This is a genomic window from Myceligenerans indicum (genome assembly GCF_016742955.1).
Taxonomy (GTDB): Bacteria; Actinomycetota; Actinomycetes; order Actinomycetales; family Cellulomonadaceae; genus Myceligenerans; species Myceligenerans indicum.
Window position 1 is genome coordinate 1 of record NZ_JABBYC010000005.1, and the last position, 57,671, is coordinate 57,671.

The 57,671-nt window shown below is 72.5% G+C and carries 48 protein-coding genes (1 of these 48 running past the window's edge); 20 read left to right on the forward strand and 28 right to left on the reverse strand.

Annotated features, from left to right (window positions below; translation table 11 throughout):
- Positions 1–93 precede the first annotated feature (93 nt).
- Together HGK34_RS04970 and HGK34_RS04975 are read right to left on the reverse strand one after the other, a co-directional pair.
- Positions 94–477, reverse strand: coding sequence for a YciI family protein (locus HGK34_RS04970; protein ID WP_201845480.1), 384 nt, complete (start codon positions 475–477; stop codon positions 94–96).
- A 95-nt stretch (positions 478–572) separates the two neighbouring features.
- Positions 573–3,053, reverse strand: a complete 2,481-nt coding sequence (locus tag HGK34_RS04975) for a DNA gyrase/topoisomerase IV subunit A (RefSeq protein WP_201845481.1) — start codon at positions 3,051–3,053, stop codon at positions 573–575.
- Positions 3,054–3,174: 121 nt separating this feature from the next.
- On the opposite strand from HGK34_RS04975, the gene HGK34_RS04980 reads away from it, so the two are divergent.
- From HGK34_RS04980 to HGK34_RS04985, 3 genes are all read left to right on the forward strand, one after another.
- Positions 3,175–6,222: a GNAT family N-acetyltransferase gene (locus HGK34_RS04980; RefSeq protein WP_307815769.1), complete on the forward strand. Its 3,048-nt coding sequence runs from the start codon at positions 3,175–3,177 to the stop codon at positions 6,220–6,222.
- A gap of 7 nt (positions 6,223–6,229) precedes the next feature.
- On the forward strand, positions 6,230–6,352 hold the full coding sequence (locus tag HGK34_RS23135; RefSeq protein WP_280517849.1) for a hypothetical protein: 123 nt from the start codon (positions 6,230–6,232) through the stop codon (positions 6,350–6,352).
- Between the two features lie 365 nt (positions 6,353–6,717).
- Complete coding sequence (locus tag HGK34_RS04985; RefSeq protein ID WP_244666431.1) at positions 6,718–7,377, forward strand: alpha/beta fold hydrolase; 660 nt, start codon at positions 6,718–6,720, stop codon at positions 7,375–7,377.
- A gap of 164 nt (positions 7,378–7,541) precedes the next feature.
- Here HGK34_RS04985 and HGK34_RS23455 read toward each other — a convergent pair whose 3' ends face one another.
- From HGK34_RS23455 to sepH, 4 genes are all read right to left on the reverse strand, one after another.
- Positions 7,542–8,390 (reverse strand): thymidine kinase, encoded by an 849-nt coding sequence (locus HGK34_RS23455; protein WP_307815772.1) that lies wholly within the window; start codon positions 8,388–8,390, stop codon positions 7,542–7,544.
- 19 nt (positions 8,391–8,409) lie between these two features.
- On the reverse strand, positions 8,410–9,726 hold the full coding sequence (locus tag HGK34_RS05000; RefSeq protein ID WP_307815774.1) for an alkaline phosphatase family protein: 1,317 nt from the start codon (positions 9,724–9,726) through the stop codon (positions 8,410–8,412).
- Positions 9,723–10,307, reverse strand: a complete 585-nt coding sequence (locus HGK34_RS05005; RefSeq protein WP_372433071.1) for a DUF5998 family protein — start codon at positions 10,305–10,307, stop codon at positions 9,723–9,725. Before HGK34_RS05005 ends, HGK34_RS05000 begins: the two co-directional genes overlap by 4 nt.
- A gap of 212 nt (positions 10,308–10,519) precedes the next feature.
- A complete protein-coding gene (gene sepH, locus HGK34_RS05010; RefSeq protein ID WP_201845482.1) occupies positions 10,520–11,998 on the reverse strand; it encodes a septation protein SepH in 1,479 nt (492 codons plus the stop codon).
- Positions 11,999–12,197: 199 nt separating this feature from the next.
- Between sepH and HGK34_RS05015 the strand changes: the two genes are divergently transcribed.
- Together HGK34_RS05015 and HGK34_RS05020 are read left to right on the forward strand one after the other, a co-directional pair.
- Complete coding sequence (locus tag HGK34_RS05015; RefSeq protein WP_201845483.1) at positions 12,198–13,058, forward strand: inositol monophosphatase family protein; 861 nt, start codon at positions 12,198–12,200, stop codon at positions 13,056–13,058.
- Between the two features lie 323 nt (positions 13,059–13,381).
- Complete coding sequence (locus HGK34_RS05020) at positions 13,382–13,684, forward strand: DUF4193 domain-containing protein (RefSeq protein ID WP_123814110.1); 303 nt, start codon at positions 13,382–13,384, stop codon at positions 13,682–13,684.
- 139 nt (positions 13,685–13,823) lie between these two features.
- Here HGK34_RS05020 and HGK34_RS05025 read toward each other — a convergent pair whose 3' ends face one another.
- Complete coding sequence (locus HGK34_RS05025; RefSeq protein WP_201845484.1) at positions 13,824–14,285, reverse strand: DUF3093 domain-containing protein; 462 nt, start codon at positions 14,283–14,285, stop codon at positions 13,824–13,826.
- A gap of 70 nt (positions 14,286–14,355) precedes the next feature.
- Here HGK34_RS05025 and dut point away from each other — a divergent pair, with 70 nt between their 5' ends.
- The 4 genes from dut to HGK34_RS05045 all read left to right on the forward strand — a co-directional run bounded on the left by dut (position 14,356) and on the right by HGK34_RS05045 (position 17,112).
- Positions 14,356–14,799, forward strand: a complete 444-nt coding sequence (gene dut / locus HGK34_RS05030; RefSeq protein ID WP_372433075.1) for a dUTP diphosphatase — start codon at positions 14,356–14,358, stop codon at positions 14,797–14,799.
- 185 nt (positions 14,800–14,984) lie between these two features.
- Entirely contained in the window at positions 14,985–15,716 is a 732-nt protein-coding gene (locus HGK34_RS05035; protein WP_201845486.1) for a DUF3710 domain-containing protein, read from the forward strand.
- Positions 15,717–15,726: 10 nt separating this feature from the next.
- On the forward strand, positions 15,727–16,095 hold the full coding sequence (locus HGK34_RS05040; RefSeq protein WP_201845487.1) for an OB-fold nucleic acid binding domain-containing protein: 369 nt from the start codon (positions 15,727–15,729) through the stop codon (positions 16,093–16,095).
- A gap of 147 nt (positions 16,096–16,242) precedes the next feature.
- Entirely contained in the window at positions 16,243–17,112 is an 870-nt protein-coding gene (locus tag HGK34_RS05045) for a DUF3159 domain-containing protein (protein ID WP_201845488.1), read from the forward strand.
- Here the strand turns inward: HGK34_RS05045 and HGK34_RS05050 are convergent.
- The gene (locus HGK34_RS05050) at positions 17,054–17,719 is read right to left on the reverse strand and encodes a potassium channel family protein (RefSeq protein ID WP_201845489.1); all 666 of its coding nucleotides are present in this window, start codon (positions 17,717–17,719) and stop codon (positions 17,054–17,056) included. The genes HGK34_RS05045 and HGK34_RS05050 overlap by 59 nt on opposite strands.
- Entirely contained in the window at positions 17,719–18,372 is a 654-nt protein-coding gene (locus HGK34_RS05055) for a potassium channel family protein (protein WP_201845608.1), read from the reverse strand. The genes HGK34_RS05050 and HGK34_RS05055 overlap by 1 nt, the downstream gene beginning before the upstream one ends.
- Positions 18,373–18,428: 56 nt before the next feature.
- Between HGK34_RS05055 and HGK34_RS05060 the strand changes: the two genes are divergently transcribed.
- Positions 18,429–20,432: an APC family permease gene (locus HGK34_RS05060; RefSeq protein WP_201845490.1), complete on the forward strand. Its 2,004-nt coding sequence runs from the start codon at positions 18,429–18,431 to the stop codon at positions 20,430–20,432.
- Positions 20,433–20,580: 148 nt separating this feature from the next.
- Entirely contained in the window at positions 20,581–22,059 is a 1,479-nt protein-coding gene (locus HGK34_RS05065) for a class I SAM-dependent RNA methyltransferase (RefSeq protein WP_201845491.1), read from the forward strand.
- 322 nt (positions 22,060–22,381) lie between these two features.
- Here the strand turns inward: HGK34_RS05065 and acnA are convergent, their stop codons facing one another.
- Positions 22,382–25,156 carry an aconitate hydratase AcnA gene (gene acnA / locus HGK34_RS05070; protein WP_201845492.1) on the reverse strand — a complete coding sequence of 925 codons (2,775 nt, stop codon included), beginning with the start codon at positions 25,154–25,156 and terminating at the stop codon, positions 22,382–22,384.
- Between the two features lie 232 nt (positions 25,157–25,388).
- Between acnA and HGK34_RS05075 the strand changes: the two genes are divergently transcribed.
- Entirely contained in the window at positions 25,389–25,991 is a 603-nt protein-coding gene (locus HGK34_RS05075; RefSeq protein ID WP_201845493.1) for a YdeI/OmpD-associated family protein, read from the forward strand.
- Positions 25,992–26,043: 52 nt separating this feature from the next.
- A complete protein-coding gene (locus HGK34_RS05080) occupies positions 26,044–26,457 on the forward strand; it encodes a VOC family protein (protein ID WP_201845494.1) in 414 nt (137 codons plus the stop codon).
- Between the two features lie 105 nt (positions 26,458–26,562).
- Here HGK34_RS05080 and HGK34_RS05085 read toward each other — a convergent pair whose 3' ends face one another.
- Both HGK34_RS05085 and HGK34_RS05090 read right to left on the reverse strand, forming a co-directional pair.
- The gene (locus HGK34_RS05085; protein WP_201845495.1) at positions 26,563–27,102 is read right to left on the reverse strand and encodes a hypothetical protein; all 540 of its coding nucleotides are present in this window, start codon (positions 27,100–27,102) and stop codon (positions 26,563–26,565) included.
- A gap of 97 nt (positions 27,103–27,199) precedes the next feature.
- Positions 27,200–28,072, reverse strand: coding sequence for an alpha/beta fold hydrolase (locus tag HGK34_RS05090; RefSeq protein WP_201845496.1), 873 nt, complete (start codon positions 28,070–28,072; stop codon positions 27,200–27,202).
- Positions 28,073–28,152: 80 nt separating this feature from the next.
- Here HGK34_RS05090 and HGK34_RS05095 point away from each other — a divergent pair, with 80 nt between their 5' ends.
- Positions 28,153–28,827, forward strand: coding sequence for a TetR/AcrR family transcriptional regulator (locus HGK34_RS05095; RefSeq protein ID WP_201845497.1), 675 nt, complete (start codon positions 28,153–28,155; stop codon positions 28,825–28,827).
- Between the two features lie 222 nt (positions 28,828–29,049).
- Here HGK34_RS05095 and HGK34_RS05100 read toward each other — a convergent pair whose 3' ends face one another.
- Together HGK34_RS05100 and HGK34_RS05105 are read right to left on the reverse strand one after the other, a co-directional pair.
- Complete coding sequence (locus HGK34_RS05100) at positions 29,050–29,748, reverse strand: NUDIX hydrolase (protein ID WP_201845498.1); 699 nt, start codon at positions 29,746–29,748, stop codon at positions 29,050–29,052.
- A 91-nt stretch (positions 29,749–29,839) separates the two neighbouring features.
- The gene (locus HGK34_RS05105) at positions 29,840–31,330 is read right to left on the reverse strand and encodes a GuaB1 family IMP dehydrogenase-related protein (protein WP_201845499.1); all 1,491 of its coding nucleotides are present in this window, start codon (positions 31,328–31,330) and stop codon (positions 29,840–29,842) included.
- Positions 31,331–31,518: 188 nt separating this feature from the next.
- On the opposite strand from HGK34_RS05105, the gene dxs reads away from it, so the two are divergent.
- Positions 31,519–33,453 (forward strand): 1-deoxy-D-xylulose-5-phosphate synthase, encoded by a 1,935-nt coding sequence (gene dxs / locus HGK34_RS05110; protein ID WP_201845609.1) that lies wholly within the window; start codon positions 31,519–31,521, stop codon positions 33,451–33,453.
- A 25-nt stretch (positions 33,454–33,478) separates the two neighbouring features.
- On the opposite strand, the gene HGK34_RS05115 is transcribed toward dxs, so the two are convergent.
- Genes HGK34_RS05115 through HGK34_RS05125 form a run of 3 tightly spaced genes read right to left on the reverse strand, consistent with a single transcriptional unit; the run spans position 33,479 to position 35,996 of the window.
- Positions 33,479–33,865, reverse strand: a complete 387-nt coding sequence (locus tag HGK34_RS05115) for a MerR family transcriptional regulator (protein WP_201845500.1) — start codon at positions 33,863–33,865, stop codon at positions 33,479–33,481.
- The gene (locus HGK34_RS05120; RefSeq protein WP_201845501.1) at positions 33,862–35,391 is read right to left on the reverse strand and encodes a DHA2 family efflux MFS transporter permease subunit; all 1,530 of its coding nucleotides are present in this window, start codon (positions 35,389–35,391) and stop codon (positions 33,862–33,864) included. The genes HGK34_RS05115 and HGK34_RS05120 overlap by 4 nt, the downstream gene beginning before the upstream one ends.
- Positions 35,388–35,996, reverse strand: coding sequence for an NADPH-dependent FMN reductase (locus HGK34_RS05125; protein WP_201845502.1), 609 nt, complete (start codon positions 35,994–35,996; stop codon positions 35,388–35,390). The genes HGK34_RS05120 and HGK34_RS05125 overlap by 4 nt, the downstream gene beginning before the upstream one ends.
- Positions 35,997–36,075: 79 nt before the next feature.
- Between HGK34_RS05125 and HGK34_RS05130 the strand changes: the two genes are divergently transcribed.
- The 3 genes from HGK34_RS05130 (at position 36,076) to HGK34_RS23145 (ending at position 39,943) form a co-directional block, all read left to right on the forward strand.
- Complete coding sequence (locus HGK34_RS05130) at positions 36,076–37,083, forward strand: NRDE family protein (RefSeq protein ID WP_201845503.1); 1,008 nt, start codon at positions 36,076–36,078, stop codon at positions 37,081–37,083.
- Positions 37,084–37,306: 223 nt separating this feature from the next.
- A complete protein-coding gene (locus tag HGK34_RS05135; protein ID WP_201845504.1) occupies positions 37,307–39,553 on the forward strand; it encodes a DEAD/DEAH box helicase in 2,247 nt (748 codons plus the stop codon).
- Between the two features lie 132 nt (positions 39,554–39,685).
- Positions 39,686–39,943 (forward strand): excisionase family DNA-binding protein, encoded by a 258-nt coding sequence (locus tag HGK34_RS23145; RefSeq protein ID WP_201845505.1) that lies wholly within the window; start codon positions 39,686–39,688, stop codon positions 39,941–39,943.
- A gap of 90 nt (positions 39,944–40,033) precedes the next feature.
- On the opposite strand, the gene HGK34_RS05145 is transcribed toward HGK34_RS23145, so the two are convergent.
- The 9 genes from HGK34_RS05145 to gnd form a co-directional block, all read right to left on the reverse strand.
- Entirely contained in the window at positions 40,034–41,743 is a 1,710-nt protein-coding gene (locus tag HGK34_RS05145; RefSeq protein WP_201845506.1) for an NAD-binding protein, read from the reverse strand.
- A gap of 155 nt (positions 41,744–41,898) precedes the next feature.
- The gene (locus HGK34_RS05150) at positions 41,899–44,043 is read right to left on the reverse strand and encodes a 3-hydroxyacyl-CoA dehydrogenase NAD-binding domain-containing protein (RefSeq protein WP_201845507.1); all 2,145 of its coding nucleotides are present in this window, start codon (positions 44,041–44,043) and stop codon (positions 41,899–41,901) included.
- Positions 44,040–45,290, reverse strand: a complete 1,251-nt coding sequence (locus tag HGK34_RS05155) for a thiolase family protein (RefSeq protein ID WP_201845508.1) — start codon at positions 45,288–45,290, stop codon at positions 44,040–44,042. The genes HGK34_RS05150 and HGK34_RS05155 overlap by 4 nt, the downstream gene beginning before the upstream one ends.
- 132 nt (positions 45,291–45,422) lie before the next feature.
- Positions 45,423–46,523 carry a lipid II:glycine glycyltransferase FemX gene (locus HGK34_RS05160; protein ID WP_201845509.1) on the reverse strand — a complete coding sequence of 367 codons (1,101 nt, stop codon included), beginning with the start codon at positions 46,521–46,523 and terminating at the stop codon, positions 45,423–45,425.
- Positions 46,524–46,592: 69 nt separating this feature from the next.
- Positions 46,593–47,831, reverse strand: coding sequence for an HRDC domain-containing protein (locus HGK34_RS05165; protein WP_201845510.1), 1,239 nt, complete (start codon positions 47,829–47,831; stop codon positions 46,593–46,595).
- Positions 47,828–48,448 (reverse strand): DUF3000 domain-containing protein, encoded by a 621-nt coding sequence (locus tag HGK34_RS05170; RefSeq protein ID WP_201845511.1) that lies wholly within the window; start codon positions 48,446–48,448, stop codon positions 47,828–47,830. The genes HGK34_RS05165 and HGK34_RS05170 overlap by 4 nt, the downstream gene beginning before the upstream one ends.
- 281 nt (positions 48,449–48,729) lie before the next feature.
- On the reverse strand, positions 48,730–49,161 hold the full coding sequence (locus HGK34_RS05175; RefSeq protein ID WP_244666432.1) for a DUF805 domain-containing protein: 432 nt from the start codon (positions 49,159–49,161) through the stop codon (positions 48,730–48,732).
- A gap of 308 nt (positions 49,162–49,469) precedes the next feature.
- Positions 49,470–50,789, reverse strand: a complete 1,320-nt coding sequence (locus HGK34_RS05180) for a carboxylate--amine ligase (RefSeq protein ID WP_307815779.1) — start codon at positions 50,787–50,789, stop codon at positions 49,470–49,472.
- Positions 50,786–52,219 (reverse strand): NADP-dependent phosphogluconate dehydrogenase, encoded by a 1,434-nt coding sequence (gene gnd, locus HGK34_RS05185; RefSeq protein WP_201845513.1) that lies wholly within the window; start codon positions 52,217–52,219, stop codon positions 50,786–50,788. Before gnd ends, HGK34_RS05180 begins: the two co-directional genes overlap by 4 nt.
- A gap of 238 nt (positions 52,220–52,457) precedes the next feature.
- Between gnd and HGK34_RS05190 the strand changes: the two genes are divergently transcribed.
- Together HGK34_RS05190 and zapE are read left to right on the forward strand one after the other, a co-directional pair.
- Positions 52,458–53,207, forward strand: a complete 750-nt coding sequence (locus tag HGK34_RS05190) for an SDR family oxidoreductase (RefSeq protein WP_201845514.1) — start codon at positions 52,458–52,460, stop codon at positions 53,205–53,207.
- 95 nt (positions 53,208–53,302) lie between these two features.
- A complete protein-coding gene (zapE, locus tag HGK34_RS05195; protein ID WP_307815780.1) occupies positions 53,303–54,361 on the forward strand; it encodes a cell division protein ZapE in 1,059 nt (352 codons plus the stop codon).
- Between the two features lie 92 nt (positions 54,362–54,453).
- Here zapE and HGK34_RS05200 read toward each other — a convergent pair whose 3' ends face one another.
- Together HGK34_RS05200 and glgX are read right to left on the reverse strand one after the other, a co-directional pair.
- Positions 54,454–56,295: an alpha-amylase family protein gene (locus tag HGK34_RS05200; protein ID WP_201845515.1), complete on the reverse strand. Its 1,842-nt coding sequence runs from the start codon at positions 56,293–56,295 to the stop codon at positions 54,454–54,456.
- A gap of 10 nt (positions 56,296–56,305) precedes the next feature.
- Positions 56,306–57,671: the 3' portion of a glycogen debranching protein GlgX gene (gene glgX, locus HGK34_RS05205; protein ID WP_201845516.1), read on the reverse strand. The gene runs 818 nt beyond the window's last position; only the last 1,366 of its 2,184 coding nucleotides appear in the window; the start codon falls outside the window, past its right edge; the stop codon is at positions 56,306–56,308.

A 57,671-nucleotide genomic window follows, 5' to 3' on the forward strand; every position in this document is an offset into this window, starting at 1 on the left:
TCGTGGAGTGGCGCAAGGTCATGAACTTCGGTGACTGAGACGCCGGCCGGGCGGGTGGGCGCCGTCACCGGACACGCCCGCCCGGCCGGCGTCTCAGTCACCGAAGTTCATGACCTTGCGCCACTCCACGACGTGGTTGCTCGGCACGAGCGCCGCGATCCTGCGCGCGGACTCCTCGTCGCACTCCACGGCGTAGAACCCGGTGATGACCTCGCTCGAGTCGGCGAACGGGGCGTCGGTCCAGACCGGATCCGCCCCGTCCTTGCCGACGGTCACCCACCCGCCGTACTTCGAGTTCTGCAGTGCCTTGCCGTCGACGATCTTCGCGTCCAGTTCGGCGACCGCGTCCTGGAACCGCGCATGCGCGGCCATCTGCCCGGAGACGTCCTGACGGGCACGCCCGCCCATGTTCTCCGGGAGGAAGGAGTCCGAGTCCCAGTCGGGCTCACGGATCAGGAACACCCAGGTGTCAGTCATGTCGAGCTCCTCGTGCGTCGTGGTGAATGCTGACACGTCCTGGACGGGCGAGCACCCGCAGAATCGACAGCCGCACGAGAATCAGCCGGAAGTCGTCAGCCCACCACCGTGACCGGGGTCTCCAGCGGCGTGCCCGAGCCGTCCCGGCGCTCGTCCGTCTCCGGCAGCTCCACGGGCTGCCCGCCCGCACCGAGCGCGCGGGCCGGGGCCGCGCCCACCCAGGCGAGCGTGAGACCGTCGAACCCCTTGAGGAACCGCTGGGAGCGGACACCGCCGGTGGCGCGCCCCTTGCCGGGGTAGAGCTCGAACGGCGTCACCTTGCCCATACCGGCTTCCATGTCCGGCAGTGCCTCGTCCGAGGTCGTGATCGTCACCACCGATGCCTCCGCACCGGCCGGCACCGCGCCGAAGAAGACGACCCGCTGGTCCGCCGCGAGCTTGATCCCCGCGACACCGCCACCGGACCTGCCCTGCGGCCGGACCGTGGCGGCGGGGAAGTGCAGCAGCGAGGAGTCGGAGGACACGAACACCAGCTCGTCGTCGTCGGTCACGAGGGCCGCGCCGACCACCTCGTCGCCGTCCTTGAGACCGATCACGGTCCAGTCGTCGCCGTTCTTCGGTACGTCGGTGCTGGTGACCCGCTTGACCACGCCTGCCGCCGTGCCGAGCGCGAGGGTCGGGGCGCCCTCGCCGATGGCCAGCAGACCCAGCACCGTCTCGTTCGCGGCCAGGTCCACGAGCTCCGACAGCGGCAGCCCGCCGGACAGCGACGGCGCACCGTCGGTCGTCGGCAGCGTCGGCAGCTCGACCACGGGCACCCGCAGCGCCCGGCCGCGGGACGTGACCAGGGCGATCTCGCCGCGCGTGGTGGCCGCGCAGTCGGCGCGCAGCGCGTCGTGCGCGGCGCGGTTGCCCGTCCGTGACACCGGTGCCGCATCGGCCAGCCTGGCCAGCAGGCCCGTCGCCGAGAGCACGACGCGGGTGGGGGAGTCGGCGATCTGCAGGTTCAGGTCGTCCAGCACGCCCTTCTTCCTGCCGCGCGCGGCCGGAGCGGCGGAGCCGACGCTGCCGCCCTCGGCGTCCAGCAGGATGGTGCGCCGGGGCGTGCCGTAGGTCTTGGCGACCTCGCCCATCTCCTTCGACACGAGACGGCGCAGCACCTTCTCCGAGCCGAGGATCTCCTCCAGCTTCGCGATCTCCAGCCGCAGCTCCTCCTGCTCCTTCTCCAGCTCGATCCGCGAGAACTTCGTCAGGCGGCGCAGCTGGAGATCGAGGATGTAGGAGGCCTGGGCCTCGGACAGGTCGAACACGCCCATCAGGCGTTCGCGGGCCACGCCCGCGTCGTCGGACGAGCGGATCACCTGGATCACCTCGTCGATGTCGAGGATCGCCACCAGCAGGCCCTCGACCAGGTGCAGCCGCTCCTGCCGCTTGCGCAGGCGGAACTGCGAACGGCGTCGGACCACGTCGATACGGTGGTTCACCCACACGCTCAGGAGGTCCAGCAGGCCCAGCGTGCACGGCTGGCCGTCCACCAGCGTCACGTTGTTGATGCCGAACGTGTCCTCCAGCGGCGTCGTGCGGTACAGCTGCTCCAGCACCGCCTCCGGGTCGAAGCCGGCCTTCACCTCGACGACCAGCCGCAGCCCGTGGTTGCGGTCCGTGAGGTCCTGCACGGCGGTGACGCCCTGGATCTTCTTGTTCTTGACGCCGTCGGCGACCTTCTCGATCACCTTTTCCGGACCCACCGAGTACGGCAGTTCCGTGACCACGATGCCGCGCCGCCGCGGGGTGACGTTCTCGATGCGCGCGGTCGCCCGGGTGCGGAACGTTCCCCGGCCCGTGCGGTAGGCGTCGCGCACGCCCTCCAGGCCGACGATCTTGCCCCCGCCGGGCAGGTCGGGGCCCGGCACGAAGCGCTGCACGTCCTCCAGGGTGGCGTCCGGGTGCTTCAGGAGGTGCTGCGCGGCGGCCACCACCTCGACGAGGTTGTGCGGCGGCATGTTCGTCGCCATTCCGACCGCGATCCCGGAGGCTCCGTTGACCAGCAGGTTGGGGATCGCCGACGGGAGCACGTCCGGCTGGGTGAGCTTGTTGTCGTAGTTGGGCACGAAGTCGACGACGTCCTCGTCGAGGTCCGACGTCATCGCCACCGCCGACGCCGCGGGCCGTGCCTCCGTGTACCGGGGGGCCGCCGGGCCGTCGTCGAGCGAACCGAAGTTCCCGTGCCCGTCCACCAGCGGCAGGCGCAGGGAGAAGTCCTGGGCGAGACGCACCAGCGCGTCGTAGATCGCCGTGTCGCCGTGCGGGTGGAGCTTGCCCATCACCTCGCCCACCACGCGTGAGGACTTCACGTGCGCGCGGTCGGGGCGCAGCCCCATGTCCGACATCATGTAGAGGATGCGGCGCTGGACCGGCTTGAGGCCGTCGCGTGCGTCCGGGAGTGCGCGGCTGTAGATCACGGAGTACGCGTACTCGAGGTACGAGGACTCCATCTCCGCCGAGACGTCGATGTCGACGATCGTCTCGTGGATCTCGCTCTCGTCGAGCGGGGCGGACGACGGCTTGCGGGCCATTTCTCTTCGGGCTCCTGCGTGAGAAGGGCGGAAAGGGGGCGTCGTGCCTGCGGACCGGGTCCGGGCGTGCGACAGGGCAAACCTACACGTGTTCGACGCGGACCTTGGTTAGCCTTGCCGTGTGAGCGAAGACGCCGCAGGCGTGGCACGGCACGACGTCCGGTACCCGGTGGAGTGGGAGGCCGACGTCGTGCTCCGCGACGGCACCACCACCCACCTGCGTCCCATCCGGCCCGACGACGCCGATGCCCTCCAGCGATTCCACATGGCCCAGTCCGAGCGCTCGGTGTACTACCGCTTCTTCGCCGCGCTCAACCGGATCCCGGAGCGGATGCTGCGACAGTTCGTCACGGTGGACCACGTCGACCGGACCGCACTGGTCGCGGTGCGCCCCGCGTCCGGGAGCCGCGCCGACGGGGCGCCCGAGGGTGCGGGTGAGGAGATCCTCGGCGTCGCCCGGTTCGACGTCGTCCCCGGGCCCGGGCCCCGCACCGCCGAGGTCGCCTTCAACATCGCCGACACGATGCAGGGCCGCGGCCTCGGTTCCGTGCTTCTGGAGCACGTGGCGGACGCCGCCCGTGAACGGGGCATCCACCGCTTCGTCGCGGAGGTCCTGCCCCAGAACCGCGCCATGCTCGGCGTGTTCCGAGAGGCCGGCTACGCCATCGAGCAGCACCTGGACGACGGCTTCGTGCACGTGGGTATCGACCTCGACCCCACCGACCGCTCCCGGGAGGTCATGGCCGACCGCGAGCACCGCGCCGAGTCCGTCTCGATGGCGGGCCTGCTCGGCGCTCGCCGGGTCCTGCTCGTCGGCCCGGCCCCCATCGGGGACGACGACGGCCGGGCTGATCCACCCCACTCGCTGGAGGCCCTGCAGGCGGCCCGGGTCGTCGCGTCGCACCGCGCCGAACCCGGCGACACCGAGCTGACGGTGCTGGGTGTGGCGCCGGAGACCGCAGGCGAGGACGAGCCGGACGTGACGTCCGGTCCGGCCGTGATGCCGGGGCCGTCGGGCGGGCGGTCCGGGGCGCCGGGGCCGGAGGTGGCCGCGGCGCCGGAGACGGACGCCGCGGCGGACGCGCGATCCACGGCTCCCTCCTTCGTGACCGGCTGGGACGACGTGGGTGAGATCGATCTCCTGCTCGTGGCCGCGCCGCCCGACCGGGCGATCGAGGCGGTGCGCCGTGCGGCCGCCCACGGGGCTCGGGGCGTCGTGGTGTTCTCGGGCGGGTACGCGGAGACCGGGCAGGCCGGCCTGGCACGGCAGCGCGAGCTGGTGCGCGTGGCGCACTCGGCGGGGATGCGGGTCGTCGGGCCGGCGTCGTACGGGCTGGTCACCAACGGCCCCGGCGGGCGGCTGCGCGCCTCGCTCGCGGAACACCCGCCGCCCGACGGCGTGGTCGGGCTGTTCTGCCAGTCCGCGCCCGCCGCGGTCACACTGGCGAGGACGGTGACCGGGCGAGGCCTGGGAGTGTCGTCGCTGGTGTCGGCGGGACACCGGGCGGACGTGTCGGGCAACGACCTGATGCAGTACTGGCAGGACGACCCGGCCACCGGCGTCGTCTGCCTCTACCTGGAGACCCTGGGCAACCCGCGCAAGTTCTCGCGGATCGCGCGCCGACTGGCGGCACGCAAGCCGGTGGTCGTGGTGGTCGCGGGGCGGTCGGGCCACGTCGTGCCGCCCGGGCACGCGGTGCGGACCACGCGTGCGCCCCGCCGGATGCTGGACGAGGTGCTGACCCAGTCCGGCGTGATCCGCGCGGAGAACACCCACCAGCTCATGGATGTCGCGCAGGTCGCGGCGCACCAGCCCCTCCCGCACGGGCGGCGGGTGGGCATCCTGGCGGGCTCGCCGACGCTCCTGACCCTGGTGTCGGAGGCGTGCGGTGCGGCCGGGCTGGACGTGGGCCACGCGGTGGCGCTCCAGCCGGGGGCTTCCGACCGGGACGTCGCGCACGCCGTCGAGAGCCTGTACGCACCGGAAGCCTGTGACGCCGTCGTCGTGGTGGACGTTCCCGTCGTCGTGCCGAGGTCCGACGGGATCGCGCGCGCCGTGGCGGCCGCGGCGGCCCGGACGGGGCGCACCACGGTGGCGAGCATGCTCGGGCTGCACGGGATGCCGGACGTGCTGCGCTCGGGCGAGGTGCGCGTCCCGGCCTTCTCCACACCCGAGGACGCGGTGTGGGCGCTGGGCGCCGTCGTCAGGTATGCGCGCTGGCGCAAGCAGGACCACGGGGAGCCGGTGCGGCCCGAAGGCGTGGACCGCGCCCGCGCGCGGGAGCTCGTGGAGAGCGTGCTCGACGAGGGCGTGTCCGGCGGCGCGAACGGGGCGGGGGCCGGTGGGGCGGGCAACGGTGGGGCTGGCAACGGTGGGGCGGGGGAGAACGGTCCGGACGGTTCAGGGTCCGGAGTGTCCGGGATCCCTGGCCGCGCCGTGCCGGCCGGGTCCGGTGGGTCCGGGACGCCCGTGGGAGCCGTTCCGCTGGACGACGTCCGTGCCGCCGAACTGCTGGCCTGCTACGGAATCCGTCTGTGGACGGCTCGCACGGTGACCTCGCCGGACGAGGCGGTGGCAGCGGCCCGCGAGGTGGGCTGGCCGGTGGCGCTGAAGATCGCGACTCCCGTCCTGCGGCACCGCGCGGACCTGGGCGGGGTGAAGCTGGACATCGCGGAGGAGTCCGAGCTCCGGGCCGACGCCGCACGGATGCAGGCGGCCGCCGCGTCGCTGGTACCCGCCGTCGAGCCGGTGCTCGAGATCCAGGCGATGGCACCGCCAGGAGTGGCGTGCGTGATCCGGAGCCGGGAGGACGACCTGTTCGGTCCGGTCGTGTCGTTCGGACTCGCCGGCGACGCCACCGACCTGCTGGACGACGTGTCCCACGGCGTGCCGCCGCTGACCGACGTCGACGTGGCGCGGATGGTGCGCGGCGTGCGGACCGCACCACGGCTGTTCGGCTACCAGGGGACTCCGGCGTCGGACGTCGCCGCGCTGGAGGACGTGCTGGCACGGGTGTCGGTCATGGCCGACGACCTGCCCGAGCTCGCGTCGCTGGAGCTGTACCCGGTGACGGTCGCGGAACGTGGTGCGTCGGTCCTCCACGCGACCATCCGCCTGCACGCGGCCACCCGGCGCACCGATCCACTGCGCAGAGCGCTTCCGGCGTAGCGTGCTGGTGCTGGTGCTGGTGCTGGTGCTGGTGCTGGTGCTGGTGCCGGTGCGGGTGCCGGTGCCGACTGCCGGGTGCCGGGTGGGTGCCGACTGCCGGGTGCCGACTGCCGGCTGCCGGCTGAGCTGAGCGGGAGACCTCGGACGGCGCGGCCTGAAGTGCTGTGCGCAGTCAGGTGCGGTGCTTTCCGTGGTCGCTTTCTGTGGTCGGGGGTTTGGCGCGTGGTCGGTCAATCACTTGACCGACCACGCGCCAAACCCCCGACCACAGAAAGCGACCACGGCTTGTGACCACGGCTTGTGACCACGGCTTGTGACCACGGCTTGTGACCACGGCTTGTGACCACGGCGTGTGACGACGGCGTGTGACGACGGCGTGTGACGACGGCGTGTGACGACGGCGTGTGACGACGGCGTGTGACGACGGCGTGTGACGACGGCGTGTGACGACGGCGTGTGACGACGGCGTGTGACGACGGCCTCTACGATTCCGGGATGAGCGATGGACTGTCAGGCAAGGGCGGCCTGCCCGCCGTGACGGCGCGACGGACGGATCCGATGACGGCCGTCGGCATGCCGCTGGACCGGTCCGGCCCGGTGGCGCAGACCGCTGCCCGCGATCACGGATCGGCGGAGCCGCGACACGCCGTGATCTTCCACGGGACGGGGGCGCCGCCGTCGGTGCTCTGGTACCGCTGGCTCGGCGACCGGCTCGCGGCCCGCGGCTACGACGTCGAGGTGCCGCACCATCCGGGGATCAACATCGAACCGGTGGCGGACATGCTCCCGGGTGTCCTGGCAGCGCACACCTTCGGTCCCGGCACCGTGCTGGTGGGCCATTCCGGCGGCGCCGCGCTCCTGCTCGCGCTCCTGGAGAAGCTGGAGCGGCCGGTGGCCCAGGCCGTGCTGGTGGCCGGCTACTGCACGCGGCCCAACGAGTCCGAGGAGCCCGTCCTCCAGGAGTCCTACGACTGGTCCGCGATCCGCGCGGGTGTCCGCGACCTGGTCCTCGTCAACTCGGTGACGGACCCCTACGGCTGCGACGCTGCGCAGGGCCGGGCCATGTTCGACCGCCTCGGCGGGACACAGGTGATCCGTGACGACGGCCATTTCGAGACGGACACCCTGGAGATCGTGGACCGGCTCATTCCGTGAGTCGGCTCTTCCTGCCGGGCACCGTTCAAGAATTGGCCGCCTCCTGTGTCGGACGACGATCTGTCCGTCACCGCGAGAAAGGCTTTGGTCCGGAAAGGGGATTCCGGTCAGTTCCAGGCCGGTCAGTCCTGGCCGGTCAGTCCAGCCCGATCAGTCCAGCCCGGTCAGTTCCAGAGGGAGTCGGACGCCGTGCTGTGGCGGCGCGCCGTCGCCGCCGTCATCCGGCGCATGTGATGACGCCGGCAAAGTACCTCGTAGGCCACGACGGCCGCAGGCCCGGTGCTGCCACCATGCGGCGCGCCGTTGCCGCCGTCCATCCGGCCGCCAGAGGCTTCGTCGGCCATGGTCCCGCTACCCGCCGTGCTGTCACCCGTCCGGCCGGCACCCCGTCCGTGGCCGTCCGCCCCGCCGTCATCCGTGTTGCCGGCGCCCGTTGCGCCGTTGGTCCCGCGGCCGTCAGCATCCCCGTCCGTCCCGCCGTCGTCCGCCGTGTCCCCGATGACGACCTGGTCGCCCTCGGTCACCATGACGCCGTCGACCGTCCGCGCGTTGTGCGTGGCGCGCGCGCCGCACCAGCACAGGGACTGCACCTGCAGCACCTCGATCCGGTCGGCGAGCTCGAACAGGCGTGCCGACCCGGGGAACAGGCGGGTGCGGAAGTCGGTCGTGATGCCGAACGCGAACACGTCGATCTCGGTCTCGTCGACGAGCCGTGCCAGTTGTTCCACCTGGTACGGCGAGTAGAACTGCGCCTCGTCGCACACCAGGTGGTCGACGGCGCGGCCGGCGCGGCGCTCGGCGCCGACCTCTGCCCAGAAATCGGTGTGGTCGAACACCTCGCGTGCGTTCACCTCCAGCCCGAGCCGGCTCGACAGCCGTGCCGCACCCGCGCGGTCTCCCCGGGTGAAGATGAGGCCGCGTCGCCCGCGGGCCGTGTAGTTGTGGTCGGTCTGCAGGGCCAGGGTGGACTTTCCGGAGTCCATGGTTCCGGTGAAGAAGACGAGCTCGGCCACGATGCTCCTCGGGCGTTGGTCAGGCCACCGCGACGAGCAGCGGCACGTGCATCTCGTACGGGGTCAGGGAGCCGTGCACGCCAGGCATGGCGCGGGCCTCGGGGGAGTGCAGGCGCGAGTCGACGACGGTGGCGGCGCCGGTGCCGTCCTCGCCCCCGGTCGTGGCGACGACGACGTCGCCCATGACCTCGCGCACATGCTCGGGGGAACGGGAGCCCGGACCCGTCGCAGGACCGAACCATCCCGCACGGAGCACGTCGTCGCGCAGGCCGACGACGGCGTCCGTGCCCAGGCGATCGGACCACCGTGCCGCGACCTCGGCAGGGTCCGTGCCCTCCTGTGTGTAGACATGCAGCGCGCGCGGTTCCCCGCCCAGCAGTGCGACGCCGTCGGACAGTGCGGGGTCGCCGGCGACGTCGTGCTGCCGGGCAGGCGTCGTCGTGACCTGCCCGTGGTCCGCCGTCACCAGGACGAGCGTGCCGCGTGGGACGCCGCGCAGCAGGCGGCGCAGCTCACGGTCGGTGTCCTCCAGGGCGTGGCCCCAGTGCGGGGAGGTCCAGCCGTGGCGGTGCCCGGCCTTGTCGACCGCGCCCTGGTACAGGTAGACAAGCCGGTGCTCCGCACCGTCCCGTGCGCGCAGCGCCGCGATCGTCGCATCGACGGCATCGCCGAAGTCGTTGCCTGTCACCACGTACCGCGGTCCCCGCAGTGCCGCCGTTGTCATGCCCGAATCGGCGTACTTCGCGGGACCCGGAGCGCTCACCCCGACACCGCGGGCCACGAGCGACTCCAGCACGGTGGGCTCGCGCTGCAGGTCGCGCGGGGCGACGGTGAGCGGCTGCGACATCTTCGCCCCGCGGCGGTACGGATCCGACTGCTCCTGCCAGGACACGAGAGTGGCCAGGCCGCCGGTGGCCGGGTTGCGCTGGGTGTAGCCGAGCAGCCCGGTCAGGCTCGGGCTGGTGCCCGTGCCGAGGGTGCCCAGCGCGGCCGCCGTCGTGCTCGGGAAGCTGGAGGTGAGGGTGCGGGCCCCGGCCAGGAGACCGCGCATCGTGGGCGCGTGCCCGCCACGATCCGCGAGGTTGCGCGCGCCGAGGCCGTCCACGACGACGACGACGCACCGGGTGGCCGAACCGAATCCGCCGGTGAACGACTCGGCCGCGGCGCGTGAGTCGATCCCGGTGGCGGTGGTGAGCTCGTGCCCGAGTGCGCCCGCGGCGGCGGGCATGACGGCCGCGAGACCGTCCAGGCCGTAGGACGGCGCCACCAGGCCGGCGGGCAGGCCGATGTCGCCGTCCGGGACCGGCAGCCCGGACGCCTCGGTCTGCGGCCTCACGCGGCGGTGGCCCGAGACAGGGCTTCGGCGAACTCGGTGGCGGCGCGGACGGCGTCGGTCCCCTCGGCAGCCGACGACACGCGCACGACGACGTCGTCCGGCAGGGACTGGCCCGTGAGCCCGTGGTCCGCCGTGCAGTTCGGGTCGCCACAGGTGGCAGGCTCGAGGTCGATGCGGTGGGCGCCACCCCAGCCGATCGCGAGGTTCAGTTCGAGAGGCGTCGCGCCGTGCGGGTGCTTCTCCGGCTCGCCGATGATGTGCGTCAGCCCCACCGAACGCACCTCCTTCAGCGCGACCGACTCCGTGGTGGCCGCGGCCTGGCCGGGGCGGCCGTCGCCCTCGTCGGCCGGCTGGTCGTCGACGTGCGCGGTGATCAGGCGGGTCGGCGTCAGGACCAGGACGGTCAGGTGCCGGCGCACCTCGGAGTCGAACGTGGTCTCCGCCTGCACCAGGTGCGCCAACACGTCCTCACCGGCGAGGGCAACCTCGAGCAGGTCGGAGACCAGCTGCGGGTAGTACCCGGCACGGTGCAATCGGGCGTTCAAGGTCTTGCGCATCTCGGCGGCGGGGGCGGTAGGCACCAGGTGATTGTCCCACCGATGGGGACGTGAGGGCCAGTTCATGACCGTGCCCTGTGTATGACCTTCCTACGGGCTGACGACCGTCCGGACACGACGAGTCGCCGCGACCGTCCGGACAAGGGCGCGTGGCCGCAACCGTCGGGACTCGCCGAGCCCTCGGGATGCGTCACGCCACCAGGTCCCGGGTGGACGTCGTCGCCGCCGGGCCCCGGTCAGCCCTCGGGACGCGAGCCGAAGACGATCTCGTCCCAGCTCGGGACCTGAGCGCGGCCCCTGCGGGCCGAACGGCGTCGTGAGGCGGGCTTCGCCTTCTCCGGGCCCGCATGGTCGGCGGTCCGGTCGGCGGACCTCCGGCCCGTGTCGCGCTCCGCCGCCGACTCGGCCTCCCGCGCGGCGCGGGCCGCCGTGGCCGTGTCGGACGCCGTGGTGTCGGACGCTCTCGTGCCGGACACCTTCGTGCCGGACACCTTCGTGCCGGACGCCTTCGTGCCGGACGCCTTCGTGCCGGACACCGGGGATGCCGCGCCGTCCGCCCCGCCCTGCTGCGCGCCGTCCGCGCCCGGTTTGGTCCGTGCCGTCGCGCCGGTCGCGGGCCGGAGCGCCTTGGGGACGGCACCAGTGAGGGGGCCTCCGGTCCGGAGCGCGGCGGTGCGTGGCCGCCGTTCCTCGTCCGTGTCCGGTCCGGGGATCTCCCACTGGCTCGGGCCGTCCCACTCGATCTGTGACCCGGCGGAGGGCTCGTCCGGTGCGCCGGCGCCGGACGCGGGTCCCGTACCGGAATCGGTGTGCTTCCCGCGCCGGGCCCCGAGGTCGACGACGGCGGCAGGTGCCGGATCCGGTTCCGTGGGATCGTCACCGGCCGCGGGCCGCTCCTTCGGGCCTGACGCCCGGCGTTCCCCGGCGGCACGTGCGGCGGGGCCGGGGCGCCGCCGAGGCGAGAGGTCGTCCAGGTCCAGCTCGCCGGCGTCGACGTCCGAGGGACTCGTGCTGCGCTGCGGGCGCTGGCCGCGTCGCTCGGACAGGCCGTCGAGGAGCAGGTCGGTCTCGTCGTCGACGACGGCGGCCCGTCCGTACCCGCGGGTGGGCGGCAGCGTCGTGACGGTTCGCGAGACGGGGCCGCCGTCGTCCTCGGGCCGGGCGAGCCACCGGGCCTCGTCGTCGAGCGCGATCACGGCGCCACCGCGCGGGTCGAACGACCAGCGCGCCATCCGTTCACCCGCGTCCACCGTGAACGCGAGCGTGACGACCCAGGGAGCGATGCCCTCACGGGTGGCGGTCCAGCGGACGGTGGCGGGGTTGCTGTCGCGGTCGCGCAGGCGCTTGTCGGCGAGGTCGCCGATGGTCGCGGTGCCGCCGTCCTCCGACATCACGGCCTTCGCGCGGACCCGCCCCACGGCGTGCTCACGTTCCGAGATCACCGGGTACTCGAACCGGCGGATCTGCTCGGCGGGCATCCCGGACTCGGCGGCGAGGCCTTCGGCGGTCGCGCCCGCGCGCAGCCTGGCCTGGATGTCCCGTGGGCGCATGGCCAGCTCCTCATCGGCACGGATCGACTCCATGCGCGGACGGTCGCCGCGCACGGCGGCACGCAGGGCGTCCGTGATGGGCAGCAGGTGCTCGGCGCCGTCAGGACCGGTGACGACCAGGCGGTCACCATCCTCGTGCAGCCGTACGAGCTCGAGCTCGTCCATCTTTACCTCCGCATGGGCTCGCGTGCACCTGCGAGACTGCCATCATCCGCGCCGTACGACCAACAGGCACGCCGGGACCGAGTCGTCCCAACTGCTGGTCATTCCTTGGACGACTGACCACGTTCGAGATCTCATACCACGGTTCGCCTGGTCTTGCCGGGTGAACATCGAAATTTACGGGCACGACAATTCCGGCAGGATGGCGAGTGTGAGCGAAACCTCTCTTCCCCCCGTTCCCCCCGGTGCCGATATCGATGTGGCGGGGCTTCGAGATCTCGCGGAGCGCCTGGCCGTCACGGCCGGTGCGCTCGTGCGTGACGGACGCCCGGCAAAGGTCGAGGTCGCCGCGACGAAATCCACGGGAACGGACCCGGTCACCGAGATGGACCGCGCCTCGGAGGACCTGTTGCGCCGCATCCTCGCCGAGGAGCGGCCCGACGACGCCATCCTCGGCGAGGAGGGTGACGACGTGGCCGGCACGAGCGGGCTCACCTGGGTCGTCGACCCGATCGACGGCACCGTCAACTACCTGTACGGGGTCGCGGGCTGGGCGGTGTCCGTCGCGGTCGTCGCGGGCCCGCCGGACCCTGCCGAGTGGACCATCCTGGCCGGTGCCGTCCACTCCGTGCCCGACAACCGCACCTGGTCGGCGGGCCTCGGCGAGGGCGCCACGCGCGACGGGCTTCCGATCCGCGTGTCCCGCCCGGCGGCGCTGGGGGAGTGCCTGGTCGGTACCGGCTTCGGGTACGACGCCGATCGCCGGGCCTCCCAGGCTGCCGTGCTGACCCACGTCCTGCCGCAGGTGCGCGACATCCGGCGGCTGGGCTCGGCCGCCATCGACCTGTGCCTGCTGGCGCAGGGTTCGATCGACCTCTACTACGAGCGCGGCCTGAACCCGTGGGACATGGCGGCGGGCGCGCTCGTGGCGGCCGAGGCCGGTGCCGTCGTGACGGGGCTGCGGGGGCGTGCGGCCACCGGCGAGATGCTGGTGGCGGGGGGTGCCGAGTTCGTGGCGCCGCTGGTGAAGATTCTCGAGGCGTCCAACGCGGACCAAGGGTAGAAAAGGGTTTTCCGTCTCACGGTCCCGGGATCTCGGTCTCCCGGGGCCGTGTGCTTCGCCGACTCGCAATCGCGTCGCAAGTGTGTCACGTTGTGAAACACCTGTGCCCGAAGCCTGTTCACTGAATGTGGATCCAGTAGATCGACGGCCTGGTCAGACAGGCTGTCGGCGCTGGTCACCGCAGACGTGACGCGGTTAACACCGATACGTGTCGCGCGGCGCGAAAAAATGGTGCAGAATCCGTTCGCCCGATCGGGAACAAAACCCGGCCGCCACGCATTATCAGCTCAACCCCCATCGACGGAACATCCACGGAGACGCACATGGCAACTGACTACGACGCACCTCGCAAGACCGACGAGGACGTCGAGCAGGACTCGATCCAGGAGCTGCAGGCTCGGCGCCAGGACAAGTCGTCCGGCGTCGTGGACGAGGACGAGACCGAAGCGGCAGAGGGGTTCGAGCTTCCGGGCGCGGACCTCTCCGGTGAGGAGCTCGCCGTTCGCGTGCTGCCCCGCCAGGCCGACGAGTTCACCTGCTCGAGCTGCTTCCTCGTGCACCACCGCAGCCAGCTCGCGGCCGAGAACGGCGGCCAGCCCATCTGCACGGAGTGCGCCGCTGCCTGACCCAGCGCGCGCCGCGAGCAACCCTCGCGCGTATCGACACCAGGCTGCCACGGGATCGTGGCAGCCTTTGTCGTGTGTTGGCTCCCGGGCGGCCGGGATGTGGCGGTACCCGGTGCGAGGCCGTCGTCGCCCGCGGGGATCAGGCCTCGCTGTGGCGCGGTGACAGCGCCGCGACCAGCGCGTCCGGGTCCCGGGTCGAGACGAGCCAGTACGGCGTGGGGTCCCGCGGGTCGGCGAGGGAGATGCGGACTCCCGTGCGGGCCCATGCCCGCAGGCACACGTAGGCCCGCGCGTTCAGGCCCGGACCGAGCTCCCAGCGCATGGCCGTCGCGTCGAGCGGGACGGCCTCGCCGAGCTGGGACAACGGGATGCTGGCCCGTCCCGCCTGCAGCACCCCGGCACTGACCTGCACCACGGGCGACGTGGTCGCCAGCGCGATCGCCCCGATCGCGCAGACCAGGATCCCGGTGGCTATCCCCAGCGGCGGGTTGAGCGGCCACGGGACGATCCCCCCGATCACGCCCAGCCCCGCGACGCCGAGCCAGCCGCCCGGTCCGGGCAGCAGGCGCTCGTGGAAGTCGAGGGTGGCGCGGGAGGTCATGAAGGACATCATCCCGTACCCTCACAGCGTGCCTCACGACGACACCACCGATCCCAGCACCACCGTGGACGTGCTGATCCAGCTTCTCGACGACGGCGTCCCCGTCCCCGCGTACGCCCACCCGGGAGACGCCGGCGCAGATCTGGTGACCACACAGGACGTGGAACTGCCGCCCGGAGGCCGGGCGATGGTTCCGACGGGGGTCTCCATCGCGCTGCCGGACGGCTACGCCGCGTTCGTGCACCCCCGTTCCGGCCTCGCGGCCCGGCACGGCGTGACGATCGTCAACGCGCCGGGCACCGTCGACGCCGGCTACCGCGGCGAGATCAAGGTGACGCTGCTCAACACCGACCCTCGCGAGGCGGTGAAGCTCGCGCGCGGCGATCGTGTGGCTCAGCTCGTGATCCAGAAGGTGGAGCGGGCGCGGTTCCTGCGAGCCGAGACCCTTCCGGGCAGTGCGCGGGGCGCCGACGGCTTCGGATCCAGCGGCGGCTGGGCCGCGGCACGCTCCTGACCGTCCGTGAGGCCCGTGACCGGTCCTGGGCGGCCCGGAGAGCTGCCCGGGGCCTGTTGAGCCGTCCCGGCTCGTCCCGCCCTTCACCGAGGGGCAGGGACCGTTCACCCGGCGTTCAGCGAGCGGGACTAAAGTAGACCGTCGGGTGCGAAGCCCGCGCCCGCCCGAGAGGAGATGGTGGCCAAGTGGGTCTGTTCCGACGTGGAGCGAAGGCGACGACGCCCGAACCGGAGCCGCAGGCTCCCCAGCAGGCGTCGTCGGCCCCGGCGCAGGGCCCGTTCGACCGTTCCGACGTGGACAAGCCCGGACCGCGCGTCGACCTGGGCGCGATCTGGCTCCCGGTGCTGCCCGGGCTCGAACTGCGCATGGAGATCGAGAAGAAGACGCAGAAGGTCACGGGCGTCACCGCCGCCCTCGGCGGATCCAGCCTGCAGCTCCAGGCGTTCGCGGCGCCGAAGTCCTCCGGGATCTGGGACGAGATCCGCACGGAGATCGCCGACTCGGTGGCGCGCCAGGGCGGCTCGGTCGACGACGTGCCCGGTGTCTTCGGCCGTGAGCTGCTGGTGCACATGCCGGCCACGGCGCCGGACGGTTCGCCCCGTACGCGGCCTGCGCGGTTCATCGGCTTCGACGGTCCGCGCTGGTTCGTGCGCGGGGTTCTCGCCGGCAAGGCGGCCCTCGACAAGGAGGCCGCTCGCCCCCTGGAGTCGGTGTTCGCCAACGTCGTGGTCGTGCGTGACGAGAGCCCGCGGCCGCCGCGCGACCTGCTCACGCTGACCCTGCCGCGGCAGAAGAGCGCGACCGCCGCCGAGGGAGCCGTGGCGGAGGGCGCGTCCGCCGCGCCGGCGGGTACCCGGCCCGACGCCCCGGACTTCAACCCGCTGCGGCGCGGCCCCGAGATCACCCAGATCGGCTGAGCGAGGCACCATGGGACTGCGATCGGCGTTTCGCGGGGTTCTCGCCTCGAACGACGAGCGTGAGGCGGTCCGGGAGCGGGAGGCGGCGGCGCGCAGCGCCGGCTGCATCGCCGTCGACCGGCTGGAGCCGCGCCGGCGCGGCACGGTCACGGGCATCCTGCGCTCGGTCGTGCTGCGGCCGCGCGAGGGCGTGCCCACCGTGGAGGCCGAGCTGTACGACGGGTCCGGCACCCTCGACCTGGTCTGGCTCGGCCGCCGGTCGATCACGGGCATCGAGCCCGGACGTCGCCTGCGTGTCGAGGGCATGGTGTGCGACGTCCACGGCCGCCGCACCATCTACAACCCGCGCTACGAGCTCCGGGCGCGCCCGGGCGAGTGACAGGGTGACCACGCACGCCTGCCCGGCAGAACAGGCTCCACGGGCCGGGAACACCGCCGACAAGCAGCCCAATGCTATCCACGCGGCGTTCCGCGCGCAGCATCCGGCGATGTCCCCCGATCGCCGTCGGCACGGCAGAATGTCCGCATGACGTACCGCACCGATCCTCGTTCCTCAGCCGAGCACGACCAGCCCTCGTCGGCGACGTCGCCGACGTCTCCGGCCCGTGGCCTGGCCGCCGTGACAGGGGACGACTTCTCGCCCCTGGCGGCCGTCGGCGGAGTGCGCGGCATGGTCGAGTCCGTCGCGCCAGGCGTGGTGTTCGTCGCGCTCTTCGTGCTGCTGCAGGACCTCATGGTCCCGCTGGTCGCGTCGGTCGCCGTCGCGGTTGTCGCGACCGTCGCACGGCTGGTGCAGCGCGCCCCCCTGACCACAGCGCTGGGTGGTCTCGCCGGTGTGCTGATCGGTGCGGTCTGGGCGTGGCGCACCGGCGACGCGGAGAACGTGTTCGTCTGGGCGCTGTGGACCAACGCCGCCTATCTCGTGGTGATGCTGGCCTCGATCGTCGTGCGCTGGCCCGTGATCGGGCTGTTCGTGGAGGCGCTGGTCTCGGGGCTCACCCCGGACCAGGTGCGCCGCGAGGGGAGCACCGGGCCGGAGTCGCCGGAGGACGCACCCGACCGGCGCAGCACCGCCGTCGTGCATGCCGACGACGCCGGCGCCGACCAGGAGGACGAGGAGCCGAACCCGCTCACCGCCCTGACGGCGTGGCGCGAGGACCCGGCGAAGGTGCGCGCCTACACCGTCGCCACGTGGCTCTGGGTCGGGATGTTCGCGCTGCGGCTCGCGGTGAAGACACCGCTCTACTTCGCCGGAACCGTCGCGTGGCTGGGCACCTTCCACCTGCTGCTGGGCCTGCCCCTGTTTGCGCTGGTCCTGTTCGGCTGCTGGGTCGTGATCAGGCCTGTCCTGTCAGAAGGCGCTGCAGCTTCGCCCGGTCGACGCCGGAGCCGGTGACGATCAGCAGCTCGTCGTGCCCTTCGAGGGTGTCGTCGCCGCTGGGGACCACGGGACGGCCGTCGCGCACGATCGTGGACAGCGCGGTGTTCTCCGGCCAGTCGATCTGACCGACGCGGGTTCCGATCAGCGGCGAGTCGTCCGGGAGCGTGAGCTCCAGAATGTCCGAGCCGGACTGGTGGAAGCTGAAGATCGGCACGAGATCGCCCACCGCGACGGCCTCCTCGACCATCGCCGTCATGATGCGCGGCGTGGAGACGGCCACGTCCACGCCCCACGAGCCGTCGAACATCCACTCGTTCTTGGGGTTGTTCACGCGCGCCACCGTGCGTGGCACGCCGAACTCGGTCTTGCACAGCAGCGAGAACACCAGGTTCACCTTGTCGTCGCCGGTGGCCCCGACCACGACGTCGGCGGTCTCGACGTCGGCGTCGTGGAGGCTGGACAGCTCGCAGGCGTCGGCAAGCAGCCAGTCGGCCTCGGGGACCTGGGCGACGCGCATGGCCAGGGGGCTGCGGTCCACGAGCATGACCTCGTGGTCGTGGCTGAGCAGTTCGCGGGCGATGGAACGGCCCACCGACCCGGCTCCGGCGATGACGACCCGCATCACTCGTCCTCCTCCCTCGGCGCGGACGTGAGCACACGCTCGACGGCCGCCGTGGCGTCGACCTGCATGGCCATGTGCAGCACGTCGTTCTCCTGCAGCACCATGTCCTCGGTGGGCAGCAGACCCTCGGCGAACCGTGAGACGAACGCCACCCGCGCGCCCGTGGCGCGCTCGATGCCCCGCAGGGGCGAGCCGACCCAGCCGGCGTGGTAGTCCAGCTGCGCGATCCGTACCTTGCCCGACGGGTCGCGGTACTCGTCCGTGGACCCCAGGGGAAGGATGCGGCGCAGCACCTGGTCCGCGGTCCAGCGGACGGTGGCGACCGTGGGGATGCCGAGCCGCTGGTAGATCTCGGCCCGCTGGGGGTCGTAGATGCGTGCGACGACGTTGTCCACGCCGTACGTCTCGCGCACGACACGCGCGGACAGGATGTTGGAGTTGTCACCGTCCGACACGGCCGCGAAGCCGAACGCCTCCTCGATCCCGGCCTGGACCAGGGTGTCCCGGTCGAAGCCGACGCCGGTGACCTTCTTGCCGGCGAAGTTCGAGGGCAGACGGCGAAAAGCGTCGGTGTTCTGGTCGACGACGGCCACCGAGTGCCCGCGCTCGGAGATGTTCTGCGCGAGTGTGGCCCCGACACGGCCACAGCCCATGATCACGAAGTGCACGATGGGAACGCTACCCGCCTTTGGGCATAGCATCATCCAACGTGCCGGAAATTATCGACGCGACCAAGCGCCTGTTGGTCGGCCGCCCCATGCGGAGCGACAACCTGGGCCGCACTCTGCTGCCCAAACGGCTGGCGCTGCCGGTGTTCTCCTCGGACGCGCTCAGCTCGATGGCTTACGCGCCGGACGAGATCCTGCTCATGCTCGCGGTGGCGGGCGTCTCGGCGGCCGCGATCTCCCCGTGGGTCGGTGTCGCCGTCGGCGTGATGCTGCTCGTGGTGGTGGCCTCCTACCGGCAGAACGTGCGCGCGTACCCGTCGGGCGGCGGCGACTACGAGATCGTCACGACGAACCTCGGCCCGTCGGCGGGTCTCGGCGTCGCGTCGGCCCTGCTGGTCGACTACGTGCTCACCGTCGCCGTGTCCGTCTCCTCGGGCGCCCAGTACGCGGCCAGTGCCCTGCCGGCGCTGCGCGGCTACGAGGTCCTGGTCGCGGTAGGCATCGTCGTCTTCCTCGCGCTGCTGAACCTGCGCGGCGTGCGGGAGTCGAGCCGGGTCCTCGCGGTCCCGACGTACTGCTTCATGGCGGTCATGGGCGCGATGGCCGTTGTCGGCGCGATCCGCTACTACACCGGCACGCTGCCGGCGTCCGAGAGCGCCGAGTTCGAGATCGTGCCCGCGGCGGGCATGGACCAGGGGCTCGTCGGCCTGGGAGGCGCGTTCCTCGTGGCGCGAGCCTTCGCCTCCGGCTCCGTCGCGCTGACCGGTGTCGAGGCCATCAGCAACGGCGTGCCCGCCTTCCGCAAGCCCAAGGGGCGCAACGCCGCGAACACCCTGGCGCTGCTCGGACTGATCTCCGCCGCCACTCTCATGATGCTCGTCGTGCTCGCCCAGGCCACCGGTGTCCGGTACGCCGAGGACCCGCACACCCAGCTCACCCTGGACGGCGCGCCCCTGCCCGCCGACTACGTCCAGCACCCGGTGATCAGCCAACTCGCCGAAGCGGTCTTCTCCGGAGCACCGTTCGTGTTCTACGTGGTCGTGGGGGTGACAGGGCTGGTCCTGCTGCTTGCCGCGAACACCGCGTTCGCCGGGTTCCCGGTGCTCGGTTCGATCCTCGGCCGTGACGGCTACCTGCCCCGCCAGCTCCACACGCGGGGGGACCGGCTGGCGTTCTCCAACGGGATCCTCACCCTCGGCGCCGGCGCGGTCGTCCTGGTCGTTCTCTTCGAGGGGCATGTCACCTCACTCATCCAGCTCTACATCGTGGGTGTGTTCCTCTCGTTCACGCTGTCCCAGCTCGGGATGGTGCGGCACTGGAGCCGCGAGCTGCGCACCGAGGTGCGTCCCGAGACCAGGTCGCGCATGAAGCGGTCGCGGTTCATCAACACCGTCGGCTTCGTCGCCACGGCGGGCGTCCTGGTGATCGTGCTCGTCACGAAGTTCACGCACGGCGCGTGGATCACGCTCCTGGCCATCGTGGCGCTGTTCGTCATCATGCGCGGGATCCGCAAGCACTACGACCGCGTGAGCGAGGAACTCGCCCTCTCCGGGGACGACGACGAAGCCCGCGCCCTGCCCAGCCGCGTGCACGCCATCGTGCTGGTCTCCAAGGTGCACAAGCCCACCCTGCGTGCCCTGGCCTACGCCCGCGCCTCGCGGCCCCAGACGCTGGAGGCCGTCACCGTCGGCGTGGACCGGGAGAACATCCCCGGCCTCACCCGCGAGTGGGAGGCTCTCGACCTGCCGGTCCCGCTACGGATCCTCGACTCCCCGTTCCGCGAGATCACCAAGCCCGTGCTGAAGTACGTGCGGTCGGTGCGCCGCGAGTCCCCGCGTGACCTCGTGGTCGTGTACATCCCCGAGTACGTCGTGGGGCGCTGGTGGGAGCAGCTCCTGCACAACCAGTCCGCGCTGCGCCTCAAGGGGCGCCTGCTGTTCACTCCCGGGGTCGTCGTGGCGTCCGTGCCGTGGCAGCTGGAGTCGTCGGCGGGGCAGACCGGCCTGGAGGGCGTCGACGCCCACCGCCGGAGGCAGGTTCCGTGACCGCCGGCCCGCCGACCGCCGGGCCGCCGACCGCCGGGCCGACATGCCTGCCCGGAGCGGGTGGTGCGCGGGAGGCGGGTCACATGACCGTGCGGTCGTCACATTCCGGCGTCGATGGTATCGACGCCCGTCGCAGGAGGCAGATGCCATGACCACCCGACCGTCCCGTCCCCGCATCGGTCGGGGCGCCCGCCCCGGCCGTCCGCCCCGAGCGCGCGAGCCGCGCGTCAGCGACGTGCCCGGAGCCGGGCAGATCCTGGAGCTGGAGATCGGGCCGGTAGCGCACGGCGGCCACTGCGTGGCCCGGCACGAGGGCCGCGTGGTGTTCGTGCGCCACACCCTTCCCGGTGAGCGCGTGCGCGCCCGCGTCACCAGCACCGGATCCCGCTACTGGCGGGCCGACGCCGTCGAGATCCTCGATCCCTCGCCCGACCGGGTGCCCGCGGCCTGGCCGGCCGCCGGGCCGGGGGGCGTGGGCGGTGGCGAGCTCTCCCATGTGGCCCTGCCCGCGCAGCGCCGGTGGAAGGCCGACGTCGTGGCCGACCAGCTGCGCCGCATCGCCCGGTACGACGGCCCCCTGCTCGACGGCCTCACCGTCGAGGCCGCCCCCGGTGACGACGCCGCCGGAGGCCTGGCCTACCGCACCCGGATCGACCTCGTGGCCGACGACGACGGCCACCTCGGCATGCACCGGTTCCGCTCCCACGACGTCGTCGCGCTCGACCCCCTGCCCGACGGGATGCCGCTCGCGACGGACGAGGTCGCCGAGCTCGCCGCCGCGGAGGCGGTGTTCACGAGGCGCTGGCGGCCGGGCACGCGGGTCGAGCTCGTCGCCCCTGCCGGTGCCGAGGGTGGCGAGCCGCTCGTGCTGGCCGACGGTGAGCCCTGGCATCGCGGGCGGGCCGACACCCGGCCGAACGCGCGCCGGGCCGTCAAGGAGACCGTCGTCGCGCGGCTTCCCGGGGCCGACGAGCCGAGCACGTTCGCCTACCGCGTCGGTGCGAGCGGGTTCTGGCAGGTGCACCGCGCCGCGCCGGGGCTGCTCGTCCAGGCGGTGCTCGACGCCGCCGGCCCGGTGGCGGGGGCGACCGTCCTGGACCTGTACTCCGGGGCGGGGCTGTTCACGCTGCCGCTGGCCGCGGCGGTGGGGGAGACCGGTACGGTCGTCGCGGTCGAGGGCGACGCCGGCGCCGTGCGCGACGCCCGCCGCAACGCTCACGGGCTGAACCAGGTCCGCCTGTTCGCCGGGGACGTGGCCGAGGTCCTGGCCGGGTCGGGGCCGGAAGCCGGGCGCGCCGGGCGTGCCGGGACACCGGCGCCCGGTGGCGGGGAGCAGGCGGGTTCCGGCGACGCCGTGGAGCCGCGCCCTGACGGCGGTACGGTCCCTGGGAAGGTCGACGTCGTCGTGCTCGATCCGCCGCGGGCCGGTGCGAAGCGCGAGGTCACGGCAGCGGTTGTCGACCTGGACCCGGCGCGGGTGGTGTACGTGGCGTGCGATCCGGCGGCACTCGCCCGGGACGTCGGCTACTTCGGCCAGGCGGGCTACCGCCTGACGTCCCTGCGCGCGTTCGACCTCTTCCCGCACAGTCACCATGTCGAGGCGGTCGCGGTGCTGGAGCGGGGCTGAGCCAGGCCATTCCGCCCGGCCCTTCCGCCCGGCCGCTCCGCCCGGCCCTTCCGCCCGGCCGCTCCGCCCGGCCCTTCCGCCCGGCCGCTCCGCCCGGCCCTTCCGCCCGGCCGCTCCGCCCGGCCGCTCCGCCCGGCCGGCCGCGGCTTGACCGGTCCGGCGGGCGCGGTCGGCGTCGGCTGCGGACGGCGTCGGCTGCGGACGGCGTCGGCTGTGGACGACGCCGGCCCGGACGACGCCGGCCCCGGCCACTCTCCGTGCGGAGAGCGGCCGGGGCCGGCGTCGGGCGGCGTGGCGGGTCAGACTGCTCCCGCCGCGCGGGTCACGCCGCGAGCGAGCGGAGCACGTACTGCAGGATGCCGCCGTTGCGGTAGTAGTCCGCCTCACCCGGGGTGTCGATGCGGACCACGGCGTCGAACTCGACGGTGGTGCCGTCGGCCTTGGTCGCCTTCACGGCCACCGTCGAGGGCGTGTCGCCGTCGTTCAGGGCCGTGATCCCGGAGATGTCGAACGTCTCGGTGCCGTCCAGGCCGAGTGAGTCCGCGGACTCGCCGGCCGGGAACTGCAGCGGCAGCACGCCCATGCCGATGAGGTTGGAGCGGTGGATACGCTCGAAGCTCTCGGTGATGACGGCCCTCACGCCGAGCAGCTTGGTGCCCTTGGCGGCCCAGTCGCGCGAGGAGCCGGAGCCGTACTCCTTGCCGCCGAGCACCACCAGCGGGGTGTTCTGCGCGGCGTAGTCCTGCGCGGCGTCGTAGATGGTGTCCTGGGCGTCCTTCACGAAGTTGTACGTGAAGCCGCCCTCGACGCCGGCGCCGTCGTTCTCCGCGGCCAGGAGCTGGTTGCGCAGGCGGATGTTCGCGAACGTGCCGCGCACCATGACCTCGTGGTTCCCGCGGCGCGAGCCGTAGGAGTTGAAGTCGCGGCGTCCCACGCCGTGGTCGGCCAGGTACTTGCCCGCCGGGGAGTCCGGCTTGATCGCGCCGGCCGGGGAGATGTGGTCCGTGGTGACCGAGTCGCCCAGCTTGGCCAGCACGCGCGCGCCGGCGATGTCCTCGACCGGGGCCGGCTCCATGCCCATGCCGTCGAAGTAGGACGGCTTGCGCACGTAGGTGGACTCCGGGTCCCAGGCGAACGTGTCGCCCTCCGGGGTGTCCAGCGCGCGCCAGCGGTCGTCACCGGTGAACACGTCGGCGTAGTCCGCCTCGAACATTTTGCGGTCGATCGAGGCCTCGATCGTCGCCTGGACCTCCTCCGGGGAGGGCCAGATGTCCTTGAGGAACACCGGGTTGCCGGCCTCGTCGCGGCCCAGCGGGTCGGACTCGAAGTCGAACTCCATGGTCCCGGCCAGGGCGTAGGCGATGACCAGCGGCGGGGAGGCCAGGTAGTTCATCTTGACGTCCGGGTTGATGCGGCCCTCGAAGTTCCGGTTGCCGGACAGCACGGAGACGATCGTGAGGTCGTTCTCCTGCACGGCGGCCGAGATCTTCTCGTCCAGCGGCCCCGAGTTACCGATGCAGGTCGCGCAGCCGTAGCCCACCAGGTGGAAGCCGAGCTTCTCCAGGTACGGCCACAGGCCGGCCTTCTCGTAGTAGTTCGTGACCACCTGCGAGCCCGGCGCCATCGACGTCTTGACCCACGGCTTGGCCTCCAGGCCCGCCTCCACGGCCTTCTTGGCCAGGAGCGCGGCGGCCAGCATCACCGACGGGTTCGAGGTGTTGGTGCAGCTCGTGATCGAGGCGATGCCGACCGCGCCGTGGAACAGCTCGAACTCCTTGCCGTGGCTGTCGGTCACCGCGACGTGCTTGCGGTTCATGGCGTGCTCGGCCGGGGCGTCGGACGCCGGGAAGGACTCCTGCTCGGCCTCGTCGGCGGCGGCGACGTCCGGGGCGTAGTTCGGCAGGTCCTTGAGGAACTGCTGCTTCGCGTCGCTCAGCTCGATGCGGTCCTGCGGGCGCTTCGGGCCGGCGATCGACGGGACCACCGTCGACAGGTCCAGCTCGAGGTACTCGGAGTACTTCGCCTCCGAGGTCTCGGCGTCGAGCCACAGGCCCTGCTCCTTGGCGTACGCCTCCACCAGCGCCAGCTGCTCCTCCGAGCGGCCGGTCAGGCGCAGGTAGTCCACCGTGACGGAGTCGATCGGGAAGATCGCGGCCGTCGAGCCGAACTCCGGGGACATGTTGCCGATCGTGGCGCGGTTGGCGAGCGGCACCTGGGCGACGCCGGCGCCGTAGAACTCGACGAACTTCCCGACCACGCCGTGCTGGCGCAGCATCTGGGTGATGGTCAGCACGACGTCGGTCGCGGTGACGCCCGCCGGGATGGAGCCGGTGAGCTTGAAGCCGACCACGCGCGGGATGAGCATGGACACCGGCTGGCCGAGCATCGCGGCCTCGGCCTCGATGCCGCCCACGCCCCAGCCCAGCACACCCAGGCCGTTGACCATGGTGGTGTGCGAGTCGGTGCCGACGCAGGTGTCGGGGTAGGCGCGGAGCACCGGTGCCTCCCCGTTGACGGACACCTCGCGCGTCATCACGGTGCGGGCCAGGTACTCGATGTTGACCTGGTGCACGATGCCGGTGCCCGGCGGGACGACCTTGAAGTCGTCGAACGCCGTCTGGCCCCAGCGCAGGAACTGGTAGCGCTCGTGGTTGCGCTGGTACTCGATCTCCACGTTGCGCTCGAACGCGTCCGTGGTGCCGGCGACGTCGATCTGCACGGAGTGGTCGATGACCATCTCGGCGGGCGACAGCGGGTTGATCCGTGTGGCGTCGCCGCCCAGGTCGGCGACGGCCTCACGCATGGTGGCCAGGTCCACGACGCACGGCACACCGGTGAAGTCCTGCATGATCACGCGCGCCGGCGTGAACTGGATCTCCGTGTCCGGCTGCGCGTCGGGGTCCCACGACGCGACGGCGCGCACGTGGTCGGCCGTGATGTTGGCACCGTCCTCGGTGCGCAGGAGATTCTCGGCGAGGATCTTGAGCGCATAGGGCAGGCGCTCGACGCCCTCCACCGCCGACAGCCGGAAGATCTCGTAGGCCTTGTCGCCTACCTCCAGCGTTCCCTTCGATCCGAACGTGTCCACGCTGCTCACTGCGGCTCCTTCGCGGGCTTGCGGGCCACCGGGTGCCCGGACGCGCACGCGCACCGGCCCGACGGCGGGATTTGGGGGCTCCGCCCAGCCTAGGCCGGGCTGCTGCGGCCAGCATACCGCACTTATCTTGACGTCAAGATACTTGCCTGTCACGAACGCGCCCGACGACGCGCCCACGGGCGTTTGCCCGCACCGCGGCAGGAATGTCGGTGTCCCGGCGTACGGTGCCCCCATGACCGACAACCCTGAGCTGACCGTTCCCGACGCGGCAGCATGGCGGGCCTGGCTGGACGAGCACGAGTCCACGTCGGACGGTGTCTGGCTCGTCCTGGCGAAGAAGGGCAAGCAGGCGCCCACCACGCTCGACTACGACGCCGCGCTCGACGAGGCCCTGTGCAGCGGCTGGATCGACGCGCAGAAGCGCCGCCGCGACGACGCCACGAGCCTGCAGCGGTTCTGCCCCCGCAGGGCGCGCAGCCGCTGGTCGGCGCGGAACGTCGGGATCGTGCAGAGGCTCACCTCCGAGGGGCGCATGCGGCCGCGCGGCGCGGAAGAGGTCGACAACGCCCGGGCCGACGGCCGCTGGGACCTTGCCTACGAGGGGCCGAAGAGCATCCAGATCCCCGACGGACTGGCCGAGGCGCTCGCGGCCAGCCCTCGCGCCGCGGCGATGTTCGAGATCCTCACCGGCCAGAACCGCTACGCGATCCTGCACCGCCTGGCCAACCTCAAGACCCCCGAGGCCCACGCCCGCAACGTCACCAAGTTCGTGGCGATGCTGGAACGCGGTGAGACCCCGCACCCCCAGAAGCGCACCCTCGACGCCCGGGACTGACGGGGCTCGCCCCGACGGGCCGGATGTCAGTGTGTCGTGCCAGGGTCAGGGCATGGACCAGCGCATCAGCTTCATCACCCTCGCCGTGCGGGACGTGGCGGTCTCGCGCACCTTCTACGTCGACGGCCTGGGCTGGAAGCCCGTGTTCGACGATCCCGGTGACGTGCTCATGATCCAGGTCGGTGAGCGCCTCGTCCTGTCTCTCTGGGCCCAGGAGCAGTTCGAGCAGGAGGTCGGCCCCGTGCGCCGGGGTCCGGGTGCGGCGCCGATCACGCTCGCCCACAACGTGGCGACCCGCGAGGAGGTGGGCGCCGTCCTCGCCACCGCCCGGGCAGCCGGCGCCGGCGTCGCGCACCCACCCCAGGACCGGGAGTGGGGCGGCTACACGGGCTACTTCACGGACCCTGACGGCTACCACTGGGAGATCGCCTGGAACCCGGGGCCGGTCGGTCAGCTCGTGCTGTGACCCGGTCGCGCGCGTCGCGGAGGCGGGCACGGACGCCGAGCCGTGGCCGTGGCCTCCGACACCTGGCCGCGGGCCGCGCCTGCGGCCAGGTGTCGAGCGCCCCCGTCAGATCAGCCCCTGGGCCGCTCCGCTCAGCAGGATCACACCCAGGAGGACCCCGGTCGTCGCGTGGTGCTTCGGCGCACCGCCGGGTGCCATGAGCCGGCCGACGGCGGCGATCGGCCACGCGAGCACGATCGCCGCCAGGCAGATCAGCGCCACGAGGTAGAGGTCGCCCACCTGGAGCAGCTCGGCGAGTACCACCAGGTGGAGCGTCATCGACAGGGCGACCGTGGTGGGAACGAGCCTCGCCTGGTCGTGGGACGCGAGGAAGCCGGTGATCATCCGTGTGAGCGCGGCCTGGAGCCCGAGCGCCACGACGTACAGCCCGATGGTCGCACCGGCGACGGCGGTTTCCGTGTCCCACGCGCCGATGACGTCCACGACCCCCCTCCCGGTGATCACGACGGCGCTCACGGCTCCGGCGATGGGCCCGAGCGTCCATGGTCCCCGGATGTGGCGCTGCGACCACGCGAACCACAACCCCGCCAGCACGGCGAGAACGACGGCGGCGGTGGCTGCGTCCCGGGCGTGCTCGGCGTCCATGCTTCCCCCACTCGGTGGTCGCGTACCTCGGACCCGGCGTGGGAAGAAATCCTGCAAGCCGGACGAATACGACAGTAGTGTAGAGGGAAAGCGCAGGTCAGGGAAGGTTACTGGGCTTCACGGCGACAACGTGGTCGACGACCCGCCGTCGTACGGCCTCGTCGCGCACGATCCTGTTGTGCCCGAGTCCCGTGGTGGTGACGAGTTCGGCCGACCCGGCGTGTGCGCCCAGGAGTAGCTCGGACTGCCGGTGCGGGACGTACCTGTCGGCGTCGTCGTGCACGAACAGCGCCGGGACGGTCGCGGGCACGGGGCGGCGGGTGAGGTCGTAGCGCTCGTAGAGGTCGGGCTCGTCGGGAAAGCGCCGGCGGCGCACGACGTCGTCGTACCGTGCGCGGAGGCCCGGCGGCGTGCCGCTGGCCGCGAAGAACCCGTCGTTGATCGCGGTCGCCGAGGAGAGGCCCGCCAGCCCGGCGAACCGGCGCGCCGGGGCTCCGTCGGCAAGAGCCACCCCGGCGCCGAGCACGCCGGCGGAGTGTGCGACGACGCCCTCCCAGCCGCCGGGCTCGGCCTCGGACAGACGGTGGATGATCGCGACGTCGTCGGCCAGGGTGCGCCGGCTGCCGCCGGAGTCGCCGTGGCCCGGGGCGTCGTACGCCACCACGCGCCGCCCGGAGGCCAGGAGGTCCGCGATCACGGGGGCGAAGAACGAGGCGCGGGACTGCCAGCCGTGCACCAGCAGCACGGCGGGGGCGTCCGGGTCGCCCCAGGTGTGGACGGCGATGTCCACGGGCCGGCCCCTGTTGACCGCAGGCCTGCTGTGGCTGAGCGTGCTGCGGCGGGACGCCTGGTGGGTCTCCTGTTCGTGCGGACGTACGGGCGCACGCGGACCGAGCCGGAAGGCGACCCAGGTCGCGACCTCGGCGGCGAGCGGCGCGGGTAGATGGGCGAGGTGTCGCAACGTGGGCACGGTTCCTCCCGGAGAATCTGAACGATCGATCGGATTGTTTCTTACGCTACAACATGTGCGGACGGTCGTACACTCTCTTTATGGCGACACCGGAGACGGCTACCGGCAAGAGGCCCGGTACGGACGGAAGCGCGACCGACCTGCGCCGTGCCCGCGGGGACCGGACGCGGCGCGCGGTGCTCGACCAGGCGGTGCAGGACGCCTCGGTGCACGGGCTCGACGCCCTGTCCCTCGGCGGGCTGGCGGCGACGGCCCCCGTGAACAAGAGCGCGATCGCGGGGCTGTTCGGCTCGAAGGAAGGGCTGCAGCTCGCCGTCGTCGCGCGGGCCCGGGAGATCTACACCGACGCGGTCGTCGTCCCGGCCCGGCCGGCCGGGCGCGGGCTCGCCCGGGTCTGGGCACTGGTGGGGCGGTGGATCGACTACTCGCGCCGGAGGGTCTTCCGGGGCGGCTGCTTCTTCCGCACCGTCGAGATCGAGTTCGACATGCGGCCCGGGCCGGTGCGCGATGCCGTCGCCGAGGCGCAGGCCGACTGGGAGGGGTACCTGGCGCACCAGGTCGAGATCGCGGTGGGCGCCGGCGAGCTGTCTGCCGGAACCGACCCCGAGCAGGTGGCCTTCGAGGTGAACGCCCTGCTCAGCGCCGCGAACGACCGCTCACTGCTGTTCGACGACGAGCGGGCGTACGGCTACGCGGTGGCCGCGGTCCGCACGCTCCTGGAGTCCCGCGGAGCGGACCCGGCGACGCTGCGCTGACCGTGCGATGCTGCGCTGACCCTGCGACGCTGCGCTGACCGTGCGTCAGAAGGCGCCTCACGACCGTCACCGGCCGGTGACGGTCGTGAGGCGCCTCCTGACGCAGGGTCAGTTCGTTCTCGCCGACGGGGCGACCGCACCGCTGGTCGGCCGCGGCGACCGCTCACGGCCGCGGGCTTCAGCTCACGGCCGCGGGCTTCAGCTCACGGCCGCGGTTTCAGGTCAGGGCTGCAGTTCCAGCTCGCGGGTGCGGTCCCACTCCTCGGTCCAGCCCAGCGCGTCGAACAGGCTGTCGAGGATGCCGCCGGTGAAGCCCCACACCAGGTGCGTGGTCGTGCCGTCGGAGACCTGGAAGCCGGGCCCCCGGTAGGAGCGACCCTCGTGCCCCACCACGACCGTGACCCGGGAGGCGGGGTCCAGAAGGTCCGCGACCGGCGCGCGGAACACGTGCGACGACTCGGCCTCGTCGACGACTCCTACGGGTGTCGGCTTCGTCCACCAGCCGAGCACCGGCGTGACCACGTGGTTCGACACGGGCATCGGCAGCGGTTCGAACTCGCCGAGCACCTCGACGCCCGAGGGGTCGAGCCCGGTCTCCTCCTCTGCCTCGCGCAGCGCGGCCGCCACCATGGTCTCGCCGTCGTCGGCGCGGCCGCCGGGGAACGCCACCTGTCCGGCATGGGACCGCAGGGTCGCCGCGCGAGCCAGCAGCAGGACGTCGAGGTCGTCACGGACGGCCTCGGCCTGGGCGTGGTGGTCGGCGGGAAGTGTGTCGAGCACGCCGAACAGGATCAGCACCGCCGCGGGCCGGGCCGCGTCCGAGAAGCCGCCGCGCGCATGGCGCCACGGACCGGCGAACCCCGCTTCCGCAAGGGCTTCCAGCTGCGTGCGGGCGGGGGAGACTGCAGGTGACGAGCTCACGGGACGAGGCTACCGCCGCAGCCCGACCGGCGTGGACCGTGGGCGTGGACGGAGCGCCGCGGGCCCGCCACCGCGAACCGCGGCGGAGGGCTCACCAGCTCGTCTCGACCGGGCGGCCCTCCTCGTAGCCCGCCGCGGACTGCACCCCCACGGTGGCCCGCTCGGCGAACTCCGCCAGTGTCCGTGCGCCCGCGTACGTGCACGAGGACCGCAGGCCCGAGGTGATCTCGTCGAGCAGGTCCTCCACGCCCGGCCGCTGCGGGTCCAGGTACATGCGCCCGGTCGAGATGCCCTCCTCGTACAGAGCCTTGCGGGCCCTGTCGAACGCGGCCCCCTCCCCGGCGGTCCGCGCCGCCACGGCTCGGGCCGACGCCATCCCGAACGAGTCCTTGTACAGCCGGCCGTTCCCGTCCTCGCGCAGGTCGCCCGGGGACTCGAACGTCCCGGCGAACCAGGACCCGATCATCACCTGGGACGCCCCGGCGGCCAGCGCCAGGGCGACGTCGCGGGGGTGGCGCACGCCGCCGTCGGCCCAGACATGCTTGCCGAGCTCACGTGCCGCCGCGGCGCACTCGAGGACGGCGGAGAACTGCGGCCGCCCGACGGCGGTCTGCATCCGCGTGGTGCACATGGCGCCCGGTCCGACGCCGACCTTGACGATGTCGGCGCCGGCGGCCACCAGGTCGCGGGTGCCCTGCGCCGTGACCACGTTCCCCGCCACGACCGGCACCGCGGGGTCGACGGACCGGACCGCGTCGAGCGCGGCGAGCATCCGTCCCTGGTGGCCGTGCGCCGTGTCGACGACGAGCACGTCGACCCCTGCCGCGAGCAGGTCCTTCGTCTTGGCCGCGACGTCCCCGTTGATCCCGACCGCCGCACCCACGCGCAGCCGGCCCCGGCCGTCCACGGCGGGCGCGTAGACGGACGAACGCACCGCACCCTTGCGCGTCAGGACCCCGGTCAGCAGCCCGTCGCGGACCACGGGCGCGAACTGCAGGTGTGCGTCGTGCAGCGTGTCGAACGCCCGCTCGAGCCCGGCCGCCCGGGCCTCGGCGCTGCCCTCGGTGCCGCCCTCGGCGCCGCCCGCCAGGAGCTCGGCCTCGATCACCAGCGGGTCGGCCGACATGACGGTCCGCACCTGGGCGAACCGGTCGACGTCGAGGCAGTCGGCCTCGGTCACCACACCCACCGGCCGTTGCTGCTCGGTGACGACGGCGGCGCCGTGCGCGCGCTTGCCCAGCAGCGTCAGGACGGTGTGCACGGTGTCGTCCGGCGCCACGACCACCGGGGTCTCCACCACCGGGTCCTTCGACTTGACGTCCGCCACCACGTCGGCGACGACGCCGGCGGGCACGTCCTGCGGCAGGACCGCCAGTCCGCCGCGCCGCGCCACCGTCTCGGCCATGCGGCGGCCCGCCACGGCCGTCATGTTCGCCACGACGACGGGAATGCTGGTGCCGCAGCCGTCGGCGGTGGCGAGGTCGACGTCGAACCGCGAGGAGACGTCCGATCGTGACGGAACGAGGAAGACGTCGCCGTACGTCAGGTCATGGGCGGGCTCTTGGCCAGGCAGGAATCGCACCATGACAGACTATGACCGTTCGGTGTGGCTGGTGTGGAACTCGCAGTCCGAAGTTCGTCCGGCGCGGCCGGGGTACGTACGATGACTCCTTGCCGCGCGAGGCCCGAGTGGCCGGGAACGCGGTGCAGGGGGACGACGACGAGTTCGTGCCCGGTCCGCCCGGGACCAGGCCGCAGGGAAGGAACGACATGGCACTGCTGAGCGGGATCGGCTCGCCCGAGGACGTCCGGAAGCTCACGCCGGGCCAGCTCGACGAGCTCGCACAGGAGATCCGCGATTTCCTCGTGGAGAACGTCTCGCGCACCGGGGGACACCTCGGCCCGAACCTCGGCGTCGTCGAGCTCACCATCGCCATGCACCGCGTCTTCCGTTCCCCGCGTGACTCCTTCGTCTTCGACACCGGTCACCAGTCCTACGTGCACAAGCTGCTCACCGGCCGGCAGGACTTCTCCCGCCTGCGGCAGAAGGGCGGTCTGTCCGGCTACCCGTCGCGTGCCGAGTCGGAGCACGACATCGTCGAGAACTCCCACGCCTCCACGGCGCTGTCCTGGGCGGACGGCATCGCCAAGGCGAACGTCGTCGCCCACCGCGACGACCGTCACGTCGTCGCCGTCATCGGCGACGGCGCCCTGACCGGGGGCATGGCCTGGGAGGCCCTGAACAACATCGCCGAGGGCGCGGACCGCCGCCTCGTGGTCGTGGTCAACGACAACGGCCGCTCCTACTCGCCGACGATCGGCGGCCTGGCGAACCACCTCGACACGCTCCGCACCACGCGGGGCTACGAGGTGTTCCTGGACTGGGCCACCCGCACGCTGCACCGGTCCGGCCCGCCCGGACGCTTCGCCTGGCGCTGGATGCACGGCTTCAAGAAGGGCATCAAGGACGTCATCGCGCCGCAGGGTCTGTTCGAGGACCTGGGCATCAAGTACATCGGCCCCGTCGACGGGCACGACGCCGCGGCCATGGAGCACGCCCTGCGCCGCGCCAAGGCGTATGGCAAGCCTGTGATCGTGCACGCCATCACCGAGAAGGGCCGCGGCTACAAGCCGGCCGAGGAGGACATCGCCGACCGGTTCCACGCCGTGGGCGTGATCCACCCCGAGACCGGCCTGCCCGTGGCGCAGTCCCGGTTCGGCTGGACCAAGGTGTTCGCCGACGAGATCGTGCGGATCGGCCGCCGCCGTGGCGACGTCGTGGCGATCACGGCCGCCATGCTGCACCCCGTCGGCCTCGCGCCGTTCGCCAGCGAGTTCCCCGAGCGCACGTTCGACGTCGGCATCGCCGAGCAGCACGCGGCCACGTCCGCCGCCGGCATGGCGTTCGCGGGGCTGCACCCGGTCGTCGCCGTCTACGCGACCTTCCTGAACCGCGCGTTCGACCAGGTCCTCATGGACGTGGCCCTGCACAAGGCCGGCGTCACGTTCGTGCTCGACCGCGCCGGCATCACCGGCGCCGACGGCGCCAGCCACAACGGCATGTGGGACATGGCGATGCTGCGGGTCGTTCCCGGCCTGCGCCTGGCCGCCCCGCGCGACGAGCCCACGCTCCGCGCCGCCCTGCGCACGAGCGTCGACGTCGACGACGCGCCCACCGTCGTGCGCTACCCCAAGGGCGCGCTCGGCGAGGACCTGCCGAGCGTCGAGGAGCTCGACGGCGTCGACATCGTCGGCCGCTTCGAGCCCAGGCCCCACGGCGTGACCGGCGCCCCGCGCACGGCCGGTCCCGGCGGGACCTCAGGCGCCACGCGTCAGCGCGTCCTCGTGGTCGGGGTCGGTGCCATGGCGCAGGCCGGGCTCGACGCGGGAGCCGCCCTCGCCGAGCACGGACTGGAGGCCACGGTCGCCGCTCCCACGTGGGTGCTGCCCGTGCCGGCCGCGCTGGTGAAGCTCGCAGGCGAGCACGATCTCGTCGTCACGATCGAGGACGGCCTGGCCGACGGCGGTGTGGGTGCCCTGCTCGCCCAGCGCGCCGGCGAGCAGGGCGTGCGCACCCGGCACGTGCACGTGGGGCTCGACGCGGTGTTCCTGGATCACGCGAGCCGCGAGCAGATCGCGACCGCGCAGCGGGTCACGGCGGCCGACGCCGTCCGCGACGCCCTGGCGGTGCTGGCCGGGGCCTGAGCCTCGGGGCACCACCCGGGCAGCGCTACGACCGCAGGAAGTCCAGGCTGGAGAACTGCTCGACGGCGGACTCCAGCTCGCGGATCCGCGAGTGGCCCTCCTCGATCAGCCGCCGGCCGGCGGCGATCCATCGGTCCAGGTCGGGTTCGGCCAGCGGGATGTCGGCGAGCAGGTCCGCGCTCTCCCGGAGCGTCAGCCCGACGCGCTGGCCGGCCCGCGCCAGCTTGATGCGGCAGACGGCGTCGACGGTGAACCGGCGGGCGCCTCCCGAGGTGCGGAACGCGGTCAGCACGCCGTGGCGCTCGTACAGGCGCACGGTGTTCGGGCTCACCCCGGCCTTGGCCGCGACCTCACCGACGGTGAGCGTCATGGCCAGGGTCTCCTTGGTCAGGGGCGCCGTGGCGGTGGTCATCGTGCTTCCTTCCCGGCCGTCACCGGCAGGTCGTCGGTAGCGGCTCCCGGGGAGCGGCCCCGGTCCCGAAGCCGCAGCACCAGTGCCGACAGGATCACGGCCAGGCTAACCGCCGTGGTGAGGCGCTGGGCGTCGACGACCGCGGCCGTGGCGGCCATCCGGTCCGCCACCGGGATCACGCCGAACTCCGCCAGGGAGGCCCCCGGCGCGAGCAGAGCGGTGAGCGCGGTGAAGACGGCCGTGAGCGTGGCCGTCCCGAGTGCGTTCGCGAGCGTGCTGACCAACGGGAGGATGGCCGAACCGGAGGCGAGGTCGGCCCCGCGCAGCCGGCGGGTGGCGGTCGCCATCGTCGGCATGATGACCGCCCCGCTGCCCAGTCCCTGCAGCGCGGCGAGCGCGCCGAGGACCACGTACGGGGTGTCAGGACGCAGGACCGCGATCGCGATCGCCCCCTGGACCACGGAGATCGTCAGTCCCGTCCCGATGACGGGCTTCGCCCCGAAGCGGTCCAGCAGACGCCCCGCCACCTGGACGCTCGCCCCCAGCGCGAGGGCGCCGGGCACCATCACCAGCGCCGTCGTGAGCGCGCTGTCGCCGCGCACCACCTGGACGTACGTGGGCATCAGCAGCATCGAGCCGAAGTACGGCGCCGTGTACAGCCCGAGTCCGAGCGCGTTGCGGCCGAACTCGGGCCGTCGCAGCAGCCGGATCCGCAGCAGCGGCTCCGCCCGCCCCAGCGACCGGCGTGCGAACGCCGCGCCGAGGGTGAGCCCCGCGAGCACCGCCAGGACCCGTACCGGCCACGGCGTCCCGGCGGCGCTGATCCCGTAGGCCGTGCACACGGCGCCCGGGACGAGCAGGGCCGCTCCGGCGACGTCCGGCCGAGGTTTGCGGTCCGCGGCGGTCGTCCGGGCCCAGCGCAGGACGCCGGCTGCGGCGAGCAGGGCCGGCGGTGCGGTGACGAGGAAGACCGCGTGCCAGGAGAAGTGCTCCAGCAGGAACCCGCCGAGCACGGGCCCGAGGACCGGGCCGAGGAACAGCGGGAGGCCGACGAGGGAGGCCATCCGCCCGCGGCGCTCGGGAGGCGCCGCGGCGAACGCGATCGTCATGCCCAGCGGCGTGATCAGGCCTCCCGCCAGGCCGAGCACCACGCGGGCGGCGAGCAGGGCCGGCAGGCCCCCGGCCAGCCCGGCGCCCACCGAGGCGACCGCGAAGCCGAGCAGCGCGGCCACGTACACCCGGCTCGCACCCCAGCGCCCCGCGAGCCAGGCCGCGAGCGGCATCGTCGCGACCATCGCGAGGGTGTACCCGGAGGAGAGCCACTGGGTCGTGGCGAGTGGTACCTCGAACACCTTCGTCAGCTCGGGGATCGTCACGGTCACGATCGTGGTGTCCAGCACGGCGAGCAGGCCGCCGAGCGCGACGACCAGCCCGACACGGGTCTCGGCCGCCCGGGGGCGCCCGGCCGTGCGCACGGTGGTGGCCGCGCGGGTGCCCTCGGCGGCGGTCTCCGTCGTGGTCCTCATGCCGCCACCAGCCGATCCTGGGCGCGGGCGGTCCGCAGCGCGCTCGCCCACCAGCGCAGTTCGCCGAGCAGGTCCCGCCACACGGCCAGTGCCGCGTCGGACGGCCGGAACCGGCCCTCGGCCGTCAGCCTCTGCCACGGCTGGTTCAGCAGGAGGGCCTCGCGGACCGTCGTCGCCCGGAGCTCGGGGAACACCGTGCGCAGGTGCTCGACGGCGCGTGAGCCGCCCGTGTGCGCGCCGTACGCGACGAACGCGACGGGCTTGCGCGCCCACGGTTCGAGGTGCTGGTCGATGGCGTTCTTCAGGGCTGCCGGGTAGCTGTGGTTGTACTCCGGCGTCAGGATCAGGAAGCCGTCGGCGCGGTTCAGGCGGTCCGCGATCGGCGAGGGCGCGCCGCCCGGCACGCCGAGCCCGGTCATCGGCAGGTCGGTGGTCGCCAGGTCCACCACGTCGAGCTCGATCCCGTCGGCGCCGGCGAGCTCCTCGCGCAGCCACGCGAGCAGGGGGTCGGCCATCCGCGGGGACCGGACGCTGGCCACCAGGAGCACGATCCGCAGGGGGTCGGCGTCGTGGAGGGGACCGGTTCGTGTCGTCGGTGTCGTCATGGTGGCGACGCTAGAAGTTCGCCCATGGGTCAACTCAAGATGGGCCGAGGCCAGGGTGCGCAGGACGTAAGCTCGTCGGGTGTGCACGGTGCTGTTGCGTCTGGACCCCGCGGCCGACTGGCCGCTGCTGCTCGCCGCCGTCCGGGACGAGGTCGCCGACCGTCCGTGGGAGCCGCCGGGGGAGTACTGGCCGCAGGAGGCCCCAGGTCTCGTCGGGGGCCGTGACCTGCTGGCCGGCGGGACGTGGCTGGCCGTGCGGCGCGGCGGTCCCCACGGTGGCGGCGGTGCCGCGTCGAGCGGTGCCGGGTCGAGCGGTGCCGGGTCGAGCGGTGCCGGTCCGGATGGTGGGATGTCCGGTGGCGTCGTGTCGGGTGGCATCGTGTCCGGTGGCGTCATGTCGGGTGGCGCCATGTCGGGTGGCGCCATGTTCGACGGCGTGGCGCCCGCGGGCGCGCGGCCTGCCGGTGGCTCCGGCCCTGGTGTCGCTGCGGTCCTCAACGGCAGCTTCATGAACCGGCTCGACCGGTCCGCGCCGGGGAGCGCACCGTCGTCCAGCAGGCCGAGCCGGGGGCGGCTGCCCCTGCGGGCGCTCACCTCGGGCGTGCCCGACGCCGGCCGGTTGCGCGAGTACGAGGTGGTGCACCTGCTGGTCGCCGACGCGGACGGCGCGCGGCTCGTCTCCTGGGACGGGCAGGAGGTGACCGACACCGCGATCCCGCCGGGCGACCACATCGTCACGAACGAGGGCCTCGACGTCGCCGACGACCCGCTCGTGCCGCACTTCGCGCCGCTCCTGGCCGGGGCCGGCATCCCCGGCGGTACCCGGCTGTCGCCGGACGGCCCGAGCGGGACGGACCTGCCGGGCCCGACCACGGACTGGTGGGGCGACTGGACGCACCTGCTGCGCGGCGACGGGCTGGCCGAGGACGACCCGCGGGCGCTGCTGGTGCGGCACGAACTGCCGGACGGCCGGGTGTTCGGGTCGGTGTCGGCGACGCTGCTGGCGCTCGGCCGGGAGCCGGGCCGCGTGCGGATGGACTTCACGGGGACGCCGTCGAACCCGGAATGGAAGCAGGTCGAGGTCTGACTCCGGCGCGGCCGGCCCCGTTGCCGGCCGGCCCCGTTGCCGGCCGGCCTGCTGTCCGTCGTCCGTCGTCCGTCGTCCGTCGTCCGTCGCCGCAGCGTGCCGCCACCATGGGCCCAATGGGTGACCTCTCCACCGACGTGAGAAAAGTGTGCCAAGCGCCGTGCGCGGCACCACCCTGACGCTGATCGGGAATGTCGGATACGGCGGGTACGCTGGCGCCGCGATGTCTGAGACTTCCGTGGATGTTCCGATCAAGAGCCGCCAGGCGCGTCAGGTCGTGGAGGAGGCGACCGCCCGGCTGGCGGACGCACGGCTGTTGCTGGCCTCCGACGGGCCCTATCGCGACAAGGTCCGCGAGGCCTATCAGGTGGCGCGGCAGGTGCGCGTGCGCGCCGAGCTGCGGACGGTCGCGGTCGAGGAACTGGAGCTCCGGCGCAAGAAGCTTCGGGTCGCGGTGCTGCGCAAGAAGGGCTTTCGCGACGTGCCCTCGGTGCTCGAAGCGGGCGTGGACGGCCTGGTCGAGGCCGGGATCGGGGAGACGACGGCGCGCCCCGCGGTCGCCGCGGCGACCGAGCTGGCGGACGAGGCCGACGCCGACCTGCGCTTCCGGATCGACGTCGACCCCCACGACCCGTACGCCACGGACCTCGTGCGGTCGCTGCGCATGTTCGGTGCCGTCACGGACGCGCGACACCGGCACTACGACGACGCGCGCCGGCTCCATGCGGTCCTCCCGCAGTACCTCGGCCCGGCGCAGGTGCTGACGCGATGGTGGCGGCGCCTGCTGGCGGACTCCGGCGGCCGCGTGGAAGCGGCCGCGGCGATCGGCGCGCTGCGCAATGCGTTGGGGGCCTCCTCGCCGGACCTCGCGACGGCCGCCGGGCAGGTGCGCGTCGTCACGGCCGGTGGCGGGGCCGACGGCGTGTGGGAGGACTTCGAGCGGCGGTCGGCCGACTACTACGGGCTGCTCAGCCAGGTGGTGGATCTCGGCGACGACCACGAGGCGGCCGAGGGCTTCCTCCCGGCCGACGTCGTGCGGCGGGTCGAGGCCCAGCCCCTGGACCGCTCCCTGCTGCACGCGAACCTGCGTGCCTATCAGGCGTTCGGCGCGAAGTACGCGCTGGTGCAGCGCCGCACGATCCTCGGCGACGAGATGGGCCTCGGCAAGACGATGCAGTCTCTCGCCACGATGACGCACCTCGCCGCCACCCGGCCCGACGACGACGGGCCCGCACACTTCCTCGTGGTGTGCCCGGCGAGCGTGGTCACGAACTGGGCCCGCGAGGTGACGACCCACTCGAGCCTGGCCGCCGTCGTGATGCATGGCGGTGACCGGGACACGGCGGCCCGGGTGTGGGCCGCGTCGGGCGGTGTCGGGGTGACGACCTTCGAGATGCTCGCGCGCCTCCCGCTTCCCGAGGACCTGAGTCCCACGCTCATGGTGGTCGACGAGGCCCACTACGTGAAGAATCCCGAGACGCTGCGCGGCCGGACCGTGCGCACGTGGTCCGACCGGGCCGACCGCGTCCTGTTCCTGTCCGGGACACCGATGGAGAACAAGGTCGCGGAGTTCAAGGCGATGGTCGGCTACCTGCAGCCGTCCGTGGCCCGGCAGCTCGACCCCAACGCCGGTGTGTCCGGCGCGCAGGCGTTCCGGCGCATCGTCGCGCCGGCCTATCTGCGCCGCAACACCGAGGACGTCCTCACCGAGCTCCCCGACCTCGTCCAGGTCGAGGAGTGGGAGCAGTTCGGCCCGGCGGACGGTGCGGCCTATCGCGCGGCGGTGGCCGGCGGCAACTTCATGGCGATGCGGCGCGCGGCCTTCGCCGTCGAGCGTGCCGCGGACTCCGCGAAGCTGCTGCGGCTCCGGGCGCTCGTGGACGAGGCCGTGGCCAACGGCCGCCGCGTCATCGTCTTCTCCTACTTCCTCGACGTGCTCGAACAGGTGATGGACCTGCTCGGCGACGTCGCCGTGGGCCCGCTGACCGGCAGGGTGAAGGTGGCCGAGCGGCAGGAGATGGTCGACAGCCTGTCCGGGCCGGCCGGACCCAGCGTGCTCGTCAGTCAGATCACCGCCGGGGGAGTGGGGCTGAACGTCCAGGCGGCCTCCGTGGTGATCTTCTGCGAACCGCAGGTCAAACCCACGATCGAGGCGCAGGCCGTGGCGCGCGCGCACAGGATGGGACAGACCCGGACCGTGCAGGTGCACCGGCTGCTCGTGGAGGACTCCGTGGACCAGCGCATGATGGAGATCCTGGACACCAAGGCCGCGCTGTTCGAGCAGTTCGCCCGGCAGTCCGAGATCACCGAGACCTCGGACCTGGCGGTCGCGGTGGGCGATCCGGCAGGCGCGGAGGTGCCGTCCGAGGCCGAGCTGGGCAGGACGATCGTCGCTCAGGAGCGGGAACGGCTCGGGGCGGCCGGGCATCCCGAGCGGGGCGAGAGCGAGGAGCCGGCCGGCGTGCGATAGGCCCTCCACGGCGCCTGGTGAGGAGCGCCGCGCCCGGCCGTCCGGGTGAAGATGGAAAACCTCTTCCACAGGACTCGGTTCTCGTAGCGTTTCGACTGGACTCATGGCACACCGGTGCGCAAGACTGCACATGTGAGCGAAATCACACGGAAATCACTGTCTGACTCCGCGTCCGGCGCGGGCGATGCCGCCCCGCACGGGGAGGAACTCACGGCCGCCGAGGCGGCCCGTCGGCTGGGCGTGTCATCTTTGCACGTCATCGACCTGCTGGAGGCCGGCGAGCTCGACTTCCACATGGTCGGTTCGGACGTCTGCTTCGACGCGGCCGATGTTGCCACCTACAAGGCGGACCGCGAGTCCCGTGACCAGGAGCACCTCGTAGGCGCCTGACCTGCGCCACGCGGCACCCGGCCCGGTGCCGGGCGGAGCGTTTCGTCGGCGCGCCCCCGTGGGATCGCCGAGGCCCCGTCGTGAATCACGTCATTGCGTGTCCGGGACGCGCGCCTCCGGCCCGGCCGTCCGCGCGCGCAGGCGTTCCAGGCCCGTGCGCGTGGCGATGACGATGAGGTGGTGGTTGTGCTGGAGGGGGTTCGTCGCGGCGGGCCGGAACACGTCGGTCTCGAACCCCCTCTGAGGGCGGCGGACCGCGAGCAGCCGCACCTCGCCCGGAATGTCTACCTCTCGTGCCTGCCGGTGCTCGAGCTCGCAGCGTGCGTGCATCGGTACCTCGGCGACCAGCAGGACCCGTTCCCGGAACGGCACGGTGTCGAGCACGTCCGGCCCCATCACGGAGGCCGCGAAGGCGGGGGAGGCGAGCGCGGACGCGCTGCGCGGCGCCGAGCCGGGGATGAGTCCGCGCACGCGCCGGGCGAAGTCCTCGTCGAAGAGGCGCAGCACACGGCGCAGCCTGGCGTTCCCCGGGGCGCGGTCGACCGAGTCCGCGGCGATGCTGATGCCGATGTTCGCGACGTCGTCGCTCGTCATCGCCATCACGGCGCGTGCCGTGCCGATCTGTGCGGCCTTGAGCACCTCGGCCCGCCGGCCGTCGCCGATCACCACCGGGACACCGTGCTCCCGGGCGAAGGGGATGCCGCGGGCGCCGTCGTCGTGCAGGTTGACCGCGACCACCGGGATGCCCCGCTCCAGGAGGGTCGCCAGGACGCGCGTCCCGACGTCGCCCAGGCCCACGACGACGACGTGGCCGGACATGGGGGATCCCGGGCCGGACGTGGCCGCGGCGAGCCGTGCGCGCACGACGGCGTCCACGAGCGCGGCGGTGAGCAGGGGGATCACGGCGACGCTGATGAGCGTGACGACCACCTGCACCGCGCGGGTGACGGACCGGGAACCCTCGTCCGGGTCGGCGCCGGCGAGCGTCTCGAGGACGATCCGGTAGAGAGCGGTCGTCCAGGGAGTCGGCTCGGTGAGCGACACGAGCGTCGTCCCGGCCGCGATGACGAGTGCCAGGACGGCCAGGGCGTACCAGACGTACCGGTTCAGGTTCTGGCGGACGAAGTACCAGAGGCGACCGTTCGGCCGGCGTGGGCCCGGCCCGGGCTCGGGGGCGGGAGAGGCGACGCTGACTGCGATGCGCCGGTCGAGCTCCGGGTCGTCGTCGGGCGGCAGCATCACCGTGTCCTCGGCGCCCCGTGCGCCGTCGAGCGCCGCGAGCGTGAACCAGGGCGGGCCGTGCAGCTGGTGGGGCTTGCCGACCAGGAGGTCGATCCCGGGCACCTCCAGGTGCCGGGCCTCACCCAGTGCCAGCGCGACGAGCGGTGGGGCCGCGATCTTCGAGGCGGACAGCACATCGCAGTTGGGCAGGTGATCCGCGATACCGACGCCGAGCTCGTCGTCGAAGAACCGGACCACGAGCCGCACCCCTGGCTTCAGTTCGTTGACCAGGAGTGCGGTCTCGATGTTGCCGGCGTCGTCCTGGTCGAGGAGGGCGACGGCGTCGGCGTCGTCGATCCGTGCACGCCGCAGGGCGGCGTCGTCGGGCCGGGCCGCCTCCACGATCCGTACGTGGTCGAGGGCGGCGGTACGGGCGCCGTGCCTCGAGTCCGCGGAGGGCAGGATCACGGTGACGTCGCCCTGGTAGCGGGTGCTGAGCGCGTACGAGACGCGGAACGCGAGCGGGCCGTCCCCGCAGACGACGAACTGCGGGCGATGCCGGCGGGTCGCGATCACCATGGTCCGGACGATACCCGGCGCGGGATCCAAAATATGAAAAATCCGGCGCTGTGCGGTGTGCGAGCACGCCCGCGAACCGGATGGTTCACGGGCGTGCTCGCGGGGCGCCGCGAGCACGTGGCCGCGGCGGCCCTGACCCGACGCGGAGCCGGTGGTCAGGCGGGGACGTTCGCCACGCCGTCGGGCAGGAACCGCTTGCCCAGGACCTTCTCGCTGTAGCCCGTGCGGTCCAGGTACGGCGTGATGCCGCCCGTGTGGAAGCCCCAGCCGGCGCCGAGAATCATGCACAGATCGATCTGCTGCGGACCGGCCACGACCTTCTCGTCGAGCATGAGGCCGATCTCCGTGGCGGTCGCGGTCAGGACGGCGTCGAGCACGCCCGGGCCGTCGAGCACCGGGGTGCCGTTCCGGCCGGTCGTTCCCGCCTCGAGTGCGTCCCCGAACGCGGCCTGCACCGCCGGGTCGACGGGCTTGGGCAGGCCCTTGGAGGGGGCGTCGAGCACGAGCCGGGTCCCGTCGGCCACGATCTTCTTCAGGCCGGGCGACGTCGGGATGCGGTCCCCGAGGTCCTCACGCAGGGACGTGAGCACGTGGTCCGCCACGGCGGGGCCGACGAGGTCGGTGAGCTCGAAGGTCGGCATCGGGAAGCCGAGCGGTGCGAGCGCGCGGTCGGCGACCTCCACGGGCGTGCCGTTCTCGATCGCCTCGAGCACCTTGCCCATCACGAGGATGAGGAGGCGGTTGACGACGAAGCCGGGGCGGTCGCCCGCCAGGACGGCGGTCTTGCGCAGCTTCTTCGTGATGCCGAACGCGGTGGCGAGTGCCTCGTCGGACGTCTTGTCGGCGTGGATCACCTCGACCAGAGGCATCTGGGCGACCGGGTTGAAGAAGTGGATGCCCACCACGCGCTCGGGGTGGGCCAGATCGGCCGACATCTCCGTGACGGACAGCGCCGAGGTGTTGGTCGCGAGGACCGCCTCGGGGGAGATGATGCCCTCGAGCTCCGCGAACACCTTCTTCTTCAGGCCCATCACCTCGGTGACGGCCTCGATGACGAAGTCGCAGGAGGCGAACTCCTGGATGTCGGTGGTGCCGGACACGGACGCGACGATGCGCCGCGCGGCGCTCTCGGCGAGCTTGCCGCGTGCCACGAGCTTCTCCGCCGTGCCGCGCACGAAGTCCAGGCCCTTGTCGACGCGCTCCTGGTCGAGGTCGCGCATGACCACCGGGACCTGCAGCCGCTGGGCGAACAGGAACGCGATCTGGGCGGCCATGAGGCCGGCGCCGACGATGCCGACGCGGGTGACCGGGCGGGCGAGCTTCGGGTCGGGCGCGCCGTGGGGCTTCTTGCCGCCGGAGACGAGGTTGAACGCGTAGACGCTCGCGCGCATCTCGTCGGACATGATGAGGTCGGCCAGTGCCTCGTCCTCGGCCTGGAACGCCTCGGTCCGCGTGGCGTTGCGCGCGCCGGCCACGAGGTCCAGCGCGCGGTACGGGGCCGGGCGCGAGTCGCCGATCGTTGCTTCCAGGTGCGCTCGTACGCCGGAGACGACGGCGTCCCACACGGGCTGCGGGTCCAGCTCTCGCCGGGCGACCTCGACCTCTCCCCGGAGCACCTTCGCGGCCCAGAGGATCGACTGCTCGAGGAAGTCCGCGGCGTCGAACTGCGCGTCCACCAGACCGAGCTGCAGGGCTTCGGCCGGCTTGTACGGCTTCTGCGACGCCGGGCGCGTGAAGATGACGTCGATGGCCTTCTCGATGCCGACCAGGCGCGGCACGATGTAGGCGCCGCCCCAGCCCGGGACGAGGCCGATGGAGGTCTCGGGCAGGCCCAGGCCGGCGGCGTCGGACGAGACCGTGCGGTAGTCGCAGTTCAGCGCGACCTCCAGGCCGCCGCCCAGGGCCAGGCCGTTCACGAAGGCGAACGTGGGGACGCCGTGCTGCTCGCGCAGGTCCCCGAGGATCGCGTAGGCCCGGTGACCGGCGCGGCCGAGTTCGAGCGCGTCGTCGCGGTCGGTGATGGCCTGCGCGCCCTTGAGATCGGCGCCGGCGGCGAGGAAGTACGGCTTGCCGGTGACGGCGACCGCGGCGATCTCACCGGCGGCGGCACGCTCGCGCAGCCCTTCCAGGGCCGCGGTCAGCTCGGCCATGCCCTGCGGGCCGAGCGTGTTGGGCTTGGTGTGGTCGAAGCCGTTGTCCAGCGTGACGAGGGCGAGCGTGCCGGCGCCGCCGGGAAGGGTGACGTCGCGGACGAGGGCGTGGGTGACGCGCTCGGTGGGTGCGTTCTCGGTTGCGGTCACTTGGCGCTCTCCTCGGTGGTGTGGCCGGAGTAGTCGGCGTGGTGCGGGTTCTCCCAGATGACGGTGCCACCCTGGCCCAGGCCGACGCACATCGTGGTGATGCCGTAGCGGACCTCGGGGTGCTGCTCGAACTGGCGGGCGAGCTGGGTCATGAGGCGCACGCCCGACGACGCGAGCGGGTGGCCCATCGCGATCGCGCCGCCGTAGGGGTTGACGCGCGGGTCGTCGTCGGCGATGCCGTAGTGGTCCAGGAACGAGAGCACCTGCACCGCGAATGCCTCGTTGATCTCGATCAGCCCGATGTCGTCGATGGCAAGGCCCGCGCTCGCGAGCGCCTTGTCCGTGGCGGGGACGGGGCCGTAGCCCATGATCTCCGGGGCCACGCCGGCGAAGGCGTAGGACACCAGGCGCATCCGGACGGGCAGGCCGAGCTCGGCGGCGGTGTCGCCGGCGGCGAGGACGGAGGCGGTGGCGCCGTCGGTCAGCGGGGAGGACGTGGCCGGGGTGACGCGGCCGCCGGGGCGGAACGGCGTCTTCAGGTCGGCGATGCCTTCCATGTTGGTCTCGGGCCGCGGGAGCTCGTCGGCGGTGGCCAGGCCCCAGCCCAACTCGGCGGAGCGGGCGGCGACGGGCACGAGGTCCGGGTCGATGTTGCCGTTGGCCAGCGCCTTGGCGTACTTGGCCTGGGAGTTGACCGCGAAGGCGTCCGCGCGCTCCTTGGTGAGGTGCGGGAACGTGTCGTGCAGGTTCTCGGCCGTGACGCCCATGTTGAGGGCCTGCGGGTCGACGAGCTTCTCGGCGACGAAGCGCGGGTTCACGTCGGCGCTGAAACCCATCGGGTGACGGCCCATGTGCTCGACGCCGCCCGCCACGGTGATGTCGGCGGCACCCATGGCGATGGAGCCGGCGGTGGTGGTCACGGCCGTCATGGCGCCCGCGCACATGCGGTCGATGGCGTAGCCGGGAACGGTGTTGGGCAGGCCGGCCAGGACGCCGACGGTGCGGCCGAGGGTCAGGCCCTGGTCGCCCTCCTGGGTCGTCGCTGCGATCGCGACCTCGCCGATGCGCTCGGCGGGCAGCTCGGGGTGGCGGCGCAGCAGCTCGCGAACCAGCTTGACGACGAGATCGTCGGCGCGGGTCTCTGCGAACAGGCCGTCGGGCTTCGCCTTGCCGAACGGGGTGCGGACGCCGTCGACGAAGACGACGTCGCGTACGGTCCGTCGCGTGGGCGCGGATGTAGCCGTCATGGGCAGCTCCTTGGTCGGACGGCGGCGTCCCTCAGCGACGCCGCTCGGTGCTCGCGATACACGCTACCCCGAGTATCGGTAAAAAACCTAGCCCTGCCGAGACTAGGTATCACCAGGAGCTGAGACGAAGGCTCAGTGTCCGCCGCGGAGCTTGCGGACCACCTTCTTGGCCGTCGGCAGCGCGTTGTTCCACGTGCTGTACCAGCGCGAGAACGGCACGTCGATACTTCCCACGAGCTCGTCCTCGTGCTTGGCGAACCCTCGCTTGAAGTTCGAGATGCCGTCGTTCAGAAGTCCGTTGACGTCGTAGCGGATCACGCCGCGCTCCTTCATGGCGCAGATCGCGTGCCACTTGAGGCCGTAGTTGGCCCGCAGGTTCATGCCGTCGTCGTTCATGCCGCCGTACAGCTCGAACGACGTCGTGTTCGAGGCCGCGAACCACACGAACGACACCGGGCGGTCGTACGGGCCGCCGTCGGACGAGCGGGCGAATGCGGCGAAGATCGGCGAGGCGCTGCCGAGCGCGGTCTTGACCAGGTGGTAGTAGCTGTCCGAGTGCAGCCCGAACCCGGCACGCTCGGCCGTGGCGTGATAGATGGCGAGGCACGCGTCGATCTCCCTGGCCGAGGTGACCTCGCGGAACTCCAGGTCCTCGCGCTGTGACTTGCGGATGTACTGCCGCGTCTTCTTCGACATGGCTGCCATCAGCTCGTCCTCGCTCTTGCGCAGGTCGAGGATCAGTGTGGACGGGTACAGCACCGGGTTCGGCGCGTAGCGGCGGTTCGGCAGGCTCGTCTGGGTGCCGACCGGCCAGTCCGGCTCGATGGTGATGCCCACGCCGCCGATGTTCTCCCGCGCCCAGTCGGTCATGGCGTTGGTGACGAGGTCGCGGGTGGCGGAGTCGCCCACGCCGAAGACGGCGCGCATCGTGTTGGCCCCGTCCAGATGCGCCACCACGGGCCCGCGCGGCACGTAGGCGAGCGCCTTGAACTGCGCGGGCAGGGGCCGCTCCAGCACCTGGGCCAGGCCGGCCGTGCGGCCGCCCGAGGTGATCCGCAGGCGGTGCGCGGTCCAGGCTCCCGCGGACTTGAGCTCGCCCCAGCCCCACAGCTGCAGCGGGTGGCCCCCCAGCCCGTTCACCTCGTGATCCCAGGCGGATCGTTCGGTGACGACCTCGACGGAGACGGAAGCGGCGGCCGACGTGGCAGGGGAGGGTGTGGCAGAGGCTGGCATGGTCAGACTCTATCGATAGGGACGGACATCGACGAAGAGTGAAACGCAGGCCGGGGGCGGCGCGAGCGGTCAGTGGATCTCGGCGAGGGTTTCGGCCAGTGGCGTCGCGAGCAGGCCGATCTGCCACTCCCGTGCCCGGCGGCTCCGCAGGAACTCGGCGACGGCGTCGGCGCCGGCCGGCTCGGGCGGCTTCCAGCAGAGCCTGCGCAGCGCGTCCGGCTGCAGCAGGTTCTCGACCGGCACCGACAGGCGCTCGGAGAAACCGGCGACGAGCTCGCGCGCGCCCTTCAGCCGGCGGGCGGCGAGCGGGTCGCGGTCACCCCACAGCCGCGGTGCGGGAGGGCCTTCGGTGCGGGGCCCGCGCACGGTCGGGAGCTGACTCTCGGGAAGCGCGCTCGCGGCGTCGATGGCGCGCTGCCAGTATCCGGCCCGGCGCCTGGCGCCCTTGCCCGTGAACTCCGGCAGGGCCACGAGCTGCCCCGCCGTGCGCGGCATGGCGCGTGCCGCCGCGACGATCGCACGGTCCGGCAGGACGCGGCCCGGCGAGATGTCACGGGCGCGGGCGGTCGCGTCACGCGCCTCCCACAGGGCGCGGACCACGGCGACCTGGCGGGGCTTGCGCAGCACGTGCATGCCCGAGGTGCGGCGCCAGGGGTCGACTCGCGGGGGAGGCGGCGGCGCGGTGCGGACCGCCTCGAACTCCTGGGCGGCCCACTCGGCCTTGCCCGCGGCCTCAAGGCGTTCGGCGAGGTCGTCGCGGACCTCCACCAGGACCTCCACGTCGAGTGCGGCATAGCGCAGCCAGTCCTCGGGCAGCGGGCGGGTGGACCAGTCCACCGCGGAGTGTTCCTTGGCCAGGCCCAGTCCCAGGGTCTCGGCGACCACCGCGGCCAGGCCCACACGTTCGAGGCCCAGCAGACGTGCCGCGAGTTCCGTGTCGAACACGCGCGCCGGCCGCAGGCCGTGCTCGCCGAGGCCGGGCAGGTCCTGGGACGCCGCGTGCAGCACGTATTCGGCGTCGCCGATCGCGTCCCCCAGGGGCGAGAGGTCCGGCAGGGCGACGGGGTCGATCAGGGCGATCCCGGCTCCTGCCCGCTTGAGCTGTACGAGGTAGGTGGCCTGGCCGTAGCGGTATCCGGAGGCGCGTTCGGCATCGGCGGCGACCGGTCCGGTGCCGCGGGCGAAGGCGTCCATGACCTTCTCGAGCTCTTCCGGCCGGGTCGTGACGGGAGGCAGGCCCCCGGACGGCTCAGTCAGCGGTGTGACCGCCGCGCCGTCGTCGGCGCTGCGCGCAGGGGGTTCGTTCATGGCCCCACCGTATGCGGGCGTTGGGGGCGGTCGGTAAAACGCCTGGTGAGCGCAGTGACTCCGATCGGCAGGGGAGGGACACCCGCCGCGGTGGACAGCAGCGCCGTCCAGGCCTGCAGATGGGCGCCGAGTCGCGTGTCGACGGGTGTCCACGAGGCCCGGAGCTCGAGGTCCACGGCGTCGGGCGTGTCCGCCAGGGCGCCGAAGCTCTTCGACAGCACGCGCGTCACCGTTCCGCCTTCGGCGAGCGCGTCCGTGCCGGGCCGCAGGCCCGCGAGGTCCAGGCACTCGGGGATCCAGGACCAGGCGACGTCGGCCAGCAGGGGATCGGTGGCCATCTCGGGTTCCAGGGTGGCGCGCACCAGCGTGACGATCCGGAACGTGCCCTGCCAGGACTCCTGTCCCGCCGGGTCGTGCAGGACGACGAACCGGCCGGTGGCGACCGGGGCGTCGTCGTCCCCGGCGGCGTCCGCGGTCACCTCGCCCGACAGCGCGACGCTGTACGGGGCCACGCGGACGGGTGCCGCGATCTCCTCGACGTGCACCCCGGGCCGCGCGCCCCGGCCACGCAGATCGGCGAGGGCGTCCGCGAACTCGGCCGGCACGTCGTTGCTCACCCCTGCACGGTACGCGCCGCCGGGGCCGGGGCGGGGCAGCCACGCGGATATGGACTCGCCTCGATGCCCCAGATCGTGACCGATCGGCAGCCGGGCCGGCGCGACAATGCCCGCACCGCACTCATGGCAGACGTTCCTTGCCGGGGACCGAGAACGCCGTCGTGCATGGTGGGAGGGTTCCCACCATGCACGACGGCGTTCTCGTGGCTGTCCGCGGCGGACTGCCCGCCGCGGGCCGGGCCGTGAGCCGGGCCGACCGCGGCCGGCTCCGGCGAGGAGTGTCAGGCCTGGGCCGGGAGCTCGGCGGCCTTCGGGTCCGGGCCGAAACGGTTGGGGCCCACGGTGCCGGGGAGGATCACCATGACGAGCACGATGATCCCGCCGACGAACGGGATGAGGCCCAGCAGGATGAAGAACCCGGACTTGTCGCTGTCGTGCAGGCGGCGCACCGTGACAGCGAGCGAGGGCAGCAGAAGGGCGAGGCTGAGGATCCCGAGGATCACGTAGCCGACGACACCCATCGCCGGCATCTGCGCCGCCCCGGGGTTCTCCGCAGCGGCTGTCGACATCTGCCCGATGGCGGGGAAGATGAAGATCGCCTCGATCAGGAGCACGACGATCGTGTACGCCAGGGTGTACCACCAGTACTCCGACCGGCGTGCCCGCCCGTTGAAGTCCGCATACTTGGACAGCACGGTCCGGATCGACTCCATGAAGGACATTTGAGGCCTCTCTATGAGTAAGGGGCGGATACTGACACCGCCCGTACGTGACACAGTCTGACGGCTTGCACAGGTTCTTCACGGCATTTGTTGCTCCCGCACGGCAAAAGCCCACGATGCGACACCAAATCGTTATGACCGGTGTGCGCAGTCTCCACGATTCCTCTTCCCCGGCCGGGTCGCCGAGCCGCCCAGGAGGAGCGAAGCGCGCGCAGAGCGACCGGGCCCGACGCAGGTCCACCGTGCGGGAGAGATCCCGCCCGGCAGGTCCACGTCGGGCCCGGTCGTCGTGTCGCCGCTCAGTATCCCGTGCTGGTCGGCTCCGGGTAGTACTGGGCGTACTTGCGCCGGTAGTTCTGCGTGATCGCCTCGACGATCAGGCGCCGCTTCATGCCGGTGTCCCGGTCGTACTTGAGCGGGTTGACCACCTTGCCCTCGGACCTCAGGCGCTTCAGGCGCGTCTTGAGCTCCGGGTCGAGCACATACTTCAGCAGCAGCCCGAACGGCACCACGGTGTACAGCACCTCGCTCGTGGCCCGCAGCGGCTGGATCGGCCGGCCGAGCACCTGGTCCTCGACCAGCACTCGCGCCACGTTCGCCCCGCCGGCGGTCACGTAGAAGTTGTTCCGCCCGATGCGCGGGTTCACCTCGAAGTACACGTGCCTGCCCGTGCGCGGGTCGAGCTTGTAGTCGAAGTTCGCGAAGCCCACGTAGCCGGTCGCGTCGAGGAACCGGGTGGCGGCCTCCATGGCGTCGTCGTACGGCTCCACGAGGATCGCGGCCGGGATGCCGAGCGTGCCCGGCGTGTGTTCCTCCAGCAGCACGCGGCCCGTGGCCAGCAGCGTCACCGTGCCCGACGAGTCGCGGTAGGCGGTCAGCGAGCGCATCTGCGTCTCGTCGCCCGGGATGAACTCCTGCACGAGGAACGCACTCGGATAGCCGGCGTCGACCAGGTGGCCCAGCACCTCGTCCAGCTCCGCGCGGTTGTTCAGGTGGTGGATCTTCGCCTTGCCCGGAAAGGACACGTAGTGCCAGTCCGCGCTGTTGGACGGCTTGCCGATGAGCGGGAACTGGAGGTCCAGCTCCAGGCCGGCGACGGCGGCACGCCCGCCGTCGGCGACGAGCTTCGGGATGTCGGCCACGACGGTACGCGGCGTCGGGACGCCCAGCCGGTCGCACACCTCCGCGAACCCTTCCTTGCTGGAGACCTGCTCCAGCACCTCCAGGCTCGGGTACGGCGTCACGAACCCGGCGGCCTCCAGGCGCTCGCGGTGCACGATGACCTCGCGGACGAACCAGTCCGCGTTGGTCAGAAGCACCGGGCGCTTGCCCGCGTGCTGCCGCGCGATCCCTTCGAGGGACGACAGGAACGTCTCCGTGTCGTCCAGGTTCGGAACCACGACGTTGTCCACGATCGCCGAGTCCTGCATCGGCCGGGTCGCGACCGATGACAGCACCACGCCCTTGATCCCGTACTGCTCGTGGAACGCGCGGATCAGGGCATAGGTGCCGACGTCGCCGCCGACCCCCACCGCGATCGTGTTCTCGCCACTGATCGAGAGAGCCGACGACGGTCCGTCGGCGCCTCCCTCGCTCAGATCCTTGGGGAATCCCCTCACGCCTCAGCCTCCGTGCGGTCACCTGACCAGTCGGTGTGGAACGTGCCGTCGCGGTCCGTGCGACGGTACGTGTGCGCACCGAAGAAGTCCCGCTGCGCCTGCACGAGAGCTGCGGGAAGACGCGGTGCGCGCACCGCATCGTAGTAGGCCAGGGACGAGGAGAAAGCCGGGGTGGGGATGCCCGCCTGCGCGGCACCGGCCACGATGCGGCGCCAGGAAGCCAGGCCGGCGCTCACGGCGTCGGCGAAGTACTCGTCGGCGATCAGCAGCGGCAGGTTCGCGTCCCGCTCGTACGCCTCGGTGATGCGGTCCAGGAACCGGGCGCGGATGATGCAGCCGCCCCGCCAGATCCGCGCCATCGCACCGCGGTCCACGTCCCAGCCGTACTCGGCCGACGCGGCCGCGATCTGGTCGAAGCCCTGGGAGTAGGCCACGACCTTGGACGCGTACAGCGCCTGGCGCACGTCCTCGACGAAGGCCTCGCGGTCCTTCACCTCCCAGCCGGCCGTGTGCGCGGGCAGGGCGGCCGCGGCCTCGCGCTGCGGGACGGACCCGGACAAGGAGCGGGCGAACGTGGCCTCGGCGATCCCGGTGATCGGCACGCCGAGATCGAGCCCGTTCTGCACGGTCCAGCGGCCGGTGCCCTTCTGCTCGGCCTGGTCGAGCACGATGTCGACGAACGCCTGGCCCGTGGCCGCGTCCTGGTGCCGCAGCACGTCGGCGGTGATCTCGACCAGGAACGACTCGAGGTCGCCCGTGTTCCACTCGGCGAAGATGTCGCCGATCTCGGACGCCGAGGCACCCAGGCCGTGGCGCAGGAGGTCGTACGCCTCGGCGATGAGCTGCATGTCGGCGTACTCGATGCCGTTGTGCACCATCTTGACGAAGTGGCCGGCACCGTCGGGCCCGACGTGCGTGCAGCACGGAACGCCGTCCACGTGCGCGGAGATCTTCTCCAGGATCGGCCCCAGCGACTCGTAGGACTCGGCGGTGCCGCCGGGCATGATCGAGGGGCCGTTCAGCGCGCCCTCCTCGCCACCGGACACGCCCGTGCCCACGAAGTGCAGGCCCTTGGCCGCCAGAGCCTTCTCGCGGCGGATCGTGTCGGGGAAGTGCGCGTTCCCGGCGTCGAGGACGATGTCGCCCTCCTCCAGGAGGGGCACCAGCTCGTCGATCACGGCGTCGGTGGGCGCACCGGCCTTGACCATGACGACCACCTTGCGCGGCCGCTCCAGGGACGCGACGAAGTCCGCCACCGACTCCGACGGTACGAAGTCACCCTCGTCGCCGTGCTCCGCGACCAGGGACTCGGTGCGCGCGTAGGAGCGGTTGTGCACCGCCACCGTGAACCCGTTCCGGGCGAAGTTCCGGGCCAGGTTGCGGCCCATGACCGCCAGGCCGGTGACGCCGATCTGTGCTCGTGCTGACAATGTGCGCTCCTTGCGTGCGGACGGTCGAGTCGCAGCCAGCCTAGTTGCGCCTGTCGCGCGTGCCAGGTCGTGTCCATCCCCTGACCGGCCGGCCCACCCTGGACCGGCCGGCCCCCACCGGCACCGGTAGCGTCGGGCCCGGTAGCGTCGGGCCCGGAACGGAGATCCGGGACCCGGCCGGTGTCGACGCCGTTCCGGGACAGGTCCGGGCGGACGAGGAAGGCGGTGGCGCGAGGCCATGACGGAGACCACGGAGACCGCGGGCAGCAGGGCGACGTCGGGGCGCGGCCCGACGGCGGACCCCCCGCCCGTCGTGCTGGTCGGCGCGGGAGGCTACGTCGGGCGCCGGCTGACCGCCGCCCTCACCCGCGCCGGGCGTACCGTCCTGGCAGCGTCCCGGTCGCCCCTCCCGGAGAACCTGTCCGACGGCGGCCCCGGGCCCGGACGGGTGCTGCCCGTGACCTATCCGGAGGCGGCAGGTCTGGGTGACGCGGTGCGTGCGGCCTGCGATCGCGACGGCCTCCCGCTCCCCGGCGGAGCGGTCGCGTCCATCGGCGGCTGGCACCTCGGCGCGCGGCTGCTCGACCAGCCCGATCTGGACGGCTGGCGCGACACGCTCGACAGCCACCTCACCGCCCACCTCGCCGCCGTCCGCGCCCTCGCCCCGCTCCTGCGTGAGTCCGCAGGCGCCTCTCCCGCCTACGTCGCCCTCAACGGCGCGGCGCGGGCCGAGCCCATGGCGGGCTCGGGAGCGATCAACGTCACCGGCGCCGGACTGGCGATGCTGATCCAGGTGCTGCGCCTGGAGGAGAAGCAGCCCGCCGTGCCGCGCCCGGTGCGCTTCCACGAGCTGGTCATCGACCACGCCGTGGCCGGCGACGACCGCAACGTCACGCCCGAACGGACCGTGCCCCCCGCCCGCGTCGCTGAGACCCTCGTCACGATCCTCGACGAGCCCGGCACCGCCGGCGTCGTCCACGTGCACTGACGGGCGCGACGGCCGGCTCCCGGCCCGCGACACACCGTGTGACCTTGGTCTCCGCTCCTCAGAAGGCACCCTGGGCGACGGTAGCGTGGGGCGGCGTGACAGTCACCGACCACGGAGCACCCACCACCACCCGTTCCCTGACGGGAGTGCGGCCCGAGGTCCCGGCGGACCGGCTCGTGGACGACATGGTTCCCCCGCCCCACTTCTCCACGGCGAGGTTCTCGACCTACCGCGCCAACCCCGACCACCCCAGCCAGGCCCGTGCCCTGGGGCGGCTCGAGGAGATCGCCGGACAGGTCGCAGGCGCCACACGACGCGGTCCGCTGTCGTTCCTCCGCAGGAAGCCCACCGTTCCCGCCGTCTACCTGGACGGCGGCTTCGGCGTCGGCAAGACCCACCTCCTGACGTCCCTCGCGCACGCCGTGACCGCCGAGCTCGGCGACGGCGCGGTCGTCTACGGCACGTTCGTCGAGTACACCAACCTCGTCGGAGCGCTCGGCTTCCTCCCCACCGTCGAGGCGCTCGCCGAGCGCCGCCTCGTGTGCATCGACGAGTTCGAGCTCGACGACGCCGGCGACACCACCCTGATGTCACGGCTCCTGCGCGAGCTGGCCGACCGCGGCGTGGCGCTCGCGGCCACCTCCAACACGCTGCCCGACGCGCTCGGCGAGGGCCGCTTCGCCGCCGAGGACTTCCTGCGTGAGATCCAGGCGCTCGCGGCCCGGTTCGAGGTGCTGCGGGTCGACGGCGACGACTACCGGCACCGCGACACCGTCACCGACGCGGAGCCGCTGCCCGACGCCGAGGCCGTGGCGGGCGCGGACGGGCGCGAGGGCGCCACCGTCGACGCGTTCGACGACCTGGTCGCCCACCTCGCCACCGTCCATCCCTCGCGGTACGGCGCGCTGCTCGACGGCATCAGTCTCGTGGCGCTCACCGGCGTGCGTCCCGTCACCAGACAGGACGAGGCGCTGCGGCTGGTCGTGCTGGTCGACCGGCTCTACGACCGTGACGTCCCGGTGCTGCTCGGCGGTTCCGGGGAGCACGGCCTGTTCACGCCGGAGATGCTGGCGGGCGGCTACCGCAAGAAGTACTACCGCGCCCTGTCCCGTCTGGGTGCGCTCGCCGAGACCGGCCGCCGGCTGCTGAACTGACGGTTGCTGGACCGACGGTTGCTGGACCGACGGTTCCTGAACTGACGGCTGCTGAACTGACGGCTCCAGGACCGACGCGTCCGGCGGCGAGGTCAGTCCGCGCGGAGGATCGCGACCATGCGGGGCGGGACCGTGAGGGTGTCGCCCACGAGCCGGGTGGCCCCGGGCTCCCAGGCCGCCTGCAGGCGGAAGTCCTCGGGTGCCGGCGCCCCGATGACGCCGTCGGCCGGGCGCAGCAGCGTGGAGACGCGGAGCGCCGCGAGCGCCTCCGACGTGTTCAGCACGAGCGCTCCTCGTCCCCGCACGACGGCCACGACGGTCGAGTCGGTCGAGGAGCGGATGTCGAGGGGGAGTTCGAGCTCGGTGACGATGGCGCGCCGTAGCCGCAGGAGTGCGCGGGCCCACTTGGCCAGGCGGAGCTCGTCGGGCGTGCGCGGGACGACGGGCAGGTGTTCCGTGTCGAGCACGAGCGGTGTTCCGGCCAGTGCGGCGAAGGCCAGGAGGCTGGCGCGGATGTTGACGTCGTTCACGTCGAGCAGGGCGCGGGCCGGGCTGTCCTCGTCCGCCCAGGGGACGGCGAGTCCTGCGCCGGGCATCCGGGTGATGTCCTCGACGACGGCGGCGCCGGCACGGCGCATGCTGCGACGGTTGTGGCGTGGTCCCTGGCGGGCGGCGCGGCGCACGGAAGGTGCGAGGGTCTCGGCGAGCATCCGGACCGTGGCCATGTGCTCGGGCCGCCCGGGTTGTACGAGGAGTCCGGCGACGGTGCTGGTGAGCCTGTCGCTGAGGCCGGGGCCGTCGAGGTAGAGGGCGTATCGGCGTCGTGCCTGCTCGCCCTCGTGGACCACGGAGTCGGCGAGTTCCTGGACGAACGGGACCTGTGCGCGGTCGGCGAGTGCGGGGGTGTCGAGCACGATCCCGTCGAGGTGGAACGTGTGGAACCAGTGGCGTGCGTTGTCGATCAGGAAGCTGCGGGGGCCCAGGCTGCCGCTGCCGTCGAGGTTGATGCGGGTGAGTGCGGCGTCCGTGCGCATCGTGGGGCCCGAGCCGATGCGGGCCTGCGCGCGGCCGGGCCGGCGCAGGCGTGCGGCACCGAGGGCGGCACTCAGGTTGATCGGCCCGGTGCGGGGCCGGGCCAGGGGGATCTGGCCGGTGCGCGGGCGCATGGCCTGGGCGGCCCGGGTGGCGGCGATCTGGTCGTCGACCCTGGTGCGGGGACGGGTGGGTAGCTGCTCTGCCGCATAGGGTCCGAAGGCGCCGAGCCCCAGCTCGTCGGTGACGGCCCAGCGGTAGGGCACGTTGAGGACGACGGCGAGCTTGGCGTCGTGGGCGGCGTCGACCAGTCTTTGCAGGCCGGCCGGGCCGCCGAGTTCGAGCGCGACGGAGTGGAGCCGGACTCCGCCGGCGGGGCCCTGTGCGGGGTCGTAGGCGGCCACGGGTGCGATCTCGATGCCGTCGACGCCGAGGCCTGCGATCTCCGGCAGGTGGTGGACGACGTCGTCGAACGTCCCTCCGGGTGTGAAGCTGGCGACGTCGACGTGCAGCAGCGTGCCCGAGGTGAGGTCGGGTGGCGACCACGAGCCGTCGGTCCATTCGAACACGGCGGGGTCGAACACCCTGCTGGGGCCGTGGATCCCGTCCGTCAGCCAGACGGAGCGGGGGTCGGGCAGCAGGGGGCCGCCGTCGACGGAGAACCCGTACTCGGTGCCGTGGGGGAGGTCGACGTCGGCACCCCAGCTGCCGGGATGGTCGGCGCCCACCAGGCGCAGGGGCAGGTGTTCGGGTTCCTCGTCCGGGTCGTAGGGCAGCAGGACCTCCACCACGCGGGCGCGTGGTGCCCACACCACGGGGCGACGGCCGGGAACGGACGACTCGGGGGCGGTGCCGGGTGGGGGAGGAGACCCGAAGGACGGGCCGGAGCTCGATCCGGTCACGGCCGCCAGCCTAGTGGGCCGCGCCGGAAGGGCGAGTCGGCGCCGTTCCGGCCCGGTGCCGGCCGGTGAGCCCGGTGCCCAGTCCGGCGGGGCGGGTCAGGATCACCACGCTGCGTCCGGTGACGGGGAGGGTGGCGTCCGCGTCGAGCGTGGTTCCGGGGGCAGCGTTGTCGTCGGTGTCGAGCACGACCGTCCAGGCCATCCCGTAGTCGGCGGGCGGCAGCGTGAAGTCCAGTCGCTCGGAGTGCGCGTTGAGCAGCAGCAGGAACGAGTCGTCGACGATGGGGGCGCCACGGCTGTCGGTCTCGGCGATCGCGTCGCCGTTGAGGAAGACGGTGACGGTGCGGGCGTAGGAGGTGTGCCAGTCGGCGTCGTCCATCCGGGCCCCGGTCAGGTCGAGCCACTCGATGTCCGCCAGTTTCCCGGCCTTCGTGCCCTCGAAGAAGCGGCGCCGGCGCAGTACCGGGTGCTTGCGGCGCAGGCGGACGGTGCGCCGGGCGAAGTCCAGGAGATCCGTGTCCACGGAATCCCAGTCCATCCAGGTCAGCTCGTTGTCCTGGCAGTAGGCGTTGTTGTTCCCCTGCTGGGTGCGGCCGAGTTCGTCGCCGTGGGACAGCATGGGCACGCCCTGGCTCAGCAGCAGCGTGACCAGGATGTTGCGCTGCTGGCGGGCGCGCAGGCGGTTGACGTCGGGGCTGTCCGTGGGGCCTTCGGCGCCGCAGTTCCAGGAGCGGTTGTGGCTCTCGCCGTCGCTTCCTCCTTCGCCGTTGGCCGCGTTGTGCTTGCCGTTGTAGGAGACCAGGTCGGCGAGCGTGAAGCCGTCGTGGGCGGTGACGAAGTTGATCGAGGCGACCGGCCGGCGGCCGGTGTGTTCGTACAGGTCGCTGCTGCCGGTCAGGCGGGAGGCGAGTTCGGGGAGGGTGGCCGGCTCTCCTCGCCAGAAATCGCGCACGGTGTCGCGGTACCGCCCGTTCCATTCGGTCCACAGGGGCGGGAACCCGCCCACCTGGTAGCCGCCGGTGCCCAGGTCCCAGGGCTCGGCGATGAGCTTGACCTGGGAGATCACGGGGTCCTGATGGACGATGTCGAAGAACGCCGACAGGCGGTCCACCTCGTGGAACTGCCGGGCGAGGGTGGCCGCCAGGTCGAACCGGAAGCCGTCCACGTGCATCTCCTCGACCCAGTACCGCAGTGAGTCCATGATGAGCTGGAGCACTGCCGAGGAGTGCATGAGCAGCGAGTTGCCGGTGCCCGTGGTGTCGAAGTAGTGCGCCTTGTCGTCGTCCACGAGCCGGTAGTAGGCGGCGTTGTCGATCCCGCGGAACCCCAGGGTCGGCCCGAGGTGGTTGCCCTCGGCCGTGTGGTTGTAGACGACG

Excerpts from the sequence above, each read along its gene's own strand:
- HGK34_RS04970 (WP_201845480.1), bottom strand. The coding sequence starts at position 477 with ATGACTGACACCTGGGTGTTCCTGATCCGTGAGCCCGACTGGGACTCG.
- HGK34_RS04975 (WP_201845481.1), bottom strand. The coding sequence starts at position 3,053 with ATGGCCCGCAAGCCGTCGTCCGCCCCGCTCGACGAGAGCGAGATCCAC.
- HGK34_RS04985 (WP_244666431.1), top strand. The coding sequence starts at position 6,718 with ATGAGCGATGGACTGTCAGGCAAGGGCGGCCTGCCCGCCGTGACGGCG.
- sepH (WP_201845482.1), bottom strand. The coding sequence starts at position 11,998 with ATGGACGAGCTCGAGCTCGTACGGCTGCACGAGGATGGTGACCGCCTG.
- HGK34_RS05015 (WP_201845483.1), top strand. The coding sequence starts at position 12,198 with ATGGCGAGTGTGAGCGAAACCTCTCTTCCCCCCGTTCCCCCCGGTGCC.
- HGK34_RS05020 (WP_123814110.1), top strand. The coding sequence starts at position 13,382 with ATGGCAACTGACTACGACGCACCTCGCAAGACCGACGAGGACGTCGAG.
- HGK34_RS05025 (WP_201845484.1), bottom strand. The coding sequence starts at position 14,285 with ATGACCTCCCGCGCCACCCTCGACTTCCACGAGCGCCTGCTGCCCGGA.
- HGK34_RS05040 (WP_201845487.1), top strand. The coding sequence starts at position 15,727 with ATGGGACTGCGATCGGCGTTTCGCGGGGTTCTCGCCTCGAACGACGAG.
- HGK34_RS05045 (WP_201845488.1), top strand. The coding sequence starts at position 16,243 with ATGACGTACCGCACCGATCCTCGTTCCTCAGCCGAGCACGACCAGCCC.
- HGK34_RS05050 (WP_201845489.1), bottom strand. The coding sequence starts at position 17,719 with ATGCGGGTCGTCATCGCCGGAGCCGGGTCGGTGGGCCGTTCCATCGCC.
- HGK34_RS05055 (WP_201845608.1), bottom strand. The coding sequence starts at position 18,372 with ATGGGCTGTGGCCGTGTCGGGGCCACACTCGCGCAGAACATCTCCGAG.
- HGK34_RS05065 (WP_201845491.1), top strand. The coding sequence starts at position 20,581 with ATGACCACCCGACCGTCCCGTCCCCGCATCGGTCGGGGCGCCCGCCCC.
- HGK34_RS05075 (WP_201845493.1), top strand. The coding sequence starts at position 25,389 with ATGACCGACAACCCTGAGCTGACCGTTCCCGACGCGGCAGCATGGCGG.
- HGK34_RS05080 (WP_201845494.1), top strand. The coding sequence starts at position 26,044 with ATGGACCAGCGCATCAGCTTCATCACCCTCGCCGTGCGGGACGTGGCG.
- HGK34_RS05085 (WP_201845495.1), bottom strand. The coding sequence starts at position 27,102 with ATGGACGCCGAGCACGCCCGGGACGCAGCCACCGCCGCCGTCGTTCTC.
- HGK34_RS05095 (WP_201845497.1), top strand. The coding sequence starts at position 28,153 with ATGGCGACACCGGAGACGGCTACCGGCAAGAGGCCCGGTACGGACGGA.
- dxs (WP_201845609.1), top strand. The coding sequence starts at position 31,519 with ATGGCACTGCTGAGCGGGATCGGCTCGCCCGAGGACGTCCGGAAGCTC.
- HGK34_RS05115 (WP_201845500.1), bottom strand. The coding sequence starts at position 33,865 with ATGACCACCGCCACGGCGCCCCTGACCAAGGAGACCCTGGCCATGACG.
- HGK34_RS05120 (WP_201845501.1), bottom strand. The coding sequence starts at position 35,391 with ATGAGGACCACGACGGAGACCGCCGCCGAGGGCACCCGCGCGGCCACC.
- HGK34_RS05125 (WP_201845502.1), bottom strand. The coding sequence starts at position 35,996 with ATGACGACACCGACGACACGAACCGGTCCCCTCCACGACGCCGACCCC.
- HGK34_RS05135 (WP_201845504.1), top strand. The coding sequence starts at position 37,307 with ATGTCTGAGACTTCCGTGGATGTTCCGATCAAGAGCCGCCAGGCGCGT.
- HGK34_RS05145 (WP_201845506.1), bottom strand. The coding sequence starts at position 41,743 with ATGGTGATCGCGACCCGCCGGCATCGCCCGCAGTTCGTCGTCTGCGGG.
- HGK34_RS05155 (WP_201845508.1), bottom strand. The coding sequence starts at position 45,290 with ATGACGGCTACATCCGCGCCCACGCGACGGACCGTACGCGACGTCGTC.
- HGK34_RS05160 (WP_201845509.1), bottom strand. The coding sequence starts at position 46,523 with ATGCCAGCCTCTGCCACACCCTCCCCTGCCACGTCGGCCGCCGCTTCC.
- HGK34_RS05165 (WP_201845510.1), bottom strand. The coding sequence starts at position 47,831 with ATGAACGAACCCCCTGCGCGCAGCGCCGACGACGGCGCGGCGGTCACA.
- HGK34_RS05175 (WP_244666432.1), bottom strand. The coding sequence starts at position 49,161 with ATGGAGTCGATCCGGACCGTGCTGTCCAAGTATGCGGACTTCAACGGG.
- HGK34_RS05190 (WP_201845514.1), top strand. The coding sequence starts at position 52,458 with ATGACGGAGACCACGGAGACCGCGGGCAGCAGGGCGACGTCGGGGCGC.